This window comes from Paenibacillus filicis (genome assembly GCF_038070315.1).
GTDB lineage: Bacteria > Bacillota > Bacilli > Paenibacillales > NBRC-103111 > Paenibacillus_G > Paenibacillus_G filicis.
On record NZ_JBBPCC010000018.1, the window covers coordinates 1 to 57,493 of the forward strand.

Here is a 57,493-nt window from a genome sequence, read left to right on the forward strand (position 1 = left end):
AGCCAGAGCCCTTCGGCGAGCGCCTGCACGCGCGCGCCCAGCTCTCCCGCGCGCCCGGCGTCCGCGCGCGGCAGCGGCGCCGCGAGGCGCTCGAGCCGCAGGCCGAGCGCGGCGCGGGCCGCATAGACGCCTGCGTCACGCCAGGCGTCGGCACTTGCGCGGGCGGCTTCGCCCAGCCCGCACAGCAGGATGGCCTGATAGCCCGGCATCAGGCCCAGTGTCGACACGGCCTCGGTCTCCCCGAGGCCGGCGGCGAACCGTCCGCGCCCGGCGAGCCCGCGGACCGCCTCCACCAGCGGATCAGGCAGGGTTACGCCTGCCTGATCCGTCCATTCGCCCGACGCCAGCTCCTCCGGCGTCACGAACAGGATCAGCGCGTCAGCACCTACTCCCGAAGCCTCTCCCTCTTCGAACGCTATGGCAAGCGGCAGCTCCTGCGTCACATATTGCTTCAACGGGTCCATCGTTCCACTCCTTTTCTTCCGTTTAACTAGGTTAAAGAGGTCGCATAGTAGCCGGCCGCTTCCATCACAACCTTGCGCATCGGCAGGTTGTACGGACACATCGGCTCGCAGACCGGCTTCTCCTTACAGGGATCGTGATCCGCACAGGACAGAATCTTCTCTTTGTTCCGCTGGTAGAACCCGTCACCCTTCGGCAGCAGACCGAACGTCGTCCGCACCTGGCTGGAGATCAGGATGTCCGGGATCGAAATCTCAACCGGACAGGAGCAATAGTTGCAGCGCCGGCAATCATGTGCGCCCAGTTGGACTGCCAAGGATTCCAGCTCCATACGCTCAGCCTCCCCGACTTCCTCTCGCATCGCCGCAATATTCTCCCTGACCTCGTCCACACTGATCATCCCCGAGATGATCACGTTAACATCCTGGCTATACGGATACCGGATCGCTTTGTCCACCGGCTGGATAAATCCCCCGGACAACGGCTTCATGGCCACCTTCCCCATGCCCAGACGAGTCAGCTCCGGAATCAATTCATCGAGGGCGAAAGGCTGGGCCAGATTCAGGTGAAACAGCACCTGATCAAACTGCTCCTTGCCGATCCACTTGGTCAGCAGATCGGGCCGATGCCCGGTAATGCCGATATGCCGGATATACCCTTTTTCTTTCATTTCCAGCGCAGCCCGGTACGCCCCATCTTCGGACATTGCCGCTTTAAATTCCTGAACTTTGTTCACATAGTGAATCTGCAGCAGGTCGATCACGTCAGTCTTCATCCGCGTCAGGCTGCGCTCGATCTCTTCCTTGGCCGAGGCGTAGTCCCGCTTCCCCGTCTTGGTCGCCAGAAAATACTCCGATCTTCGGTGGGAAATACACTCCCCGATGATCTCTTCGCTGTTGCGGTAAGCCGCTGCTGTGTCAATATAGTTTACGCCTTCATCGAGCGCATAATTCAAGGCCTCCCTCGCCTGCTCCAATGGAACTCCAGGCAAGTTCATCGCGCCGAATCCGAGCGAAGATACGCGATAACCGGTCTTGCCGAATGTCGTGTAACGCATCTGTCAAGCTCCTCCCCAATCGCTGTCGATAGCTTTCTCGTCAATTATAGTCCAAGCCCATGCAAAAAAACACCCAATTCAGGGTGTTCTTCGCTCTGCTAGAGCAGCCGTTTCATAAATGCATAAGCCTTCCGGTCCATGTCTCTGCCCAGCGCATGGCCCATGAACGGGTACACTTCCATCGTCTTGTCCTTGACCGGCAGACGGTTGTAAGCTGCAAAGATCGTCTCCGGCATGCAGATCATATCCTTGAGCCCTACCGAGCAGAGCACAGGCACCGTAATCCGGTCCGCCAGATTGATGATATCGAAGTAGCTGAGCGTCTGCAGCACCTGCTCCAGCTTGTCAGGGAACACCGTAACGAACTGGGCGGCCTCCGCCAGCGAGCTCGTGGAGTTGAGGATACCGAAATCCATATGACACATATTCGGCACATTGGCCACCGCCCCGCGCACACGTCCGCTCAGCGCCGCCGTGATCAGCGCTAGCCCGCCTCCTTGGCTGGTCCCCATCACGAAGATACGCTCCGCATCAATCTCCGGCTGCTCTGATGCTGCCTGAACGGCTCGCAGCGCATCCAGCGTGATATGCTTATAGTAGCATTCATGCTTGTCCAGAATCCCTTGAGTGACCCACCCCTTGGTCATGCCATAGTTTTGCGGAGCCAGATTCCCAGTCTCCCCGCCTTGACCGCGTACATCGATCGCATACACGGCAAATCCCATCAGCAGCCAGGAGGCATAGCTTTCCGGCTCATTCTTGGAGCCCTGGTACCCGTGATAGATGACGATGCAGGGGCAAGGCGTGCGAATCGGCTGCGGAGGCAGCAGATACCATCCATGAATCGGCGTTCCGTCATGAGCCTCGTACGTGAGCCTGCTGACGCTTGCCTGCATCGGCGTCTGCTCTTCCGTCCTGCGGTAGGGGACGCCATCGGCATTCAACCGGAGCGTCTGCTCCCAATACGCCTCCAAATCCGGCCGGGCCGTAGAATCGGCCATAAAGTGGTACAAACCATCGATTCGCTTCTCAATCGCGTTCACAACAGGTTCCTCCTACAGCTTCACTTGTATGCAATTCCGTGTCCGGCGGTAACCGTACCTACACTATTTCCATCCGCATAGGCGAAGTTCCTGTCAGCTGGAAATTTTTTTTGCCGTATGCATACAACAACTAAATCTCTTGACTGTGTGCATGGCATCAGCGAACTCATTTGACCGTGCACTACACCCCTGCGTAGCTCTGAATCGTACCTCAAAGACGTACTTCCTGCTTGGCTGAACGTTCGGCCGGAGCAATCGCCTTTCCTTTCGTGGTATCGCCCAGGCCTGCCGTGATTTCGATATATATCGTGTACAGACCGCCTGGGAGAGAACGTCCTTCTTCATCGGTCCCCATCCACCGTTCCGTAAATGACAGCCTGTCGTCCGCCTCCAGTACGCGCGACTGAATCGCCATCGTAAAGCTCTTGTCACTGGACCAGCGGTAGACCTCTTTCCCCTGCTCATTGACGACCCTGATCTCGAATTGCTGACCCGAGCCGAAGACGAGGGGCTGCTTGACCCCCGACTTATTACGCAGGGCAAAGTCCAGCACGAACCCGCCCGCTTCCCGCGAGATACCCAGCTCCGTCTCGAACAAGCCCTCTGCCGGCACGGGCGCCTTCTTCCCGCCTTTTGCGCCACCTATGAGTTCAAGCCGCTCCTTCACAGACCCGTTCAAGACCTGCGGCTTAGCCTCTCCGGCTTCGGCTATAATCTCAATCTTAAGCGCCGATGCCTGCCCGGGATACGACTGCAGCATGAGTCCCGTGGTCCAGACATGGAGCTGCTGGCCAATCTTGAGCTGATCGAAGGATAGCGGTTCGCTGCTCCCGGCCTTCCTGATCTTTCCCTCCGCAGCCAGTGAGATAAAGGTTGCTTCGGGATCGCTTGTATCGCCGTTTCTCTTATCCTCATTTACGATAAGTACCCGTTCTCCATCAATCCTGGTAATGACGCCGCTCAGGGTAGGGACTGAACAGCATTCAGACTGGCCTAGCGACAGCGGAAACTCCCTGCCTGCCAGCTCGTACAACGCCAGCCGCAGCTTAGTAAGTTCTTCCTCCGTAAGCCTATGCTCTACATCCTCCGCGTGCCGGACCTGTATGAATACTTGATCCGAATCTGTTCCCAACATCAAGACTTTCACTTTGTGTTTCTCCATCAAGTCGCCTAGATGCTCCCCTATCTTCTGCTTGATGCTGCTTAGCTCGCTAGCGGCAGACTCTCTCTTCATCGGCACCACCAGCTTATAGCCAGCCCCGTCCTTGATCGAATCGGAAGTATCCTTGGAGTAGGCTGACAAGGATCCCTCCATAGATGAGCTGGATGACACAAGAAGCATACCTGCCAACATAACCGCCGCAACCCTAATCATTTCCACACCACCCGTTATATGCTAACCTCTTAACGGAGGAGAATGAAGGAAGGTTGCACCGTGATTGTGACGAAACTGGCTTCTGAATAGGCTAGGCCTTTTGTTTTATAAGAGTCTCGTTTACTTAATTTCTTACCTCTTATGTAAACGTATTCATTTTGCTATAAGAAAAGCTTGCCGGGTGATCGCGCCCTCATGGGACCTTGTCATACGCTGTTCTTAACGAGCACCCTCCCCTTGATTGGACAAGGATCGGTAAAGCCGCCTCTGCAGCTCGAACGTTCACCTCTTGCGCGACAATTAGGCCAGACTGTACCTGCCGGCAGCCTGGCTCCTCGCACGAAAGCCTTTCTTTGGCATTCTCCAAATCCCGACTCCCGACCAGGTCCTCTGACCTAGAACAGCCCCAGCCGTTCAGGAACGACCGTCGGAATCATTGCTTTTCTTAGCTTCCTCCTGCTTCTTGTCGCTACCGCCCGGCTTCTTGCCGGCATCCTCTTGTTTCTTATTGTCAGACTCTTGCTTCTTTCCATCCGCTTCTTGCCTCTTTCCATCTGCTTCTTGCTTCTTTCCATCTGACTCTTGCTTCTTTTTCTGCTCCTCAGCCTTCTTTCGCTCAGCTTCCTGCTTTTTTCTTTGTTCCTCTTGCTTCTTGCGTTCCTCTTCCTGCTTTTTGCGCTGTTCTTCGGCCCGCTTGGTTTCCTCTACGCGCTTCGGGTCATCCTTACCCCGGTCGTTCTTGTCGTCGTCATCATTCCGGTTCTTGCCATCATCCTTGTCCCGTGAGGTGCCGCTGCCCGGAGTACCTGGTTTCGCACCACCGGTCTGTGAACCTGTCGTACCCGGCTTTGCGGAGCCTGAGGATGGTTTGCCTGAATCTTTCTTGTCGTCTTTCTTGTCATCATCTTTGCCGTTCCGGTTCTTGGTAGAACCGCTGCTCTTGTCATCTTCATCATCCCGGCTATTGTTGTTCTTCCCGTTCGACGTGCCGGATTTCTTCGGATCATTCTTAGACGTGGAGGCGTTGCCAGTCGAACTGGTCTTGCTGCCGGTATTCGCAGAATTCTGATTCTTTTTATTGTCATTGGTGTCTTTTCCGTTTTTACCGGCGTTCTTGCTTTCGCTGAGCTTTTTGTCCAGCTCACCGCTTTTCTCTTCCTGCACGAGCTTCTTGAGGTCAGCCTTAGAAGGAACCTTGTTCTGGATGGACTGGGCCACTTCAGGCTTCGACTTGGAGATTTGCAGCACGGACTCCTTCTTGATTTCGTCCAAGGTCACGTCAGACCCACTGTTCTTGGCATTTAAGTAGACGGAGTATTTGCCTGTAGAGACGCCATTCTGACCGGCCGCCTCACGCACTTCCGCAGGAGCCGCGAATGCCGCCACTTGATACTGCTTGACTTGTTGAGGGTGAGTGGTTTCAATATGCTTGGTAACCTGCTGTTTCATCTTCTCGGCGATCGACTCGTCATTCACCTTGCTGTCCAGCTGGATCACCGTGCTGGAAATCACGATTTCCCCTTCACCCTTGGCCAGTGCTCCGCGCTCTGCATTGTCCAGCAGCCGCTCGGTCACCTGCTCGAGATTTTTCCCCTTGTAATCGAGCTGTTCGATCAATATATTGCCGTCATCATTCAGTCCGCGCAGCTCCAATACGTTCTCTTGAACGTCGATTCCCATCTCGACGCTCGGGTTGATATCCATCGTTATGTAGGCGACGACCTCGGGACTGCCGAGCTTGCCGTTGAAGCTGGCAAACACCACCAGGCTGAATACAACCGCCGCCGCTAAGGCCGAGCGGCCTGCAACAGAGGGACTCCGCCAGTTGATGCCGGCCCTGGCATATTGAATCTCTTCGCCAATCTGGCAGGTGCGGTTCCGTCGGGAGACACGATCGAACCTGCCGTCGGGCCTTAAGACTACTAGATGTTTGTTCGTGACTTCCATAACAATTCCTTTATGCATGACGCGTCCCCCCCTACTCTTTTTCGCTGTCTTGCTCTCTCTCCACATCATCTCTGATATGTAAGTAATCTCTCAGATACGGGTATGGCCCGCTGTAGATCAGAGCGACGGCAATGATGAACTTGCGGTTGCGCTCCAGCGTCTTGCGGGACACGCTTACCTGATCCAGCAGCTCCTTAATCGGCAGCATTTTCTTGCTCAGCATCACGCTCATCAGCTCTGAATCTCCCGAGAGCTTGTATCCAATGCCGAACAATGCCTGCCTGGAGTCGTCATGCTTAGGTGAAGCGTCCACCAGCTCCTCGAAGCGTATCCCGAATTCCGATAAAGCGCGACTTAAATCGACAATTTCATGACGCCGTTCCTCGATCCCCTTCTGTTTCTCATAGGCCTCTATAGCCTGATGAACCTCGACGGGATTGACCGTATGGTCCTCCTCGTCTTCTACATCGAACGTGCTGTAAGGAATTTGTCCGGCAAATCTTTGCTCTTTGCGGACATAGTCAATAAGCCGGCGGCGCATGACCTGTTCGGCAAAACCCAGGAATGATCGCCCCGCCTGAGGGGAGAATTGATTAATCGCCTCATTGAAGGCTCCGAGAGCAATGCTGAACTCATCGTCCCGTGCCGGGTCCACATAACGTTTGCAGAATCGGCTCGTTACCTTCGCCACATAAGGCTGATAATCGGTAATAAATTGATTGCGTAAGCGCAGATCACCTTCTTGTATACGGATTACGATCTCTTCCGGTGCAGCAGTCTCTCCGGGAGCCGGGTGGTGTGTCTGACGTTTTCCTAGAAACTTCTTAAATAAAACAAGCAGCAACCGTTCCACCTCACACTAAATTTTTCGCTGTTCTCTATGGGATTGCGGGGGTCCAACCGGCACCTCCGACCTATTTTTCAGGAAAATTTTGCACTTTTCATGACAAGAAAAAAACGCCCCTACCAGCCTGCCGATGCCGGCAGCCGCATGCCTGAATGTTCCTCAGCACAAAGACAAGGAGGACAAGGCACACGGAGTTAGGGACGTTTCGTAAAGGCCGCCGATCATGACAGGCCGCGTATCGTATTCTTGCTCTTAAGCTTATGTCTGCGCTGGCTCAGCACATGAAGACGCTTCTTCAACTGCTGCTCCCATTCGGCATCGCCGATATCCTTGGCCACGGTGAGCAGGTCTAGCGCCATATCCACCTGACTGCGCACGACCTCCAGCGGATCTTCATTCTCATGATTGACACAGTTTTCGAAGAGCTCCGTCTGATCCCGGTGCTCGACATATTCTCCGAAATCAACCTCAGGAGCGCCGTCCCCATGCGCATACTCAGCCAAAATCTCATATTCACTTTCCACCAGGTGATGGACCTCAACGCGATGACATACCGGGCAGAACAACAGAGGCACATTATGAATCTGCGTTCGGATATGTTTCAGCGTACCTTTAGTCCCTAGCATACTGGCTCCGCAACAAAAACTCATTCACGTTCTCCCCCGTTTCGCATATTTCTGTCCCTGATATCTTTTATTCGACCAAAAGCGTCAATAATCCTGCTTTTTCTGATCAATCGCCAGAAGTTAAATATTTCCTGGTCCCTAAGACTCCCGGCCGAAACCATCCTCCTCCAGAATATCTAGCGATTTCCCCTGCCTCGATATCGTATGAAAACCTCGCAGCCCATCCTACTTGGCGTTCCCCCTCCAGGCGCAGCCGGCTCGCAGGACATTGTGCCTGGGCCAGCTCATTCACCGCAACCCTATCTTCGCAGCCGCTTATTTCAACGGCCTTATTCCAACTGTATGAAGGAAGACGGCTCCCATATGCTTGCATACGCTTGCAATCTATCCTCCGTGATCTCCCACTATTCATATTCCCTAACGCCATGAACCGTGCAGATGTTGCAGCCGGAGCAGTCACCGCTAAATTTTTTAACTTTTCTGTTCCCCTCCGCAAGGCCGCTTCCGCTTCTACAAGGCTGAACACCTACATATACTTCAAGTAATGTGATTTTTCTTGAGCTTTCTTGAGAGGAGTGAGACATCCTATGCAATGGATTGCCATCGGTTCCAAGCAAATCCCGTATGTGCACTATGACGATCAGGCTTCGCAGATGCATATTCACTACTATACCGGGCAAACTCTCACGTGCAGCGGCGTCGCACCGGACCAATACCACCTGCTGCTTCAGTCTCCGAACCGGTACGATATGATTATGAAAATGACGGCGGTACAGCCCGGATTACCACAGCAGGATTAACACGCCCCAGCGAGCGAGAGCCCCTAAATCTCCCCAACCGGCGGAGATTATTTTTTTGCCCGAATTAGGCCAGACTGCTGATAGGGGGATTGCTAGAGCGCTTGGAGGCAATTCCCGTTTTACCCCACAAAAAAAGTGCACCGGTATACGTTTTCATTCATTTTCACGGATTGACCGCCTTGGCAGAAAACGGTACTCTAGGAAGAGAGAAAGCATTCTGAATAAGAAGGAAGTGGATGCATGCCAAGACATCTCGTCATCGGGAACGGTAAGTTCTTAATCAATCTGGATCGCAATACCTACATGCGCGACTTGTACTATCCCTACGTAGGGCAACTGAACCACGTCGGCGGCTATCAATGCCGCATCGGCTTATGGGTCGACGGTACGTTCACCTGGCTGTCCGATCCCGAATGGAACTTCGAGCTCTCCTATGTAGAGGACTCACTGGTTACAGAGGTGCGGGCATCGCATTACCACTTGGGCATCACGCTGCTAATCAATGACGGCGTCCACCAGCGTGAGGATATTTATCTGAAGCGCATCGTGGTTCACAACCATTGGGAAAGCGTCCGTGAGGTGCGGATGTTCTTCAACCAGGATCTTGTCATCAACGAAACCGAGGTCGGCGATACCGCCGCCTATTACCCGCTTAACAACACCGTATTTCATTATAAAAAAGACCGTTACTTCATGTTCAACGGCTTGACCGGAACCGAAGGACTGTATCAGTATACGACCGGCGTCAAGCGCTTCTACAACGCCGAGGGTACGTGGCGCGATGCGGAAGACGGTCTGCTCTCGGGCAATGCGATCGCGCAGGGCTCGGTCGATAGCACGATCTCGCTGCGCCTGCATGTGCCGCCCAATGAGGACGGCGCGCTGTACTACTGGATGACCGCCGGACGGGATCTGGAGGAAGTCAAGAAGCTGGATGCTTACGTCAAGGACAGCCATCCCGACAAGCTGCTCGAGCGGGCCAAAATCTACTGGCAGCGCTGGGTTAACAAATCCGAGCGCGACTATGGCAACCTGAGCGAGGCCTGCGTCCGCCTGTACAAGCAAAGCCTGCTGATCGTCCGTACCCAGACCGATGTGAACGGCGCGATCATCGCGGCCAACGATTCGGACATTATGCATTCCAACCGGGACCATTACAGCTATATGTGGCCGCGCGACGGCGCGTTGATCGCCTATTCGATGACAATGGCCGGGTATCAGGGTATGATCACGCCGTTTTTCCATTTCTGTGCGAATGCACTGTCGCCCGAAGGATACCTGCATCACAAATACAACCCGGACGGAACCGTCGGCTCCAGCTGGCATCCTTATCTCAATGGCGGCAATACGCAGCTCCCGATTCAGGAGGATGAGACGGCGCTCGTGCTGTTTGCCCTCTGGCAGGACTACGTCCGCCACGAGGATATTGAGCTGCCGCAGTCACTCTATCGCACACTGATCCGCCGCGCAGCACGGTTCATGTCCAGTTATATTGATCAAGACCTTTCGCTGCCTAAGCCCAGCTACGATCTGTGGGAGGAGCGATACGGCATCTTTACCTTTACGGCCTCGGCCGTGTACGGCGGTCTGATCGCTGCCGCGAACTTCTGCAGCCTGTTCGGCGATGAAGAGCGGGCCAGCCGGTACCGTCACAACGCGGAGAAGATCAAATCAGGCATCCTGAAGCATCTGTGGGATGAAGAAGAAGGGCGCTTCGTCCGGGGTCTGCATCTGGAAAACGGGGAATGGGTCAAGGACCGTACGTACGAGAGCAGCGTGTACGGCATCTTCGAATTCGGCGTGCTGCCGGCCGACGATCCGCGCGTCGTCAGTACGATGCAGGCCAACCGCAAGCAGCTGACCATTAAGACCGAGATCGGCGGCGTAGCGCGCTACTACCATGATTACTACTTCCAGCGCTCGTCCGATATTGAGAATGTCCCCGGCAATCCATGGATCATCTGTACCCTGTGGATCGCGGAGTGGGAGATTGAATATGCGAAGACGCTCGAGGAGCTGGAGGCTCCCCGCCGTACACTGGAATGGGTGGTTAAGCATGCTATGGAGAGCGGCGTCCTGTCCGAACAGCTGGATCCGTTCAACGGCGAGCCCGTGTCCGTAGCACCACTGACCTGGTCCCATGCCACCTATGTGCTGGCCGTCGTCAAGTACACCGAGAAGTACAAGAAGCTGGTCACCGGATCAGACAAGTAAACGCCCGTCTTGAACGAGCCTAGCATCGGTAGCCCTATCTGTGCTAGACGAACCGACAAGGCTATGACAAGCATACGTGAAGCCAGCGGAGATTCCGCTGGCTTCATTTTTTCCGGGCTGGCCCCCAGGCGTAGAACCGGACATGACTTTGTTAATACCATGGGCGACCAGCTCCACATGACCCAACTCTTCGGCCGTAATGCTGGTAACGAGGTCATTTGAATTCGGATTCACGGTTTTCTGCCGTTTTCTATAAGATTGAACTTCGGAGTCTTAGTTCTCCGAGATCTCAATCGAGAGCATCTTAACGACTTCCTTCGGCTTGCTGGACTCGCCTCTCCCGTCCTTGTCCACCGGGGTAGCGGCAATCGTCTGTACGGTGTCCATCCCCGAACTGACCTTACCGAATATGGTATAATTCGGAGCCTGGTTGAGGTTCTCGCTATCGGCTCCCGTACAAATAAAGAACTGGCTGCCGTTCGTGTCCGGACCGGCATTCGCCATTGCTACGATCCCCGTCTCGTACTTATGCGTACCTCCGAGCTCGTCCGCGAAGGCGTAGCCCGGGCCACCGCGCCCTGTACCGGTCGGATCGCCCGTCTGGATCATGAAGCTCTGGATAATGCGGTGAAACACCACATCATCGTAGTATCCGTCCTTGGCAAGCTTGATGAAGTTGTTAACGGTCTGCGGCGCGTCCTTGGCAAACAGCTCGATTACGATCGGGCCCTTCGTCGTTTGGATAGTTGCCGTATACGTCTTGGCGGCGTCGATCTCCAGCTCCGGCGGCTTCGTATAGCGGCTGCCAACCCAGATCGTGTCGCGCTTCCCATCATATTGAACCGGCTTGCCGAGCGCTTCGCTCACAAAGCGCAGCGGCACATACGTCGTTCCTTCATAGATAAACGGCGTTCCCTCTGCCAGTGCCTTCTCTTTTCCGTCAAACATAAACCGCAGTTTCTTGGCGTACACCTCGATCTGTTGCCCCCCAGCGGCGCTTACGCCAACTGCTGCCGTCAGCATCGTTCCGATCACAACGCCAACAGCGGTATACTTCAGCCTCTCCTTCAAGCCGGTATGCCTCCCCCATGAATAAAATAATCTTCTAGGACAAGCATACTGGCATCCACGTAAAAAAGCCACCCCCGATGAGAGTGACTTTCCTAGTAGAGGCTTAAGCTCAGCCTGTATACCATTGTCTGTTTACTCGTGAGCATACGTTTGCTCATATTTGGCAGCATCCCACAGGCTGTCCAGCTCGGAAGCATCCGCGATCTCAACAGTCACTATCCAGCCCTGCTGATAAGGAGACATATTAATTAGCCCCGGATTTTTACCAAGCTCCCGGTTGAAATCCAGCACTTGACCGGACAGCGGGGCATACAGCTCCGTGACGGTCTTTACCGATTCCATACTGCCGAGCGGCTCGCCTGCCGTCAGCTTATCCCCTACGGCGGGAAGCTCGATGAAGACGATTACGCCGAATTCCTCCTGGGCAAAGTCGGTCAGCCCGATCGTGGCCCGGTTGCCGTCCACGCGAACCCAGATATGGTTCTCACTGTACTGATACTCTTTCACAATTTCCAACGAATATAGCCCCTTTCATGGTTAGACGCGCTTAGCGTGCAAAAACCCCCAAGCCTGCCGGTTAAGGGCAGACCGAGGGGTCGTGTGGATCATTTGGGCGCAGCGGCTTATTTCGCCACCAGGTGCTTGTCGCCTTTTTTCCAGCCGATTGGGCACAATCCGCCGGATTGCAGAGCCTCAAGTACGCGGTAAGTTTCTTCCACGCTGCGGCCTACATTGTTGTGGTGAACGACTTGGTATTGCAGCTCGCCTTCAGGGTTGATGATGAATAGGCCGCGCAGTGCGATGCCTTCTTCTTCGATCAGAATGCCATAGTCACGAGCTACGGACTTGGTGATGTCAGCGCCAAGCGGGAAGTTCAGCTTGCCCAGGCCGTTTTGGTCAACCGGTGTGTTGATCCAAGCGCGGTGGGAGTGTTTGCTGTCTACCGATACGCCGAGGATTTCAGCATTAACGGCTTTGAATTGCTCTGCAGCGTCGCTGATTGCCGTAATTTCAGTCGGGCAAACAAACGTGAAGTCGAGCGGGTAGAAGAACAATACGAGCCATTTGCCTTTATAATCCGAAAGAGAAACTTTACCGAAATCCGAGCCATCGCCCAGTGCTGTTTCCAATGTAAAATCAGGAGCCGGTTTACCTACCAAACGTTCTGCCATAATCTGAATTCCTCCCAATTGATAATTATTATCACAAGTCAAATCGTATCATTAGACGATAATAATGTCAAGATTAAAATGATTATTTAATTAAAATGATTCTAATCTGTAACATTAAAGTCCTGATGAAGCCTCATCATCCTGAGATGATTCCTTGTCCAAATTATACCATGCCTATCCTGCTCTGAATATAGGGCTTTCCGTCTCATAAGTCCTGTTATAAGAAGGTCGAGCAGTTTCCCCGTGACAAGGCTAGGTTCCGGTACAGCTGCCGTCACTAGGCCATGAGGCAAGCAGACGGCGGCAAGCCGGTCCTCCTGCTTGCACAGGCAGCAAGAAGAAGCTCTGAGCACAGTATGCCTCTCAAGAGCTTCTCCTTTGGCTGCTTATTTCATGCGAATTATTTACGGATTGCGTTCACGATCAGATCGCCCATAGCAACTGTACCGATAGCCGTGCTCTTGTCGACTGCGATATCGCCTGTGCGGTGACCCGCATCCAGGACTTCCTTCACCGCGAGCTCGATCGCGTTAGCTGCGTCGTGGTAGCCGAACGTCAAGCGGTACATCAGAGCGACAGACAGAATCGTAGCGATCGGGTTGGAGATTCCTTGGCCGGCAATATCAGGTGCAGAGCCGTGTACCGGCTCGTACAGACCGAATGCGCCTTCGCCCAGGGAAGCGGACGATAGCATGCCGATGGAGCCTGTAAGCATCGCAGCTTCGTCGCTCAGGATGTCGCCGAACATGTTCTCGGTTACGATGACGTCGAAGCTCGAAGGACGGCGCAGCAATTGCATCGCGCAGTTGTCAACGAGTACGTGCTCCAGCTCGACTTCCGGGTACTCCGGTGCAATCCGGTTCACGACTTCGCGCCACAGGCGGGAAGTTTCCAGAACGTTGGCTTTATCGACCGAGGCCAGCTTCTTGCTGCGGGTCATCGCGATATCGAAGGCTTGGCGCACGATGCGCTCCACTTCCGTTACATTGTACACACAAGTATCGACGGCTTCCTCACCTTGAGCGCCTTCGCGGCGGAACTTCTCGCCGAAGTAGATGCCGCCCGTCAGCTCGCGAACGACGATCAGGTCTGTACCTTCCAGAACTTCAGGCTTCAGCGTGGAAGCGTCCTTCAGACAGTCGAATACGTTAGCCGGACGGATGTTGGAGAACAGGCCCAGCGCCTTGCGGATACCCAGCAGACCCGTTTCCGGACGAAGCTCCTTCGGGTTGTTGTCCCATTTCGGTCCGCCTACGGCTCCGAGCAGCACAGCGTCTGCGCCTTGGCACAGGTCCAGTGTTTCTTGCGGCAGCGGCGTTCCTTTCTCATCGATGGCGATTCCGCCGAACAAGCCATGCTCGAATTCAAAGCGGTAGCCAAACAGTTCTTCCGTCTTCTTCATTACTTTGATTGCTTCAGCCACAACCTCAGGGCCGATGCCGTCTCCGCCGATAACGGCGATTTTCTTCACTTCAGTCATCTTAAGTTCACTCCCACTCGTAGTCGGTTCCATCTCTCATTAATATCATATTTGTCCACCGTTTACAAAGATATAAAAGCTATCGTCTTCATAGTCAATTCCTATAAATGACTCATCCGCAATTCTAGCAGGCCTCCATGCTCATCCCCTCGTTGCAAGCAGCCGTTGTGCCTTCTCCCTTTTTATTTCGGTATAATAGATTCAAATAGTCAGTTAGACAGCAGCACAAGGCATCATTTGTTTATCGAAAAGGTGGAGGGCATGCGTCATTTTTTGCAGTTATTTACCCGTGATCACGATCATTCCGCATTGTCTGCCGAAGAAGTCCATAGAAGGTCGCAGCTCCGGCTCCGCTTGCGGGAGCAGGCGAAGTCTCTGTTCTCCGTTCCGGGCTCCTATCGGCTGACCGTTGACGAATATGAGGCCGCGCAGGAAGGACGCCAAGCGACCGTTTCCTTCGTCTGGACGAAGCCTGGGCGCGATGAGGGAATTACGCTGAAATTTGACGACGAAGGAAGGCTGCTGGACTATTCCCGCGATATCCCGGAGGAAGACACGACCGATGGCACCCACTCAGCATCAAGGACATGGCCGGCTTCGTCTTATACCCAGGAAGCTGAGCCGGAAGACGCTGGCCCGCCCCATAAGCGCCCAGCAGCCGAGCAGTTCGTTCGGCAGCACCGGCCTGATGTCTGGGGGCGCTTCGTATTCCTGGGCAGCAAGCCGACCGACGATGGCCAATCGCTCCACTATGGGCAAGAAGCCATGGGCTTGCCGCTGCCCCGGTCCGGCTTCCGGGTCCAGGTGCACCAGAGCGGCGAAATCTGTGGATTTACGTATGTAGGAGAGCAGGCCGATCCGGTATGTCCGGCGCGGCTCGGAGATCCCGGCCAGATACGCACTCTGATTGCGGATACGCTGACTATGGAGCTTAAGTTAAGTCTCGTCAGCAGCTACTACAAGGCTGCATCATACGGATTGCGTCTGGTTTACGAGCCCGGCCCGATCCGGCACAGCTTTCCTGCCGATCTAGCCGAACTGGAGACCGAGGTCGATCGCCTCATGTCCACACTCTCTGCTAGTACAGAGGCATCCGAGGCGCAGACGGAGGAAATCTGGACCCCTGTTCCACTGCGCCCTGACACGGACGAGCCGCTGGTGTACATGAACGAGAAGTTCATCGCCTGGACGGGAATCGATCCGTCCCGCTACGAGAAGCTGCGGGAGATCGACCTGGACCATGAGCTGGCGGTTGTCTGGCGCAGACGGGATTGGTCTTCCACAGAGGCTGACCGGCAGCCAGAGGAAACCGACGAGGCCGGAGAGCTTGCAGCAGCTTGCAGCAGGTGAAGACTCTCCTCCGACTGACGGACTTGCCGAACGTGAGCTTACCATAGGTGCCTTGTTGCGGGAGCGTTCGGAGGAAACCATCAAGCTGAAGATCGAGCCCGCGACAGGGCGGCTTCTGTCCCTCGTCCGGTTCGAGGCATGTACAGGGACACTTCGCTTATCCCGCGCCGAGTGCCTCCAGCGGGCTCTGGACTTCCTGGCGGCCGTCAACTCCGGCATGGAACCTTACTTGCAGCTGCGGGATAAGCCCGAGAACCCGGAATCCGATACGGAGGCCTTCCACTTCCGCGTCGTCAAGCAGGAGCTAGCCGTTGCAACAGATCTTATTTGGATCGGAGTTGACCGTTCTACCGGGATGATTGTTCATTTCATGAGTCCGAGTCCGGCCTTCAGGCCTGAGGAACTCGCCGTACTCCCGGCCCATCCGGCCCTGGACGCTTATCAGGCGCGCCTCCATTATCTAGAGAACCTCGATCTCCAGCTGGAATGGAAGCCCGACTACGCTTCCGCAGAGAAGCCTATGCCCTATAAGCTGATGTACACCCTCGTGCAGAGTGGGTCCGGCCATCAGATCCATGGAATCGACGCGGTTAGTGGTGGTATTATCAGTGCTGGACGGCCGTAGAACGGCGGGCCAGCCCGGTCTGAATCCTCCGCACCTGAACGCTGCAGCATGAGCGATTCTGCTGCTTTCCCGGTTGTCATCGGCACGGTAAAGGATTAAAATAATGTTAATACCCTTATATCCGGTAAACCGTGATATTTACTTATTTCCTCCAAAGGAGTCCTACAGATGAAATATCGCTTCTCCGAGACGATCGACAGCTTCAAATCGTCCGCCGTTCGTGAGATTCTCAAGCTCACGCAAGGACGTTCCATTATCTCACTCGCCGGCGGGCTGCCTAACGAGCAGTACTTCCCGGTCGATGCCGTACGCGATGCCTTCTCCCGCGTATTCGAACGCGGCAACGGCGTGCTGCAATACGGCCTGACCGAAGGCTACACGCCTCTGAGAGAAAGCATCTCCAAGCACCTGGCCCGCAAGGGAATTCAAGCCGGCGTCGACAACATGCTGCTGACGACAGGCTCCCAGCAGGCCATCGACCTGCTTACTAAAATTTATGTCGATCCGGGCGACGTCATTCTCGTCGAGAAGCCGACTTATCTGGCTGCCATCCAGGTATTCCAATCGCACAAAGCCAAGCTCGTCTCAGTAGATGGCGATGAGCACGGGATGAATCCGGAGGATCTGGAGCAGAAGATCAAGCTGCATCAGCCGAAGTTCGTTTACGTCATCCCTACGTTCGCTAACCCGACCGGAAAGGCCTGGAGCCTGGAGCGCCGTCAAAGCGCACTGGATATTTGTAAGCGCAACGATGTGCTCATCCTCGAAGACGATCCTTACGGCGAGCTTCGGTTCGGCGAAGGCGAGCCACTTCCTTCGATCTACTCGCTCGGAGGCGAAGCGAACGGCAACCCTGTCGTGTACACCAGCACGTTCTCCAAGATCGTGGCTCCTGCACTGCGTACAGGCTGGGTCGTCGGCGATCAAGAGGTTATCCGGCACATCGCGCGCGCCAAGCAGGCTGCCGATCTGCACTCCAGTACGATGGACCAGCAGGCAATTCATGAAATTTTCGAGAACTTCGACATTTATGGTCACATCGATCTGATTCGTACCCAGTACGAGCTGCGGATGCGTCAGATGATCGATCTGCTGAAAGCCCAGCAATGGGAAGGCGTCCACTGGATTGAGCCGAAGGGCGGTATGTTCGTCTGGGTGGAAATGCCGCAGCATATCGACACGGCCGAGCTGATGAAGTTTGCCGTCGAGGAAGGTGTTGCGTTCGTACCGGGCGCCAGCTTCTATGCCGACGAGCCGCAAACCAATACGATGCGCCTGAACTTCACGCATACCGATACCGAAGAAATGAAGACCGCCTTCGAGCGTCTGGACCGGGCCATTAAGCGGTTCGAAGCCGCCAAGGTAACCTCGTAAGTTTGAAGATAGAGCCTGGCATGCAGGCTAGTAAAGCCCCTGTTCGACAGACCATAGTCTGCTGAACAGGGGCTTTTGCCTGCTATACGGCTCGTGACATAAATCGGAGTGGATGGCTATGCATAGGGTTCAGCCTTCAACTAAGCCGAGATATCTGATTTCCTTGTCATGTACCTTCACTATCAAAATCAGTCCGTTTTTTTTAATGGGTTCAAAGACTTCGGTATGAACGGGAAGCTTGGTCGCCATTCCGTCTTCAAACGCGATACCCGCCTCATAAGTCTTTTTAATAATCCCCACACTTTTCCCAGGCGTAAGATCTGCTTCTTGTACCCACTCGATATCGCTTGCGTTGACATACACGATGCCGTTCCATTGGAAAAGATCTGCGTCAGCATTTCTTTTAATCATGCCTTGGGCCGTTGGATTGGATGTCGATTGAGCTAAGCCCTCGCTATGACTAGCTGTGGACTTGCTACGCTCTGCATGCTCGCAGCCAGCCATAAGTGCCACGGACAGGGCCATCAGAAATAACCGGTATCTCATGTGACCTCCCCTTTACCTTTTATATGATAAACGTGGCTATCCTACATAAGGTTACAACCTGCCCTTCCTTCTCCCGAAGAAAAAAAACCAGGCCTTCCTAGTAGGAAGGCCTGGTGCATTGTAGAAATTCGTTAGATCGACGATACGTTGTCGCGTCCGCGCGCAGGAGTCTTGCGCTTGTCGATCAGGCGGTTGATAGCGTCCACGTAGGCACGGGCGCTCGCTTCGAGAATGTCGGTGCTGACGCCGCGGCCTTGAACGGAATAATCGCCCTGCTTCAGTACCACATGTACCTCGCCGAGCGCGTCCTTGCCATGGGTGACAGACTGGATCGAGTAGTCGTCGAGCTCGACGTCTTCCTTCGTCGCCTTGTCGATGGCGTTATAGATCGCATCCACCGAACCGTTACCCACAGCGGCTTCGTCGAGCGTCTCGCCTTCCAACGTGCGGATGCGCACGCTGGCCGTTGGCGTAGACTGGTTGCCGTAAGACACCTGGATCGTCTCAAGTGCGAAGACTTCTGGCGTCTCGATCAACTTCTCTTCGATCAGTGCGAGGATGTCCTCGTCGGAAACCTGCTTCTTCTTGTCAGCGAGTTCCTTGAACTTGGCGAAAGCCGTATTCACCTGGTCATCCGGCAACGAGTAACCCAGCTCCACGAGCTTCTCGCGGAACGCGTGACGGCCAGACAGCTTGCCCAGCGGCAGCTTGCCACCCTTGAGGCCGATTTTCTCCGGGGACATGATCTCATACGTCGTCTTTTCCTTCAGCACGCCGTCCTGGTGAATCCCGGACTCATGGGCGAAGGCGTTGGCACCGACGATGGCTTTGTTCCCCGGTACAGGCATCCCGGTCAGCTTGCTGACCAGACGGCTCGTACGGGCAATCTCGGACAACGTAAGCGATGTCTTGGCCTGGAAGTACTCCTGACGGGTCTCCAGCGCCATCGCGACTTCTTCGATCGCCGTGTTGCCCGCGCGTTCGCCGATGCCGTTGATCGTACCCTCGATCTGGTCGGCTCCGTTCAGAATCGCGGCGAGCGCGTTCACGGTCGCCATGCCGAGATCGTCGTGGCAGTGTGCGCTAAGCTGGATTTTCTCGATGCCCGGAACCTTGTCCTTGAGCGTCTTGAAAATATTCCCGTACTCGTAAGGAGTCAAGTATCCCACGGTGTCCGGAATATTGACGACCGTAGCGCCCGAACGAATGGCAAGTTCAGTCACCTCGCACAGGAAGTCCAGCTCGGTGCGGCCCGCATCCTCAGCGGAAAACTCGATCTTGCTGAAATATTTCTTGGCATAGGTGATGGCCGCTGCTGCCGCCTCAAGCACCTGATGCTTCTCCATCCGCAGCTTGTGCTTGCGGTGGATAGGGCTGGTGGCCAGGAACAAATGGATACACGGATCCTCAGCGCCCTTCAGCGCCTCGCGTACCGCCTCGATATCCTGCTCACGAGAGCGGGACAGGCCGATGATCGATGCGTTCTTGACCGCTCTGGCTACTGCATTGACAGCAGCCAGGTCGCCTGGAGAGGCAGCCGGAAAACCGGCTTCAATACGGTCCACACCCAATTTCTCCAGCTGCAATCCAATCTCCACTTTTTCCTGAATATTCAGATTGACGCCTGGAGATTGCTCGCCATCCCGCAGTGAAGTGTCGAATACGTAAATTTTTCTCATGCCCGTCTCACCTGCGCTTTACCGTTTTAGTAACGCCTGCTTTAAAGCACAAAAAGGTACGGCCCGAAAACGGACAGGCGCAGTCCGGTTCCCCGGTCTGTCCTGCTCACGTCGTCAAGCCGACCTTCCTGACATCCTAAAGACTCATCCGCTATGAGCGGAACGATTACTTCTTAATCCAGTGCATCATTTCACGAAGCTGGGAACCGACTTGCTCCAGCGGATGCTCGGATTCCAGGCGGCGAGTAGCCGTCATGAAGGCATTACCGGATTGGTTCTCCAAGATGAAGTCGCGAGCGAATTTACCTTGTTGGATATCCGTCAGAACGCGTTTCATTTCTTTCTTCGTTTCTTCTGTGATGATACGAGGACCTGTTACATAGTCGCCGTACTCAGCTGTGTTGGAGATCGAATGTCTCATGGTAGCCAGGCCACCTTCATACATCAGGTCAACGATCAGCTTCAGCTCATGCAGACACTCGAAGTAAGCCATCTCTGGAGCATAGCCTGCTTCAACCAGTGTTTCGAAACCAGCTTTAACCAGCGCGGATGCGCCGCCGCACAGTACGGCTTGCTCGCCGAACAGATCGGTTTCGGTTTCTTCACGGAAAGAAGTTTCGATAACGCCTGCGCGTGTGCAGCCGATACCTTTAGCATAAGCCAGACCCAGCTCTTTCGCTTGGCCGCTTGCATCTTGGTGAATAGCGATCAGGCCAGGTACGCCGAAGCCTTCCACGTATACACGGCGAACCATGTGACCCGGGGATTTCGGAGCAACCAAGAACACGTCCTTGTCTGCGGATGGAGCGATTTGACCGAAGTGAACGTTGAAACCATGGGAGAACATGATCGCTGCGCCATGCTTCAGGTTCGGTTCGATTTCGTTTTTGTATACACGGGCTTGCGTTTCGTCTGGCATCAGGATTTGCACGATGTCAGCCAGCTTCGTAGCTTCAGCTACGGAGTAAACGTCGAAGCCGTCGTTTTTCGCTTGTTGGAAGGACTTTCCTTCACGAAGACCGATAACGACTTTCAGACCGCTGTCACGCAGGTTTTGCGCTTGAGCGTGGCCTTGGCTGCCGTAGCCGATAATTGCGATTGTCTTGCCCTTCAGAACGCTTTGGTCTGCATCTTTTTCATAGTACGTAGTTACTGCCATGGTATAATAGCTCCTCCTTTAATTTAAGACCCTGTGAACGGGTGCTCAAACGCACCACCGTTATACAGCGTTGCTCTAGGCAAGTCCGAAGCGCCCGCAAAGTCATACGCTTGAGAACCCGCTCACATGGGTCCTAGCCCTTATCTCAAATAGTATCATATCTGCCAGCCGTCTGCGGAATTTATCTGAACCCCTTGGCGGCCAGGCAGCCAAAAAACATTATTTGCCGCGGATCATCGCGGTCACGCCTGTGCGGGACAGCTCCTTGATGCCATACGGCTTGAGCAGCTCGGTCATGGCATCGATCTTGTCGGAATCTCCGACAACCTGCACGATCAGCGAGCTTGGCCCGATATCGACAACGGCTGCACGGAATGTCTCGACGACGCCGAGAATTTCCGGACGCATGCTCGGCTCAGCACTGACCTTGATCAAGGCCAGCTCCCGGGCAACCATCGGGTTTGAGCTGAGGTCGACGACCTTGATGACGTCGATCAGCTTGTATAGCTGCTTGGATACCTGCTCCAGCGTTTTATCGTCCCCGCTGGTGACGATGACCATGCGCGAGAGTCCTTTTTCCTCGGACTCTCCCACAGTAATACTCTCGATATTGAAGCCCCGGCGTCCGAACAAGCCGGACACGCGCTGTAGGACACCGGGCTGGTTATTTACCAAAACGGAGATGGTGTGTTTGTCGTTCATTCCGATTCCCCCAGTAACATTTGGTCTATCGTCGAGCCCTGCGTAACCATCGGGAACACGTTCTCGTGCTTCCGAACGACGAATTCGACGAGAACCGGACCCGGAGTATCGAGCGCTTCCTGCCAGACGCGGCTAGCTTCTTCCTTGTTGGTGGCGCGAAGTCCCTTGACGCCGTAAGCTTCAGCCAGCTTCACGAAGTCCGGGCTGCCGGCCAGGTCGATATGGCTGTAGCGATTGTCGTAGATGATCTCCTGCCATTGGCGGACCATCCCGAGCACCTGGTTATTGATGACGACGATCTTCACCGGAATCTTGTTGATCGCGCAAATCGCGAGTTCCTGCGAGCACATCTGCATGCCGCCGTCGCCGTTGATCGAGATGACCAGACGATCCGGGTTGGCAACCTGTGCGCCGATCGCAGACGGGAACCCGAAGCCCATCGTACCGAGACCGCCGGATGTGATCCAGGAGCGCGGCTTGTTGAACTTGTAGAACTGCGCTGCCCACATCTGATGCTGACCAACGTCCGTCGTCACGATCGCTTCGCCGTTCGTCGTCTTATGCAGCATCTCGATCACGTATTGCGGCTTCAGCTCGATGTCGGAATCGACATAGCGCAGCGGATTGTTGCGCTTCAGCTCCTGCACCTCGGCAATCCAGCTCTCCGACTTCGCTGGCTTCGCCTTCTGGTTGGCCTGCTCCAATACCGTCTTGATGTCACCGACGACCGGAATGGACGTAGCGACGATCTTGCCGATCTCAGCAGGGTCCACGTCGATGTGAACGATCTTCTTGGCCTTCGGCGCGAAGCCGTCTACCTTCATCGTCACCCGGTCGTCGAAGCGTGCGCCGATCCCGATCAGCAGGTCGCAATTTTGCAGCGCGATGTTGGCTGCGTACGTACCGTGCATGCCCGGCATACCGAGCCAGAGATCGCTGGCGCTCGGGAAGCCGCCCAGACCGAGCAGCGTCGTAGTCACCGGAATCTGCGTTTTGTTCACGAACTCGATCAGTTCCTCCGAAGCGCCCGAGTAGACCACACCGCCGCCGGCGATGATCATCGGCCGCTCGCTCTCAGCGATCGCCTCAAGCATCCGGTCCACCTGCAGCTTGTTCGGGCTGACCGTCGGGTTGTATCCGCGGATATCGACCTTCTCCGGATAATGGAACTCCTGCAGCGCGTTGGATACGTCCTTCGGAATATCGATCAAGACTGGACCCTTGCGTCCTGTCGATGCGATATGGAAGGCTTCCTTGATCGTGCGGGCCAGATCCTTCACGTCGCGTACCAGGTAGCTGTGCTTCGTGATCGGCATCGTGATGCCAGTGATATCCGCTTCCTGGAAAGCATCCGTTCCGATCACCGAGGTTGCTACGTTACCCGTAATGACAACCAGCGGCACCGAATCCATGTAGGCCGTCGCGATACCCGTCACCAGGTTCGTTGCCCCCGGTCCGCTGGTCGCGATACAAACGCCTGTCTTGCCCGTGGAACGAGCGTACCCGTCTGCTGCATGAATGGCGCCTTGCTCATGCCGTGTCAGCAGGTGGTTGAAATCGGGATTGCCGTGCATGGCATCGTAAATATATAGAACCGCTCCGCCCGGATAACCAAAAACACAATCCACATCCTCCAGCAGCAAGCTGCGCAGCAGAATCTCAGAACCGGTAATGACGTCCGGCTTCAGCAGCTCTTCACGAAGCTGCTCTTTGGACTTTTGTTTGGTTTGAACGATCATGTTCATGTCCTCCTCTCGAATTATCCATCACTCAACACTCAAACGTATGCAAAAAACCCCTCTCATCCCAGACGCCATTAAAGCGTCTGCGGGACGAAAGGGGTTGATCTTCCGTGGTACCACCCAGAATTTGTTAGATGCCTCACGGCAAATAACCTTAAGAGGTAATGAACGTCGCTAGCAAACGTCACACTTACCTTTAGCACATTAACGTGTGCCAATCCGATTCTCCCTACTAGCCGCGGCAGAAAGCACCGTACTTTTCAGGAAAACAGCTCCGAGGTGAGCTCGTAGACAAGGGATTGTGGCATTGGTTTCAGCAACTCCGAATGCTCTCTGAACACAAGGGCCCTTAACACTTCGTCCTCTTCATAGCCGTTAACTGGTGTTATGCTTTTTTGTATTATATGACGAATCGGAACGCACGTCAAGGGAAATCGAATCCCCCGTATGATGCATGTGTCAGCTCCAATCCAACCGGGTAAAGCTTACATACATCCGGAAGGACGAGGAACACTAACATGCCGCGGCCATGCAGGCTTTACCGTCATGGAGAAGAATCTCAGGGTCCGAGGAACTTCTCCGGTGATGAATCTGCTGCTGCGTCCTATCCGGAGTCTGTCCCCCTGGACTCATCTTTATTCCCACCCCATGACGAAGGAGTGTGCCGCAGATGTACAAATGGCTATGGGTTCTGATAAGCGTTCCCCTTGTCCTGGCAGGGCCGTCAGCCGTCTCCCCTGATGCCGTTACGCTTCTGGCAGAAGAAGCCAGCCACACAGTATCCGGCAAGATGCCGGGTAAGGTATGGATGGCGGGAGCCTCTGCTCTTGCCAGCGACGCTGAAGGCGCTGATGCCAGGCCCGCGCAAGCATCGGACAAGCCGCTGCTCACTTTCTCTGTCTTGAGCGATATCCATGTCGGAGCGAAGGACACGGTTTCCCAGCGCAAGCTGTCGGCGGCACTGGCAGATCTGCATGACGTAAACCCGGAAGCCGATGCCCTCGTGATCAACGGGGACCTGACCAATGGAACCCCTGCCGATTATAGCAAGCTGAGGTCACTGCTGAAGCAGGCCGCACTGCCGGAGAAGGTCCGGTTCACCATCGGCAATCATGAATTTTATAAAGCCTGGCTGGATGACAAGGGAGCCTACAGCAAGACAGGCTTCCCCCACAACGAAACGGATTCCGCATCCATCAGCCGGTTCCTTCAATTTACAGGAGAAAAGCGCGTCTACAATGCGGACACCATCGGGGAGCACCGGTTTATTTTCCTCGGCTCGGAGCAGTACAGGCAGTCCGACCCGGACAATGAGGAGGATGCCTACTTGTCAGCGGATCAATTGGCTTGGCTCAAAAAAGAGCTCAGCCAAGCGTCATCAAGCCGTAAAGCTGCGTCCAAGCCTATCTTCGTCTTCCTTCACCAGCCGCTGCCCTACACGGTCGCCGGCAGCCAGTACTATGTGAATACCCGGGCTGTGATTCAGCACAAAGAATTGAAGACGATACTATCGGCATACCCGCAGGTCATCTTGTTCACCGCCCATACCCATTGGGAGCTGAAGCTGCCTCATACACTCGTACGCGACAGATTTACGATGGTGAACTCGTCCTCAGTGGGCGAACCGTTGACCGATCTTGGGCCCGAGGGAGAGAAGCCCGTCAGCGCCGATGCCAGCGAAGGCCTCTATGTGGAGGTTTACCGGGACCGGGTGGAGATCAAGGGCCGTGATTTCTACCACAGGCAGTGGATTCCCGAGGCTCAGTTCGCAGTCCCGATAGGAAGCAAGCATTAACTCATGCCATGAAGAATCTGCTTCAGCAAGCCAGCCTGCCAAGGACGCAAAAAAGCCCAGCCTGTCCACATGGAGCGGAATAAGCTGGGCTTTGAACTAGACGCCGACTAGGCGTTTACTTTTTGCTTAGCTGTGCTTGCCAGGGAGTTGAACGCGTTGATATCGTTGACCGCGAGGTCAGCCAGGATCTTACGGTTCACTTCTACGCCTGCAAGTTTCAGGCCGTGCATCAGCTTGCTGTAAGACAAGCCGTTTTGACGTGCAGCCGCGTTGATACGGACGATCCACAGTTTGCGGAAGTCACGTTTCTTTTGACGGCGGTCACGGTATGCATAGAGCAGGGATTTCATAACCTGTTCTTTTGCTGTTTTAAATAATCTATGTTTCGAGCCGAAGTAACCTTTAGCAAGCTTCAAAATTTTCTTACGACGACGAGTGCGGATAAAACCGCCCTTAACTCTTGCCATGACAATCTACCTCCAGGAATATGTTGTATGGATACCGAAACGGTTCGGCTGGATTAGCCTTTGATGTTAGCCAGTTGTTGCTTCAGACGATTGACATCGCCAGCAGCCATAACCGGGTTTGTAGCGAGCACACGCTTTTGACGGCCGGATTTTCCGGACAGCAGATGGTTCTTGTAAGCTTTGTAGCGTTTTACTTTGCCCGTACCTGTAATTTTGAAACGGTCTTTCAAGCTGCTGTGTGTTTTCATTTTTGGCATTGGGGTGTTCCTCCTTAAAGAGTGAAGTTATTGCTGTTGTTTGGGAGCCAGGATCATGATCATGCTCCGGCCTTCCAGCTTCGGTCTGCGCTCGATGACGCACAGCTCTTCCACTTCAGCTGCCATACGCTCCAACTGACGCTGACCGATCGAGGCATGTGCGATCTCACGGCCGCGGAAGCGGACGGACAACTTCACTTTATCGCCTTCGTTCAGGAACTTCGTCACATTGCGCAGCTTCGTTTGGAAGTCATGCTCGTCGATCGTGGCGCTCAAGCGGATTTCTTTAAGCTCGACGATCTTCTGGTTCTTGCGGGCTTCCTTTTCTTTCTTTTGCGATTCGTAGCGGAATTTACCGTAGTCCATGACGCGGCATACCGGCGGTTTCGCCGTTGGAGCAACGTTTACCAAGTCCAAGTTCAGATCCTGCGCAATTTGCATCGCTTCACGGATCGGTTTGATACCTAGCTGCTCTCCATCTGCCCCGATCAAACGAACTTCCTTCACCCGAATCTCATCATTAATCATGTGCTCTGTACTGATAACCTGCCACCTCCAAAGGTATGGCGCCCCCTGTACGGGGACATGCCGTTATTATTAAGGTGGACCGGCAGCGAATGCTATTACCTAAGCTTCCCGATCCACAAAAAAAGACGTAGGCGCTGGCGCCCACGTCGGTTTAGGTTCAAGTGATCGAATGAACTGATGTGATCTTCAGCCTGGCTGAGGACATTCAGCATTCCGGTGTTTCACTCTCATTCATAACCAGCCAACCTCAGTCGGGCAGGTGAGAAGCGGGCGCTTCTTCTTTTGCACCAAAATAATATAGCACAGGTGCAAATGTAAAGTCAATATGATATTGAGAAAATCGGACTAACCGGCCTGTTTGCTCTGCACTTCCTCCAGACGGATGACACGGGTGTGCTCCGTATGGCTCCACTGCTTGTTGTTCTGGGTGAAGAAGGCATAGAACGTAATCGGCCACCAGGACAGCATGTAGATCGGGAATGTGATCAGATACTTGTAGGTTTTAAGCGGCGCTTTCTCCAGCACGAGCGCTACGATAAATTGACCGTAAGACAAGACGGAGTAAGCGGCGAAGAGAAACGGCGCCATCTCGAACAGGGACGGAAAGTTCTCCACGTTCGGGATGATCAGGTTGATCCACAAGACGACCGTGATGATCGACGACACGAAGACGTTGTACACGTTCAGCGCGTAGATAGCCGTATCGATCTTGGTCCAGCTGCGGTCGCGGATACCCGCCCATAGCAGCGGGAAGAAATATCGGCGGCAGACGTCGAAGTGCCCTTGCATCCAGCGCAGACGTTGGCGGGCCGAAGCCTTGAACGTGAGCGGCTTCTCGTCGTACACCTTAGCCTCGTAGTTGAACGTAGGGCTCACTCCGCGCGCTACGCAGCGCATCGTGAACTCCAGGTCCTCGACCAAGCTCGTCGCTCCCCACCCCATGTCCTTGAGCAGCTTCGTGTCGAAGCACATCCCTGTACCGCCCAGGTAGTTGGCTAGTCCCAGATTCGTGCGGGGCAGCTGCCACAGGCGGTTGCAGTACCAGTAAGTAACCGCGTAAGCGGAGGTAATCCAGGAATCGTGCGGGTTCTTCGTATCCAGATAAGCCTGAATTACCTGAGAGCCGTTGCACAGATCGTTGTTCATATGGTGCAGGTAATCCGGGTTCACCAGATTGTCTGCATCCAGCATCACGATCGCGTCGTACTGACGCGGCATGCTCCACAGTTCCTTCAGCATCCATTCGATTGCGTAGCCCTTTCCGCGAAGCTTGGGATTACTGCGCTCGCAAGCTGTTGCGCCCATATCGCGAACGATTTGGGCCGTGCGGTCGGTGCAATTATCGCAAATGACGAATACATCGTAAAGTTCTTTCGGATAGTCAAGCGTTCTGAGGTTCTCGATAAGCGCCCCGACGACCTGCTCTTCATTGTGCGCAGCGATCAATACAGCAAATGATTTTTGCGGTGCATGGGTCACTTTGTTCTTGCGTCGGTACCATCCGAAAAACGTCAGGATCAACTGATAGCCTCCGGTTACGGCCAGCAAGATCTGGAGACCAAGCAGGATACTGTCCAACATGAAACATCCCCCTTTTTTTGTATGTACCCCTTTTGTCTGTGTTACTTCTCTTGCGTGCTTCCAAACGGATTCGATGGTGTGAATTGGATTACGTGGGTTGCCGAATATGATTTTCCTCTCTTTGCCCCGATTTGTCAAAACCTCAATGCCGCTTGTTTGAGTCAGTTCTTTGTCATTTCGGGTTAAAAGATCGGCAATTCCCGGCAGGTTCTTCGTCATCCATCTTTTTACGTCTTATTTTCATCGTTTTTCAAACTTTTTATAAGCTCGATATGGAAAATATTTTCTCCATGCTCACCGTTTGAGAAACGAGCGCTATTTGACAACGGCTGCTTTCCCTTGCCCGATGCCGGAAGAGCTTCCGGCCGCCTCCTGGTAACTGGCGTATAACCGCGAGAAAATGGCGTCCCAAGACTGCCTCAGACTGTAGCTATGCGCTTGCCCGGCCAGCTCGCCTGCCAGCCCGCGATCCGAGAAAATCCGACAAACCGCTCGGGCAAAATCGGCGGTGTCGCCCGGCACACACAATAGGCCGGTCTTCCCATGCTCGATACTATCGGCTACCCCTCCGGCTGCCGCTCCGATGACCGGCGTCCCCGAGGCCATCGCTTCGAGCACGACATTGCCGAACGTCTCCGTCGCCGACGGAAATAGAAAGACATCCGCGGCCGCGTACAGCTCACGAAGCGCCTCTCCCTGCTCGAAACCGGTAAATGTAATGTCAGCCTCACCTCCATACCGCTCTGTCAGCGGCTTATACAACGGGCCGTCGCCTGCAACGATCAGATGAGAACAGGCCCGGATCGAAGCCGGCAGCGAGTCGAATGTACCCATCAGTACATCGATGCTTTTTTCCGGCGCAAGTCGGCCCACGTATAATATGACGAATTTATCGGGGGAAATGTTGCGAGATGCCAGCGTTTCATCCCTTCCCCCCCTTGGATGGAAGCTCGCAGTCTCTACCCCCCGGGGCCAAATCTCGAGCGGAGCGAGCCCTTTTTCCTCCAGATGACGCCTGCATGATTCGGACGGTACATAAATTTTTCGGCAATCCTGATGGAACCATTGCATATATTTCCACAATACAGGTTCCATCCATTGGAGCTTATAAAAGGCGAGATAATGATCGAAATGAGTGTGGTAGGAAGCTACCACCGGAATACGGTGGCGCTTGGCGTAGCTCAAGCCCATAAGCCCTAAATTGAATGGTGTCGCCAGATGAATAAGATCCGGCTGGAAGGCCCGGAGCGTCTTGCGGAGATGGACAGGGCCGGGCAGCGCCATACGGCACTCGGGGTAGAGCAAGAACGGGATGCTGTAGAACCGCTCCACCCTGCGGCGGTCCTCGTCGCCCCCGGTCCCGCCGTCCGGTGCAAACACCTTGCATACTGCGCCTCTGGACTCCAGATCGTTCACTAAGCGGCCAAGCGTCTTGGCCACTCCGTTGACATCCGGCACATACGTGTCTGTAAACAGAGCTACTCTCATGAATAACCTCCTCCGGGTTTGGTGAATCACTTGCCCGATAAATGAAGTCAACATCCAAGAATTGCCGGCATCGAACCAAGAGAATTCACGCGAGGCGGACAGGCTTGACAAGTTAAGGAAGGGTTAGGTGAAATGAAGGGTTCATGAGCTGACAGAGCGTCTAATATAGATAAGGATGCAAGCGCGGAGAAACTTTGGCCAGCCGAGCTTCGTAATAAGAAGCATAACGGCAGATGCTTTCCCTGACATCTTAGCCGGGAACTGTTAGCGCAGAGTCAATTCCGTATTAAATTTTTCTGTGGTTTTCGTTGATACTCCATTAACAATTAGCCGCTACAATAAATACGAGAGTTCATCTTAGAACAGCCTATCCTAACGCGAGGAGGCGCTACCCTTGGGCCGTGTCGTCACTTGGTTGCAGCAGCATGAAAATCGGATGTTTTGTTTCGTCAACCAGCGTATTCAACATAGCGTACTGGACCGGTTTTTCGGTCTTATCACGCATCTCGGAGGCGCCACCGCCACGATCTTTACCGCATTAAGTCTAGCCCTGCTCGCCGGCGGGGAGTGGAGAACGGCAGGCATTCAATCCTGCGTAGCACTGGCAGTCAGCCACGTGCCCGTCGCTATTATTAAGAAGAAATACCCGCGTCTCCGTCCTTATCTGGTGCTGCCGGACACCTTTACGTACAAAAATCCGTTAACGGATCATTCGTTTCCTTCCGGTCATACCACAGCCATCTTCTCTGCACTCGTCCCTCTGATGTACGTATCCTCCTGGGCGCTGGGCCTTTTGCTGCCGCTTGCCATACTGGTAGGGATATCCCGTATTTATCTGGGTCTGCACTACCCGTCCGATTGTCTGGCCGGCTGCCTGATCGGCACTGTGGCAGCCGCTGCAGCCGTCACCTTCATCGGGTAAGACATCCGCAGTCCTGACAAGTCCGTCATTTCCAAGCAAGATGGAGGGAACCTTATGCGTAAAAAAAGGATCTTGCTTCTATCCGAAGGCTTTGGCGCCGGACATACTCAAGCCGCGCACGCGCTAGCCGAAAGTCTGCGCAAGCTATCGCCCCACATTCAGACGCGTGTGCTGGAGCTGGGGCGGTTTCTGCATCCTACGCTGGCGCCGCTCGTGTTCACCGCTTACCGCAAGACCGTTTCTTCCCAGCCGAGGCTATACGGTCTGGTGTATCGGTCCCAGTACAAGAAGTCCCAGAACCGCGTCACCCAGCTCGCGCTGCACCGGATCTTTTATGCGCAGACCGCGCTCGTCATCCGTCAGCTTCGGCCCGATCTGATCGTCTGCACGCATCCGTTCCCCAGTGCCGTCGTATCCCGGCTGAAGCGAATTGGTCTTAACGTACCGTTGTGTACGGTCATTACGGATTACGACGCCCACGGAGCCTGGGTCAGCCGGGAGGTCAACGCCTACTTGGTCTCTACGCCAGATGTAGGGGAGAAGCTGATGAGCCGGGGCGTCACCGCTGCCAATGTCAAGGTGACAGGTATTCCCGTCCACCCCAACTTCTGGGAGCCTCACAACCGTGAGGAGCTGCGCGCCCGCTTCGGTCTGCAGGCGATGCCCACCGTGCTGGTTATGGGCGGAGGCTGGGGACTGCTGAAGGAAAGCTCCTTCCTCGAACGTCTGGTGCGCTGGAGGGATAAGCTGCAACTGATCATTTGTCTGGGCAGTAACGAGAAGGGTCGGGCAGCCTTACTGGCAGATGCAAGATTCCGTCACCCGAACGTGCGCCTGCTCGGATTCACCAAAGAAATTGACAAGTGGATGGATGTGTCGGATCTGCTGATTACGAAGCCGGGAGGGATGACCTGCACAGAGGCGCTGGCCAAGGGCATCCCGATGCTGTTCTATGCGGCGATCCCCGGACAGGAGGAAGAAAATCTTCAGTACTTCGAGCAGCAGGGCTTGGGAGAGGCCATCCGTTCTCCGGAAACGGTAGACCGTTCATTCACAAGGCTGGTCGAACGCTACCCTCAAACTCACGGGACCCGTGAGCTTCTGGGCGACGCAGCCAGCAAATATGACCCGGCCACTTGCTCCAGAGCGATCCTCGAGGTACTGAGCGGGTCTGTTAAGGACTGGCATGTCAAAACCGGCAGCGAGCTGACCGAAGAGCCCTTAGTACCCAGTGACTAATTCTGGTGATTCCGAATCATCATCGAAACGAAAAGCACCGCAAGCTTCTCAGGACAATGCCCTGCGCTTGCGGTGCTATTTATTAGGAATAGATTTAGAATTATTCCGGTTGCTCAGACTCCTCCGCAGCAGCTGCTTCATCTACACCGGCTAACCGCTCGATATGTGCCTGAAGCGCCTTCGGCCCGATCAATGCCTCCAGCCTGTGAATCGGCATGCCCTGCTGGGAGAATTTCGTCTCGTATTCCGTCATGACCAGATCGGTCCGCGGTCCATCCGCATGCAGGTCCAGCGAAATCTGGCGCAGCCGGATGCCGAGATCGGCGAAGGAGTTGAGAGAGAATTCGAATAAGCTCCGCGAATCGGTCTTGAAATGGATTTCTCCCCACTCATTCAGAACCTGCTCGTACTTGCGGATAAATGCCGGGTGCGTCAGCCTGCGGCGCGCATGCTTCTTCTTCGGCCATGGATCACTGAAGTTCAAGTAAATCCGGTTCAGCTCTCCTTGCTCGAAAATATCCTCCAGGTCTTCAATGTTAAACCGGACCAGTCGAAGATTCGACAGATCGCCGCCATGAACCTCGCGGGAATCTCTCGCTTTCTCACTGCCGCGGCGGATCAATTCATCGTACATGTCGATGCCTATGTAATTCGTCTCCGGGTTCAGGGCGCTCAGCTCGCTGATAAATTTCCCTTTGCCCATGCCAAGCTCGACATGAATCGGACGGTCATTGCCGAATGCTTCGCGCCACCGTCCCTTGTTCGCTTGCGGCTCCAGTACGACCAGCTCCGGCTGGGCCTCCAGTGCCTCTTTAATTCCCTTACGTCCTCTTAAACGCATGCTGCTTCCTCCAACCGCTTAATTGCCCCAAAGCCCCCCTCATGTCATGAGCGGACGGGCATTTTTTCTTGTGTCGATTATACTCCGAAACTCCGGCAAAAGAAAAGACCGGCCCTGATGTCTTTTCACAGACGTCAGAGCCGGCGTCTCCATGTCCTAGATATGCAGAAGCTCGTAGTCCACCGGCCTGGAGGTATGAAACAAGGCAGCCTCAAGCGAATTCCGGATTTTCTTTCTTGCATCAGCGGCAACTTGCGGCTGGTTGTGGAAGACTGCCCCCACCCCCAAAGCCATCGCCTCCTCCACCGTCAATTGAACAGAGATACGGCGGTTGTTATCATGCAGTTCATGATTCATGCCTGTTCACCTCGGCCCGCTCTCAAGGAGCCCTTATTTGCGGAAGTCGCCTTCTTCACGGTTGCGTCCGCGCATGCCTGCCAGTCCGATCAAGCCGAGCAGACCAAGCCATCCCCAGTCAAAGCTGCGTCCGTTTGCCGCGGCTTCGTTCGTCCGATAAGAATAAGTACTGTAATTGCCCCCATAGCCATAGCCGGTACGGTCGCCCGTATTGGTATAGGTATTCATCCGGTCCAGCAGGTTGTCGTTATAACCGGTTCCTGTCGTTGTACCGGTTCCTGTCGTTGTACCGGTTCCTGTCGTTGTACCGGTTCCTGTACCGGTAAGCGTAGTTCCGCTCGGCGATGTCGGGGAGGTGCCATAGTTGGTAGCCCCCGTCACGCCAGTACCGGTGACAGCAGGTGTCCCCGTGGTGCCGTCCGTACCCGTTACGGTGCCCGGAACGGTTCCTGTCGTGTTGCCGTACGTACCGGTTCCCGTCGTGTTGCCGTACGTTCCTGTTCCATACTGGCCGGATCCGGTCGTTCCCGTTGTCCCCATGGCGCTTTCGGCCATAGCCTGTCCGCCGAAGCCTACGGTTGCCGTCAGAGCGAGTGCAAGCACTGTTTTACCGAACTTATTCATGTTGTAAGAGAGCTCCCTTCGCCAATCAAGTTTGGTTTGTCTCGGCCTTGCTCCTATAGCATAGACGTGCCGCAAAATTCTTATGCCAGCGGCCAGGAGGAGGTTATTCCTATGGAAATGGTTCGCTTTTCTCCCTACTTTTTTGGTAAACTAAAGCTTAGGAACCTTCGGCTTCAAGCTAGCATTTTGAACGTTAAGGAGTACAGCTTATGCAGGTCAGCGACATAACCAAGCCGCAGCTCTGGGGAGACAAGCGGTTTCATACATGGAATTTCGAGATGCGTGAGCAATTCGGCACGAAAGTATTCAAGGTCACGCTGGACGCAGGGTTCACATGCCCCAACCGGGACGGAAGCCTCGCTGCCGGCGGATGCACCTTCTGCAGCGCACGGGGTTCAGGAGACTTTGCCGGAAGCCGGCGCGACGATCTGGTGACGCAGTTCAACAAGATCCGCGACCGGCAGCATCTCAAGTGGCCGGAAGCGCAATATGTCGGTTATTTCCAGGCCTACACAAATACGTATGCGCCGGTCGAAGAGCTTCGTGAATATTATGAAGCGATTCTTCAGCAGCCCGGCGTCGTCGGCCTGTCGATTGCCACCCGGCCTGACTGCCTGCCCGACGATGTCATCGATTATTTGGCTGAGCTCAATGAGCGTACTTACCTCTGGATCGAGATGGGGCTGCAAACCGTGCATGAATCCACCTCAACCCTGATCAACCGCGCTCATGATACGACATGCTACACCGACGCGGTCTCCAAGCTTCGAGCTCGTGGTATTCGTGTCTGTGCCCATATCATCTACGGGCTGCCGCAAGAGACTCACGAGATGATGCTGGAGACCGGCCGCGCCGTATCCCGCATGGACGTACAGGGCATTAAGATCCATCTGCTGCATCTGATGCGCAAGACGCCGATGGTGAAGCAGTACGAAGCCGGTCTGCTGCGTTTTCTGGAGCAGGACGAATACGTTAGCCTTGTCGTGGATACGCTGGAGCTGCTCCCGCCCGAAATGATCGTTCACCGGCTGACAGGCGATGCGCCGCGGGACCTGCTGATCGGCCCTATGTGGAGCCTGAGGAAATGGGAGGTCCTGAACGCCTTCGACAAGGAGCTTCAGCGCCGCGGTACTTGGCAGGGCAAGCTCTGGGAAGGCTCCTCCACACGCTAAAAACCAGGAACAACAAGCAGGACGGTTCCCCCTCGGAGGGGAAAGGAGGACGTGCTATGAACATCAACATCACACGCCGTTCAGCTGCGTTAACCGGGATTCTCTTGGCCTCGCTGCTCGGCATGGCCGCCTGTACGGATAAGCCGCCCTCGACGCCGGAGGCACCTGGCTCGCCAGCGGGAGCTGACGCACAATCAGGCGTCTCGGCCCCGCCCGGAAATATCCCGCCTGCGCAGGAAGCACCGGTCGGGGCTTTCATGCACACCCCAGCTGTGACAGGAAGCCCTGCGGCAGCCGAGAACGGCATGGGTGGAACCGCAGACACTGGCGCTGCGAAGCCGGATGCAGGCCGTACACCCCCGGCAGGAGCCGCGGCAAAGCCCAAGGCCGGCCAGGCACCGGCGTCGAAGCCTCCTGAGGCGCCTGCCTCCGGGCAGGTGCAGCCGCCCAAGACGGAGAAGCCGCAAGCACCCGATCAGCCCACTGCGCCGGGTACGAACACATCGCCTGCGGGAGCAACGGCCGGCAAGCTGGTGGAACCGCCTAAGGCGACGTCTGAAGACGAGCCCGCTCCTCCTGTGAAGCCAGCGGAGAAGCCTGCGGCCCCTAAGGGAGCGACAGCGCCCATGCAAGCCGATAGCAGCCCTCCGGCCGCTTCGGATGCCAAACCGGGTAAATAAGGATTCGAATATAGAGAGGACGTCATCAAGATGGGATTTGTGTCCATACTGGGCTTCGCCCATCAGCTTATCGAAGCGCGATTGAAGCCTGGAGAAGCTGCGATCGACGCTACGGCAGGCAACGGCATAGATACGGTCTTCCTCGCCAAGCAGGTCGGGGCAGATGGGCAAGTCTACGCCTTCGATATCCAGGAAAGCGCGCTGGAGAGTACGGCTGAGCGCTGCAGGCGCGAGGTCCCCGGCTACGGGATCGAGCTGCTTCACCGCAGCCATGCAGAGCTCGCTGAGGCCGTACCGGCCAAGTGGCATGGACAGATCGGAGCCGTCACCTTCAATCTCGGCTATCTGCCGGGGCATGATCACGCGACGATCACGCTCCCCGCTTCTACACTTGGAGCGCTAGAAGCCGCCGCGCGGCTGCTGCGTCCAGGCGGTATCATTACGATCGTCGTCTACTCCGGTCACCCGGGCGGCGAGCTGGAGGCCGACGCCGTAGAAGCGTGGGCGGCAGGTCTGCCGCAGCAAGCCTACCAGGCCATGACCTACCGGTTCATGAACCAGCGTAATCATCCTCCCTATGTGATCGCTGTCGAGAAGCGCTGATCCCTAAGCTATGAAGGAACCCCCTCGCCATAGTTCTGATGAGGGGAGTCCCTTCATGGTCTTTTGTGCTATGGCCTAAATCAGCAGCAATTTGGTATAATTTCGTAAGACCCAATTCCATTTTAGTGATTATCAGAAAGCGGGGACCATCCAATCATGACGAAGCCATACCCATTAAAATGCAAACCGGAATTCAAAGAACGTGTCTGGGGAGGACGGGCTCTGGAGCAATTCGGACTCGAGCTGCCAGAAGGACATATCGGTGAAGGCTGGATGATCGGCGATCACCCGAACGGCACGACCCAAGTCGAAAACGGTGAATTGGCCGGACTCGGCCTGGATCAAATCCGCGAGCAATACGGCAGCGAGCTGTTCGGCAGCAAGGGCTTCTCCAAGAAGACCGGCCGTTTCCCTCTGCTGATCAAGCTGCTGGATTGCCAAGATGACCTGTCCGTACAGGTACACCCGAACGATCATTATGACCGTCTGCCTCAGGGCGAGCTCGGCAAGACTGAAATGTGGTACATTCTGGACGCCAAGCCAGGCGCCAAAATCATATACGGATTGAAAGACGGCGTAGACCGCGAGCAGTTGGCGGCGGCTATTGCTGAGAACCGCATTATGGATGCCTTGAATGAAATTACGGTCCAGGCCGGGGACAGCTTCTATATTCCTGCAGGCACCGTGCATGCGCTTGGCGCAGGCGTGCTGGTTGCAGAGATCCAGCAGAACTCCGACAGCACCTACCGCCTCTACGACTATGACCGTCTAGGACTTGACGGGCAGCCTCGTGAGCTGCACATCGAGGACTCGCTGAACGTCATCGCCTACGAGGGGTCCGGCGCTACGTATATGAAAACCGATCTCGACGGTCCGGCCACCTGGCTGACACTGGCTAACTCGGACTTTTTCATCACGGAGAAAGGCCGCGTCGAAGGCGAATGGAAGCTGCAAACCGTACCGGACAGCTTCGTGATTCACATTATTGCCGACGGTGAAGGCACGATCCGTTGGGCCGACGGAGAGCTTCCGGTCCGCAGCGGCGAGTGTTTCCTGCTCCCTGCGAATTTGGGTAGCTACGAGCTGACTGGTAGCATGACCGTGCTGCGCAGCTACCTGCCATAACCTGCGTTTCACTGTAACGGATCTACCCCAAAAAAAGGACCTGAGTCGCCGTTAACACCGGCTGTTCAGGTCCTTCTTTATTTGTATAAGAGCCACGTGGACAATCCATAGATCTTCTCCAGCGTTGCTGGCTTACCGGTCTACCACTTGCTAAGCCCCGGCTCCGGCCAATGCCAGCGTATACGCCTGCGGCTTCACGGACAAGTCCGGCGGGAAATAAACGATCAGCAGCTGGTCAGCCGAGGTATCGAGTTTGCCGGTCTCCAGATAGTGGTCCAGCAGGAACGGCAGACGCTCGATCATCACATGCTTGTGAATGTCCTTCTCCGCGATACCCAGCGAGGCGAAGCGCTCGGAGACAGCTTCCGGACGCTCGGCCAGCCGCCGCAGATATTCATTCTGCTCGCCCCGGCTAAGCGAGAACTCCCACCAGATCTTGCGCGGCTTGTACTTGTGATTCAGGAAATAATCGAGCTTCATTAGCCCCAGAATCACAGGTAAGCCCTTCGTACCGCGGTGCTCCAGAAACGCATACAACCGGGTGAACAAATCTTCCAGTTGATGCCCGATCTTCTGCCAGCCCCGGCCCTCCCAATAATCGCCGAACTCCTGGAAGAAGTCGAAGGCTGACTCGAATTCGCGCTCAATCAAGTAACTGACCGTATGATCCGTCCGGTGGGCATTCCAGTACTTCTCCAGCACATCCTCTACCCGCTTGATGCGGACCAGATCGGAGAATGGCAAAATCTTGTTGCCCAGAATCTCATAGGGAGCATGATCCATGTACAGGTAGCCGTACTTCTCAGCATCCAGCCGCATGCCGGTACCGCGCAGCATCTTGAGGAACCCGAGCTGCAGCTCTTCCGGCCCCAGCTCGAATACATCATTGAATGTCTTGCGGAACGAATTGTAGTCTTCCTCCGGCAAACCGGCGATCAAGTCGAGATGCTGGTCGATCTTGCCACTCTCTTTCACCTTCGTGACCGTCCGGGTCAGCTTGCTGAAGTTCTGACGGCGCTTGACGAGGCCGTTCGTCAGGTCATTGGTCGACTGAACGCCGATCTCGAAGCGGAATACGCCTGGAGGCGCATTTTCCGCCAAATAATCCAGCACTTCCGGCCGCATGATATCGGCCGTAATCTCGAATTGGAAGACACAGCCCTGGTGGTTGCGGATCAGGAACTCGAACATCTCGAGCGCATACTCGCGCTTGATATTGAAGGTGCGGTCCACGAACTTGATCAGCTTCGCTCCCGAGGCGATCAGATACATCAAGTCGCTCTTCGTCCGCTCGATGTCGAAGTACCGCACCCCTACCTCGATGGACGACAGACAGAATTGGCAGCTAAACGGACAGCCCCGGCTCGTCTCAAAATAAACGACGCGGTTCGCCAGACTCGGCACATCCTCAGCAAACCGGTGCGGGGTCGGAATCTCATCAAGTGCCAGCTTCGGACGAGGCGGGTTCAGAATCACGCGATCCTCCTTGCGGTAGGCGACTCCGAACACGCTGTAAAACGCCCGGTCCCCGCGCAGCTCCATCAGCAGATGGTGAAAGGTTTCTTCTCCCTCGCCCATGACGATGTAATCGACATCGGGCAGGCGCTTCATCCAGTAGTCCGTGTCATAGGATACCTCAGGACCGCCCAGCACGATGACAACCTCGGGCATAATCTTCTTCAGCATGCTGATGACGACGATCGTCTCTTCAATATTCCAGATATAACAGGAGAAGCCGACCACGTCCGGCTGTCGGCGGTACAGATCGGACACGATATTCATCGCAGGGTCCTTGATCGTATATTCGGCGATCTGCATATCCGGGAAGTCCTTCTCACTAAACGACTTCAGGTAGCGGAGCGCGAGGGACGTATGGATATATTTGGCATTCAACGTAGACAACACGATCGTGTTCATGCGCATCAAAACCTCGTATTCTGGCGTTTTTGGTACCCTTATTCTACACGGAAAAAGGTGTGAACACAAAAAGAACATGGAGCCGCTATGGTCCATGTTCTCCTGCTAGTAATAAGAATCTGCCGGCTGCATCCATGTCGTATCCGGCGCCACCGCTTCAAGGAGGAATTCATCCTGCCCGTCTGCGCTCCACGCGCTAGCTTGCGTCTGCAGCTGCTCTTCCACCTGTTCCTTCTGCGTCGTCAACGCGCCCACATCTCCGCTGCTCGCGTCAATCGTACGCTGAAGCCGGTTGCGCTCATCGAGCCGCTTGGCCAGTTGATACAAGATCATCATCATTCACCCTCTTTCTTCAGAAAAAAGCATCCTGTCTCATTGTTTATACCTTCATTATACTAGGCGAACATTAAGACAAGATTACGGGAACATCAACATTAGATTAAATTCCCTTGTCATCTTATGCAGCTAACTGTAACTAGTCGTTCCCATTTATCTTCATTCCTATGCGGAAATTTATGCGCAGCACGGGGAAAAAAGCACACAAGCACCCGCTTCTTCTACGCCCCTTGGTTTCGCACATCGGCCGGCTCATGCTATACTCGTCCTATACATCAGGCAGGAGGCCTTACGCAATGTCTATTGGCAAGAACAGGAATAACCAACCCAGTCACAATCAAGGAAGAACCAGCTCGCCAGGCGGCACCGGGAATAAGAACCGTCCAGCTCGCACGGGCCCGGCCGGCTCGACCCGCAAGAAAGCAAGCCTCCCGCCTTCCGGCAACGCCAGAGGAACACATACCGGGCAAAGGAAGGGACAACCGGCAGGTCCGGTCAGTACACCAGCTTCCGAGCACTCCGGCAAGGTCAACGTATTGGCAGTCCGAGAGCCCTCTGAGCTGCTCGCCTTTCTGCTCAGCCGCTTATCCAAAACCGGCCGGAATTCGCTGAAATCGATGCTTGCGCGCGGGCAGGTCGCGGTAGACGGCAAGACAGTGACCGCCTATAACTTCCCCTTGGAGCCGGGTCATACGGTGACGGTGAGCAAGGAGAAGATCGTCGAGGAAACCCCGCTCGTCGGTCTCGCCATTCTGTATGAGGATGAGCATCTGATCGTCGTGCGCAAGGAGGCCGGGCTGCTGTCCATCGCGTCCGGCCAGGAGGAGAATGAGCTGACCGCTTATCGGCAGCTGACGGCTCATGTCAGGTGGAATAACCCTTCCGCCCGCATCTTCGTCGTTCACCGGCTCGACCGTGACACCTCCGGGGTGATGATGTTCGCCAAGAGTGAAGAGGTGCAGCAGACGCTGCAGAACGATTGGCAGGAGAAGGTCCGCGAGCGTACCTACGTCGCCTTGGTCGAGGGCAAGGTCAAGAAGCTGGAGGGTACCATAACCTCCTGGCTTAAGGAAAGCAGCACGCTCAAGATGTACTCCAGCTCGTATCCGGGCGACGGCCAGCATGCAGTCACCCACTACAAGGTACTGCAGACCAGCTCCCAGTACTCCCTGCTGGAGGTCAATCTGGAGACGGGACGCAAGAATCAGATCCGCGTCCATATGCAGGATATCGGCCATCCGGTGGTCGGTGACAAGAAGTACGGCTCGCGCGTAAAGCCGATCAACCGACTCGGGCTGCATGCACGGGTGCTCGCCTTCACGCATCCGGTCAGCGGAGAGCTGATGCGATTCGAGACGGATATCCCGAAGTCGTTCCTCTCTCAGTTCCGCGCAGCTTCTCCGGGCGAAGCTTAAGACATGCCAAAAAACCTTGCCCCCTACGGGCAAGGTTTTTCGCTGTGTCTGAGGGGCCCGGCAAAGACAGGCATACCTGACAGCAGCCCCTGCAGACGCCTGCTACTGGCCTGGCGGCGGAGCATCCTTCGGCACCAGATTGTAAATCTCGCCGGACTCGAATACATCGATCAGTCGGTCCAGCCACATATAATAGCGAATCGCCTCATCTATTTTATCCAGATCCGGTTGAAGCACAGCCTGCAGAGCGGCATCGCCCTGGCTTTGACCGCATAGAGCATGAAGCTCGTTCTTCGACTTGCGGAGTGCGCTCAGATTAATTTCCAGCGCCTTGCGCCACTTGAGCGAGAAGTAATCGGCGAAGGTCTGGAACCAGTCCATCTCTACCTCGTACAGATCCTTCCGCGAGCCTTTCTCCCATACTTTATTGACCATCTTCAAATCCACCAGCGTACGCACCCCGGTGCTCATGCTGGTTTTGCTCATCTCCATCGCTTCGCCCATTTTATCCAAGGTCATCGGGTGATTCTGGAAAAATAAAAGCCCGTATAAATGGCCGATGGACTGCGTAATGCCATACAAATCCATGTTTTTGCCGATGGCTTCGATGACGCGTTTACGTGCTTTTTGAATGATGATTTCCTGCTCGGAGCTAATGCCATGTATGGATTCCATCGTTTCTATTCACCCTGCCTTTATGTGTACATCGCTAATTGTAAGAAACAATGTCTATAAAGTAAAGACGGCGCGGCAAGCGGATAGATACGAGTATAAATGAGTGTGTTCATTTTGTACAGTTTTTTCTGTACATACCGAATGAACGGAATTTACCGTTGACATTTAAGGTTCCTTTTCTTTACACTTAAAAGGGCACGAGAGATGAACTCATACAAAAGAGGGGTGAGCTTGTGGCCATCATTGATGTGCAACAGGTGACCAAGGTATTTGGTCCCGATCCCGATTCTGTCCTGCCGCTGCTTCAGCAGAAGTGGTCGAAGGAGAGAATTTACAGAGAGACGAAGCACACCGTCGGTGTGAATGAAGTCAGCTTCTCTGTCCAGCCGGGAGAAATATTCGTCATCATGGGATTGTCAGGCAGCGGGAAGTCGACGCTGGTCCGGCTGCTGAACCGGCTGATCGACCCTACGCACGGGAAGATCGAGATTCACGGCAAGGATATTGTCCGCATGAACGCCGAGGAGCTCCGGCAGGTGCGCCGGCAGACGATCAGTATGGTATTTCAGAAGTTCGCACTATTCCCCCATCGGACCGTCGCTCAGAACGTCGAGTACGGACTCGAAGTCCAAGGGGTCGAGAAGAAAGCAAGACGCGACAAGGCGCTGGAATCTCTGCGTCTGGTCGGCTTGCAGGACTGGGCCGACAGCCTGCCGTCCCAATTAAGCGGCGGCATGCAGCAGCGGGTCGGATTAGCCCGGGCACTCGCCAATGATCCGGATATTCTGCTGATGGATGAAGCCTTCAGCGCACTGGACCCGCTCATCCGCAAGGATATGCAGGATGAGCTGCTGGAGCTGCAGGAAACGATGAAGAAAACGATCATCTTCATTACGCATGACCTCGACGAGGCGCTGCGTATCGGGGACCGGATCGCCTTGATGAAGGACGGGAGTGTCGTCCAGATCGGCAAGCCGGAGGAAATCATGATGAACCCGGCCAATGCTTATGTGGAACGGTTCGTGGAGGATGTGGATCTGTCCAAGGTGCTGACGGCCTCATCTGTCATGCGCCGGCCGGAGACGATCGGCCTAGACCGTGGGCCGCGGGTCGCTCTGCAGCTTATGCGCGAGAGCGGCATATCCAATCTGTTCGTCGTGGACCGCGGCAAGAAGCTGCTTGGCGTCATTACAGCCGAGGATGCCTCGGCAGCCGTGCGCGACGGCAAGAGCCTGCAGGACATCGTGATTGCCGATGTGCCGGTCGTATCGCCGGAGCAGATGCTGTATGAATTATTTGAAATATGCGGGACTTCCAAATATCCCGTAGGGGTAGTCGATGAGAACCGGCGTATCCTCGGCGTCATCGTCCGCGGGGCGGTGCTCGGGGCGCTGGCCGGACATCCGGTCTCCCAGCAGGAAGAGGTGAACCAACATGATACCGAAGCTGCCCTTAGCTGAATGGGTCGAGGCCGGTGTTGACTGGCTCGGCTCCAATCTGTCGTTCGTCTTCGATCTGATCTCGGCAGTCATCGAAGGGATCGTGAACGGCTTGTCGGCCGTCTTTCATTTTCCGCCATCGCTCGTGCTCATCGCGCTGATCGCAGCGCTGGCCTATTATCTGGGCCGCTGGCCGTTCGCGGTTCTCGCAGCAGCCGGTCTGCTGCTGATCGATAATCTCGGCTTCTGGAGCAACACGATGGATACACTGGCGCTCGTCATGACTTCGGCGCTGATCTCCATCGTCATCGGCATTCCGGTAGGCGTATGGTGCGCCCAGCACGACAAGGTGCGGAAAATCTTCACGCCCCTGCTCGATTTCATGCAGACCATGCCCGCCTTCGTCTATCTGATCCCTGCCGTCACCTTCTTCGGCCTCGGCGTCGTGCCAGGCGTCATCGCTTCCGTGATCTTCGCCGTACCGCCGACGATCCGATTGACGAATCTCGGGATCAGGCAGGTCGCGGAGGACCTGGTAGAAGCCGCCGACGCCTTTGGTTCGACGCCTGGACAGAAGCTGTTCAAGCTGCAATTCCCACTAGCGATGCCGTCGATCATGGCCGGTGTCAACCAGACGATCATGCTCGCGCTGTCGATGGTCGTGATCGCCTCAATGATCGGTGCCCAAGGCATCGGTGCCGACGTATACCGGGCCGTAACCCAGATCAAGACTGGCCAAGGCTTCGAGGCAGGCCTCGCGATTGTCGTGCTGGCCATTCTGCTCGACCGCATTACGCAGTACATCATGAAGAAGAAAAGGAGCGTTTAATTCTATGAAGAAATATGCCCTGAAATCATTCATGCTTGTCAGCTTGACCAGCCTGCTCGTCCTTGCCGGCTGCGGAACCAAGGAAGTTTCCACGGGGGGAGCCAGCTCCGGCGGCACAACCACGTCCATAGGAGCTCAGGTTAAGCACGAGATTATCGGGATCGACCCAGGAGCCGGACTGATGAAGCAAAGCGCCCAGGCGCTGAAAGACTACGAGCTGACCGACTGGAAGCTTGTGGAGGGCTCGGGCGCCGCGATGGCAGCTGCCCTGGATAAAGCGTATAAGAACAAGAAGCCGATTATCGTAACGGGCTGGACCCCGCACTGGATGTTTGCGAAGTATGATTTGAAATATTTGAAGGACCCCAAGGGGACCTTCGGCCAGGATGAGCAGATCCATACGATCGTCCGCAACGGCCTGAAGCAGGATGCCCCCTCCGCCCACGAGATGCTGGACCGGTTCGAGTGGAGCCCGGATGATATGGCAGTCGTCATGTCCGCCGTGACCGACGGGAAGAAGCCTGAGGAAGCCGCCGCACAGTGGGTGAAGGACAATGCGGACAAGGTTGACTCATGGGTAAAGGACCTCGCTCAGGACCCCGGTAAAAAGCTGAAGCTGGCCTATGTGGCCTGGGATTCGGAGATCGCCAGCACGAATGTGGTGAAGGCCGTACTCGAAGAGAAGCTCGGGTATAAGGTCGATATGCTGCAGGTGGAAGCCGGTCCGATGTGGGCTGGCATCGCCGATGGCAGCGCGGATGCGATGGTAGCGGCCTGGCTGCCGACGACGCATCAGGATTATTTCGACAAATATGCCGGCAAATTCGAGGATCTCGGACCGAATCTGAACGGTACCAGGCTGGGCCTTGTCGTTCCTGCCTATATGGAGATCGACTCCATCGAGGATTTGAAGACAAAATAATAAGCATGTATGGGGGGGGGCCGGCAACGGTCCCCTTCTTGGCATGCAGGCCAACCAGGAGTCCCCATGCCCGTACGCGCCGGTTAGCCCTGATAGGCTGGATATTAGCCCGGTTAGAAGCCTATTGAATGCTTAGCTTGAATTTCTGGGTAATATAGGAGGAATACACTTAGAAACGAGGGATGATCATGACATTGACACCCGAACAGCGCATCACCCTGCATGGGTTCAATAACCTGACCAAGTCGCTCAGCTTCAACATGTACGACATCTGCTACACGAAGACGCGGGAAGAACGCGAGGCGTACATCGCTTATATCGATGAGCAGTACAACTCTGACCGGCTAAAGCGTATTCTCCAGGCGGTCACGAACATAATTGGCGCCCATGTACTGAATATCGCCCAGCAAGATTACGTGCCCCAGGGGGCCAGTGTAACGATTCTCGTCTCGGAGGGACCCGTGGTAGAAATCCCTACGGACTCTTTCGAGGAATCCCCAGGGCCCTTGCCGGATTCCGTCGTGATGCAGCTCGACAAGAGCCATATCACAGTACATACGTACCCGGAGTACCACCCTGACGAGGGTATCAGCACATTCCGGGCGGATATCGATGTATCGACTTGCGGGGAAATTTCGCCCTTGAAGGCACTGAATTACCTGATCCACTCCTTCGACACCGATATAATGACCATCGATTACCGAGTCCGCGGCTTCACCCGGGATATTCACGGACATAAGCTGTTTATCGATCACGATATCAGTTCCATCCAGAATTACATTCCTAATAAGGTAAAAAGCCAGTACGACATGATTGATGTTAACGTGTACCAGGAGAACATCTTCCATACGAAGTGCAAGCTAAGGCAATTCGACCTGAACAATTATTTATTCGGCTATACGAAGGACAAGCTGAGCCAGCAGGAGCAGCAGGAAATCACCGAACGCCTCAAGACGGAAATGGATGAAATTTTCTACGGCACCTCGATAAGCCGCGGCTCCCTCGAATCGGAGGACGACTGACTCGGACTGAGTCAGCCGTCACTCCATCTAGACATCCTAGATCGTTTTTCCCAGCTTCTGTTGACTTAAAAAAAAGAATAATGACTGATTTTTACAATCTATTGAATATATCACTGACATACGTTAGTATAAAAATATCAGTGATCCAACCAACATCGCCTTCCACTATCCTATCGAGCACTGAATCTGTCCATACGGAGGGAGGAGGCTCTTTAACGGTTTGAAGCAGCACAAAGACAACCGGCAGTTGAATACATATTAAAGGAGACATGTTTACGATGAAATGTAAGCGGATTCAATCCATCTCTCTTTCGGCCTCGATCTTGTTGTCAGCCTTTCTTGTTCCCCAGAGCAGCTTTGCCGTCGATCATTTACCTGTAACCGTTTACAAGGATGCTCCTTACTCGGGCGCATCTCAGGAGTTCGACGTCGGCTCTTATAATGTAGGCCAGCTGTCAACGGTCGGCAACGACGCCATCTCTAGCATCCGGGTCGCTCCCGGGTACAAGGTAACGCTGTACAAGGACGCCAATTTCTCCGGCTCTACCAAGGTTCTGACTAGCGATCAGCTGTATCTGGATGATTTTAACGATGTTACCTCAAGCCTGAAGATCGAAAAGATCTCGCCTATCGACGCTACCAGCGTGCAGGTGCCTAACAATACGTACAATGATGCTTCGAAAAACACACTGCTGCAAATGTACGCGCCCCGCATCTGGATGGCACAAGGCGAAACTTATTTCCCTTCATCCGTTGAATTTGCCCAGCCTCATCTGCAGCGCTATCTCAATTCCAGCTCTGGCAATTATGAATACAAAACCGTTCAGCCTCTAAGCTCACCTAGCACGAAGCTGCCGTTCTTTGCCGGCGACCTGGCCAATGCCCCTGTGTACGCCTTCTGGGTGGAGAAGGAGTACAACAATATCGACCTGGTCTACTTCCAGTTCAGCCCGTATAATCTGGGCAAGGTGGTGGTCGGCTCCGAATTCGGCAATCATGTCGGCGACTGGGAACGGATCACCGTCCGGTTGGCCAAGTTTACCGATAATAACAACCTGTATGTGAAGCCCGTGAACGTCTATTACGGCGCACACAGCTTTGGAACCGGCTACCGGTGGGATGAGGTGACCAAAGTAAACGGCACGCATGCGGTAGGTTACTCCGCACTGGGCTCCCATGGCATGTGGAAGGATCCTGGCAGCCATGTATACCAGAACATTGTCGTTGCCCAATTAACCGATGACTGCAGCGCAGGCACAGCCTGGGATACCTGGAACAACATGAAGAACTACGAGTATTTCCCTTCACAATCCACAGGACGAGGGCTCAATACTTCCTGGCCCGAGTGGCTGAACAAGGACTACACCAACCCGAACAGCGGCTCTGTATACCGCTGGGGCAATCCTTCCCAAGGCTCTCTGTTCGGACAGCCGCTGCTGGATAACGGACCGACAGGACCGCAAGAAAAGACCTCGCTGACCGATGGAACAAAATTGGACTAATCAGTATCGACGCGGCTCGGCTCGCCATCGGAAATAAACAGAAAACCGGACCCCTAACTCGGGGTCCGGTTCCTTATCACTGCCGCTATCGGACGACTGCTGCTGACTGCGTCTGTGTTTGGATGAAGAGAAGCTAAGCTGCGCCTACATCAGGCATCTACTCCATTGCCGTGGAGAATAGCTGAATGGGTCCCTCCCAGTCATCCTCTCTCACTTCTTGGAACTGGTTGCCGGTATATTGTTCAATCGTCTTCCTCCAGAAGATCTGAGCGGGTTTATTGGCCTCCACCTGGGCCACCTTCCAGATTCCACGGAAGCTGTCGAACAATTCGAATGCGGCATGGCGCCCTATGCCCCGGCCTCTGTATTTTCTCATCACGAAAAATTCAGCGATCGAATATACCGGGATTTCATTGATGGTTCCGATCTCTCTCACCAACACAAAGCCGGCCAGAGCGCCCTCTTCCCGTATAAAGTATGGATACCTGCCCTCCTCCGTCCAGTAGTGGTCCAGGTACATATATTCATAACGGCCGGATTCATTCACATCCTCGGGATCGAATTCACTAAAATCGTATTTATATAGCTCGATAAGATTACGCAAAGTTGATTTCTGATTATATTCCGCCAGATGCAACGATGGCATGCTTCTCCCCGCTTTCTTCTCATGACCTTATTCGTTCAGATGATACCAGAAGTCAGCAGGCCTCACCTATAGAAAAAACATCTATAGCGATTCTTTATGCCTCATACCTAATAAATGAAATAAGCTGTCTCCGGCCGAGTACCGGAGACAGCTTGTTGGGCAAAAGGATATTTTATTGTCCACTAATCGAGATGCAGTGCCGTCACAGGACCAGAGGTCTCCTTGCGCTGCCTGATTCTAAGCGCAAACCTTAAGCCTGCTGCTATACCAGCTTATTATTCAAGGTCTCGACCAGCTCCAGCAGATCGAGCGGCTCTTCGATGATGTAGTCCGGACGCTCGGAAGCATCGGCCGGCTCCTTCGGATACCGCGGCGTCCAGCTGAGGAACACGCTGGTGAGGCCCAGCTCATTAGCCCCCTTGATATCGCGGCTCAGGTTGTTGCCGACCATGATGATGCGGTGGTAGTCCTTCTCGCTCAGATCCAGCGCACCGACCGCAGCCTTAAACATGCGCGGGCTTGGCTTGGTGAACTTGATGTTCTCCGAGTTAATCATCGCGGTGAAATAATCGTAGATGCCCAGCTCCAGGAACATGTTCCGGAAGGATTGGGCATAGCCGTCAGCGACGAGCGCGATCGTATAGCCCCGCTCATGCAGCGTTTGCAGCATCTGCTTGGCACCCGGAATCAACTGGGCGGTAAGCACGATATCATGCTCGTCCCGGATCTCGGTGGATTCGTCGATCAGCGTGTCTCCGCTGTCCAAAAAAATAATTAACTGCTTTTCTGCCATGTCTATGTTCTCCCTTGTTGATTAATGATTAGCACTTAGCGTATCCGCCTCAGTTATGTCTTGTGCCCGGCGTTACCCTTCGTTTGGCCGCATATGTGAACCACATCTTTTAACATCCCGTTGCTGTAACTATCCACGACATCCGATACCCAGCCTGGTAAAGCCAATGTCAAAGTGTGTCTTGAATACAACGTAGATTTTGCGCAGATCTTGTTTCACAACTGCTTTTTCCCACTATGTGATATAGAAGGGGTGTCATACTTATTTCTTATTCCTTATTGGCGCCTACCATTGTCCCTTTAACAAAATACTTTTGTACAAACGGGTAAATAATGATCAGCGGCAGAACGGCGATGACAATCCCCGCCATCCGCACATTGGTCGTAATCATCAGATTGCTGGACGTATCCGAATCAATGACCAGCGCCTTAAGCGCAATTTGCAGCGTATACTTGGCTTGTTGGTTGATGAATAGAAGTGCAGGCGTGAAGTGGTTCCACTTGCCGATAAATTCAAACAGCGTTACAGTAGCGAGACCTGCCTTGGCCAGCGGCAAGTACATCGTGAAAAAGATGCGCCAGTCCCCGGCCCCGTCGATGCGTGCTGACTCACTCATTTCAATCGGAATCGAAGAGAAATAGTTGCGCATCAAGAGAATACTGAAGCCGCCGATCAGACCGTAGTTGATGACCGCCCACAAGGAGTTGATCAGGTGAAAATCCTTGTACACGACATACAGCGGGATCATAACAGCCTCGGAAGGAATCGTCATCGTGACCAATATAAAGGAAAGAATTGTTTTTTTGCCCGGTAAGCCCGGCTGCACCAGTACATAACCTCCCAGCGAGGCCAGGATGACATGCAGCGTCGTACCGACAATGGTTACGATCGTATTGTTCTGCACCGGCGTATACAGCTTCATCTTGCTCCAGATGGTCGCGAAGCCCTCCAGACTGAACGGCTCGGGCCACAGCACAATGGTCGGCTGCATGGAGTTGAAGCCTGTGGAGAACGCCAAGGCAAAGGTATTCAGAAACGGGATGATCATGGTCATCATCAGGAATAGCAGGAATAGCACGTTGATCACATCAAAAACATGGCTGCCTAGCGACTTCTTGCGAAAGCTCGGTGTCATGCGTCCATCACCCCTCATCAAAACGGATTATCTTCTTCACGGCAAAGGTCAAAATGAGCGTCATCACAATGAGGGAAAAACCTGCAGCCGTGGCCAACCCGATTTTGAACTCCAGAATGCCCTTTTGGAAGGTGTAGTACATCACGACATCGACTTTCTTGGCTATGGCTCCGTTTCTCATCACCACGATTTGGTCAAAGATGCGCAAGATGCCTACGATTTTGAGAATCAGAACCACTTTCATCGTATTGAACAGCTGTGGAATCGTAATGTAACGCACCAGCTGCCAGCGGTTCGCTCCGTCGATCGTGCCTGCCTCGTACAAAGCCGGGTTGATGCCCACGATGGTAGCCAGATACAGAATGCAGTAATACCCCATATCCTTCCACACATTGGTCAGAATAATGACCCAGCGGGCATGCGTGGAATCGGACATAAAGCTGATTGGCCTCTCCATTCCCATCGCGAGCAAGAGCTGGTTGACGATCCCGGTGTCGGGCGAAAGCATCATGATCCAGATACCGCCGATGACGACCCAGGAGAACAAGTGCGGCAGATAGACAATCGTTTGAGTTACCTTCTTGAACCAGGCCGATGCCACTTCCGTCAGAGACAAGGCAAGAATAATCGGCATCACGAAGCCGATGACCAGAACACTGCCGCTGATCAACAGCGTATTCCCGAATACTTCCCAGAAGTTGGAGTCGGTCAATACGGCTTTGTAGTTGTCCACCCCGACAAATGGGCGGCTCCCGATCAGCCTGTAGTTCTGCATGCTGATGATCAGTCCGCGCAGAACGGGATAATAGCTAAAAACGGCAAACCAGGCGAGAATGGGGAAAATCATGATGTAAATCGACTTGTATTTCCAAGCAGCCTTCAATCCGTACTCACCATCCTGTCGATCGAAAGTTCATTGGAGAGGAAGCAAGCCTGCGGCCCGCTTCCTCCTCCCGATAGCACTTAATCGATTAATTTTTTGTCCTTCAGTTCCTTGCGCATTTGCTTGACAGCGTCAGCCGCAGGCAGCTCGCCCAGAATCGCCTTCAGACCATAGGAGTTGATGATCTTCTCAGCATCCGGCCATTGCTTAGGCGGCGAATATTCCGGAGTGGAGTGCGTCTTGATGATGTTGACAGCTTCCACCTCAGGCGATTTCGGATCGACATCCTTGGAGAGCGGATTGACGAAAGTTTTGTCGTGCCAGCCTGGAGCTCCATGGTCTCCGTTGTGCTCTTTACCCGCCGGAGTGAGCTCGTACTTGCCATCCTTCACCGTGTAGTCCTCGTTCAGAATGCCGAGGCTGCCCAGAATGTGACCGTCTGGGCTATGCCAGAACTCGATGAATTCAAAAGCCGTCTTCGGATGCACCGCATTCACCGGAATGCTCCATACGTCCGGATCGCCACGGCGGAGGATGTACTTGCCGTCCGGCCCCGGGATACCCGGCAAGCCCTTGACTTGGAACGTCGTATTCGGGTCCTTGATCTTCCTGTTGCTGTTGAAGCCGGATACCCAGCCATCCCAATACACGACCATACCGGCCCGATCCGTCAGCATCATATTGCGCATCTTGGACGTATCATTCGTGGCAAAGTTCGGGTCAAGCAGACCTTCCTTGTACAGCTTGTGCAGCCATTCGTAGATCGGAATCGCCGCGTCCGTCGAGTACGGCACATCCAGCTTGCCGTCCTTCTTCACGTAGCGCTGTTTCAGGCCTGCTGCGCTGAAGAACGGCTGCAGGTCAAAGGCGCTGCCCGAGCCGGCCAGAGACAGCCCGTACGTATCCTTCTTGCCGTTGCCGTCCGGATCTTGCTCGGCAAACGCTTTCATCACGTTGTAATAATCATCAAGCGTTTTCGGATCAGGCAGGTTTAATTTTTTCAGCCAGTCGTTGCGCACCGTAATCAGCGTGCCGCCTTCGTCCTTCATCGTGACACCGTAGATTTTGCCGTCTTCGCCTTTAACCGTATCCCAGCTAAATGCAGGCACCACATCCGGGTTCGAAAGCACCTTGGAGTTTTTGATCATATCGTCCAGCGGTGTCAGAGCACCCTGATCGATCAGCTTGTTCATCGTTCCCTTGGTTGTTTGCAGCAGGTCGTATTTCTCTCCGCCAGCGATTGCAGCCATCAGCTTCTGCTCGAAGTCGGAAGCCGGCTTGTCGATCGTCGCTTTAATCTTCGTCAACCGCTCGATTTCCTTCTCGAAAAGCGGATTCTCGTCAGGCTTTTTGCCGCCTACCAGATTAAGCATCATCCGGACGGTACGTTCTTCGGTATTCGCTTTCGGACTGCTGCCATCGGATGGCTGCTGGGCTGAAGGTGTATCCCCGCCGCATGCGGCAAGCGTGCTGGAGAGCAGAGTAACGGCAACTGCGGATGCAAACATTTTTTTATGGGTTAATTTCATATGAAGCCTCCTGGATCAAAGTTTGGCCTCCCGGCGATTGCCGCGACTGGCCATTTAAGATTTGTTGAGCGCTTTCATTTTACAGAGCATCCTTCTATACGACTAAAAGTAAGCGCTATCCCTAACGATACCTACCGTTCGGCACCGATGTACGCCCGGCAAGATTCACGAACAATCAGACGGGTATTCACAATTTTTTGTGAAAGGGCATTGGAATCGTTAATCATCTGCATCACCAGCTTGGCTGCTTCAGCACCCAATTGCTCGGCTTCCAGCTCCACCGAAGTAAGCCGGGGCGTTGTTTCTTGGGCCAGCGCAGCATCATTACTTAACGCTATGATGGACAGATCCTCCGGAATTTCAAGTCCGAGCTCTCTCGCCGCTCTCATGGCGCCCAGAGCTACCCGGTCCGTATCGGCAATTACCGCCGTATACTTCAATGACTTGTACGTACTCGCCACAACCATGTAACCGTACTCAGAAGCGCTAGCATGCAGCATGCGCGAATAGTTAATGACATAATCGCTTTGCAGCTCAAGCCCCCGCTGTCTGAATGCCTGGGATAACCCATTCTCTCTGTCCTTGGATACCGTCATGTCCGAGGAAGCGTTCAGAAACAGGATCGACTGGTGACCCATATTCAATAAGTAATCGCCCACCTGGAAAGCCATCTCGGTATTATTGTTATCTACATAAGAAATATCTCCCAGATTCGGTTCGGGCCTTCCCACAAGTACCAGCGGTATTCCCATCTGCCGGAATCTCTCGATTCTGACATCGTTCTCCCGCGGATTAAGTAAGATCACCCCATCTACGGGGTCAGCTGAAAATTGTGTGACATCATCATGCTCTGGCAGTGTATCCAGCAGTACCCGGTACCCCAGCATCGAGCATTCTTTGATGACGCCTGTGATCATCTGTACCTCCAAACCAGACATTTCCCGCTTCTTAAACAACGGCATCTTTAATCCGATAATCATTGTTTTCTTGATTGCCAAGCTGCGGGCGACATGATTCGGATAATATCCAAGCTCCTTGGCTACGGACAAGACACGTTCCGTTACCTTCGGACCTATCGGCCTCTTCTTGCTAAAAACGTTCGAAACCGTCCCCTTTGATACACCTGCCATTTTTGCCACATCATCAATATTAGCCATAGATCCCTCCCCCTGTGTAATTTATTGAACAGATGATCAGGAAAATCGTCAAATCGTGTAACATTCCGTAAAAATTTAGCAATGATTAAACCGGTTTAACGAGCTACTGTGGTTATTATATCGTACACCTGTATCACTTTCAACTGGTCTAGACATTTTATTTTTGAGCAGGTCTGGCTACTCGTTTTTTAGGCAGAGCGACGGTCCGTTCGCCCGCTTCCGTCACCGCCCGTGCCCCGCAATCGGCAACTTTCGTTCGCGCCAAACAGGCCTGACCTCCGGTATCTCCCGGCCCTGCCTGCTCGGAGCCTTGCTCCGACTGCTTCAGCAATCTATCACGCACCCGTGCAGCCCGCTCCTGGCAGCCTCAGCAGACCGCCTAGGTCCAGCCCCAGAAAAAAGCATCGCGGTCCCAGGCCACCCGGCCTTTGTGCATTTTTTTGAACAGCTTCTTGACCTCTTTATCGATCGACTCATGCCCGTTGTCGTTGATATAAATAAAGCCTTCGCCAAAGTTCTCCCGAATGTAGGCCACGGCCTGCGTCTGGTGTAAAATCCCTGCGTTTTTTACCTCGTCCAGCATCCACTGGGCCACCTGTTCAGCCGTTATCGTCGTCATCTGTATCGCTCCCTGCATGGAAAGTTCTCCCCTCATTCTAACAGAACTTGCCCTGTACGCCAAAAAGACAAATTGAGATAAGTTTATCCTCGAACCTGTCTATGTTTTTATTTGTGGTATGAGTCTACAATGAACCTATCGGCTGCAGCTATGGCCGGATATTGGAATCGTTATCATTTTCCTTTGGAGGGATTCGAAATGAGTACAATCAAGGTCGCTATTATCGGCTGCGGCACGATCGCCAACAATGCGCATATCAAAGCTTATCTGGCCAATCCCGATGCCGAGATCGTCTATTTCTGTGATAAACTAATCGAAAGAGCCGAGAAAGCCGTCCAGGATTACGGCTGCGGCCAGGCCATCCAGGATTATCAGGTCATCCTGAACGATCCGGAGATTGAAGCGGTCTCGATCTGCACACCCAACGACGTGCACGCCTCAATCTCCATCGACTGCCTGCGTGCAGGCAAGCATGTGCTGTGCGAGAAGCCTGCGGCCCGGACCTATGCAGAGGCGCTAGAGATGCAGAAGGTTCAGCATGAGACCGGCAAGGTGCTGAATATCGGTGTCGTCAACCGTTTCAATACGGGTGTCAATATTATCAAGAAAATGATCGAAAACGGCGAGCTCGGCGAGCTTTATCATGTCTACGTCAGCTTCCGTTCGCAGCGCTCAATCCCGGGCCTCGGCGGAGCTTTCACGACCAAGGCTGTGGCCGGGGGCGGCGCGCTGATCGATTGGGGGGTTCACTTCCTCGACATCGTCATGTACTGCTCCGGCGATCCTAAGCCGCTCACGGTAACCGGTCAGGCCTACAGCAAATTGGGGCGCGATATGGAGAACTACTCCTACATCAATATGTGGGCAGGTCCTCCCAACTATAGCGGCACCTACGACGTGGATGACTTCGTTACGGCGATGGTCCGTACCGCAGGTCCGAGCATCACCGTCAACGGAGCCTGGGCGCAGAACATCGGCGTGGAGGAGATGTATATTGACTTCCTCGGCGACAAGGCCGGCATCCGTCTGCAGTACGGCCAAGACTTCAAGCTGTACAGCGCGCAGAACGGAGCACTCCTCGAGACGACACCCAAGTTCAATTCGACCGATATGTTCCAGAATGAAATCGACGGCTTCCTGCGCTGCATCCGGACCGGTGAGAAGCTTCCTTCGCACATCGATACGGTCATCCTGTCCTCCCAGATTATCCAGGCGATCTATGATTCGTCCGATCAGCGGGCAGAAGTTACGTTCGAATAAGGGGGGCGCGTATGAAAACGATCGGATTCATCGACTATTTCCTGGACGAGTGGCATGCTAATAAATATCCCGAGTGGATAGCGGAGGCTTCCGGCGGCACCCTAAAGGTCGCTTATGCTTACGGCAAGAAGGACGCGGAGACGGGGCTCAGCAACGCAGACTGGTGCGCAGAGAAGGGCATCGAGCTGTGCGCCACGATCGAGGAAGTCGTCGAGCGCAGCGACTACCTGATCGTGCTGTCGCCCGACCACCCGGAGCAGCACGAGGAGCTGGCCCGGCTGCCGCTGCAGTCAGGCAAACCGACCTATATCGACAAGACGTTCGCGCCGGACCGGGAGACTGCTCTGCAGCTGTTCGAGCTGGCTCGGCAGCATGGAACGCCGATGTACTCCTCCTCGGCGCTGCGCTACGCGACAGAGTACCAGGAGGCCGCGCGCGAAGGGATCGATGCGATCGCCAGCATCGGCCCGGGCTCATACGCCAATTACTCGATCCATCAGATCGAGCCTATCGTCTCTCTGCTGGGCAGCGAAGCGCAGCGGGTGATGTTCACCGGTACCCAGGCCTCGCCTGCGCTGCTGATCGAGTTCTCCGGCGGACGACAGGCCGCCGTGCGTCATCTGAGCGGGGATGCGCCATTCCAGCTGGCCGTCAATTATGGTTCTACCGGCAGCGCTGTGCTGTCTCCGGCATCGAATTTCTTCCAGCTGTTCATTCAAGATCTGGTCCGGTTCTTCGAAACCGGTCAGCCGGTGGTCGAGCCCGCCGAGACGGTCACCGTCATCACCCTGATCGAGTACGGCTTGAAGGCGGCGGAAACTCCCTTCGAGTGGGTGGACCTGCCGAGTTAGGGACGCGTCAGATCAAGTACACACAATAGCTATGAATCGCGAGGGCTTGATGCATGAAGGATAAAGAAACCGCAGGCTGCCACTTCCATTTCGACAACGTATTTGCCAAGGGCCAGTCCACCTACGGGGGAATTGACCTGTACCAGATCGGCGAAATTTGCTGCGAGAGCGGGTACGAGATCGCTCCGCATCTGCAATTTTGTCTGGAGCTGAGCTGTATCGTGTCCGGCAGCGGATATTTTATCATCGACGATAAGCAGGTCCCTGTCCGCGAAGGGGATCTGCTGTTCAACGCCGTCGGCCATATGCACGCGATCCGGACGAATGCGTCCGGACCACTGCGTTTCGTGTACCTGGGCTTTATGTTTAATGAGGAGGCGCACCCGGAATTTGCAGCGATGCATAAGTTCTTCCAGGCCTCCCCCTTCTACCATGCCAGAGATACGTACAATCTGATGATGCCGTTCTTCCGCAATATTGATGAGTTCTACTCACAGAAGCCGCATTCGCGGATCATGATCAAAAACTATCTGGAGGAAATCATCGTGCTGGCCTACCGGACCTTCGCGGAGAAGAACGGCCCCGCCCCCCGCTACGCGCCAGCCAAATCGACGCATTCGGTCGGCTACACGGTGTATTCCGTCATCCGGTATGTGGAGAATCATATCTTCGAGCTGAAGAGTATTCGCGAGATTGCGGAGCAGCTCGGCTACAGCTACACCTATGTGTCCCACACCTTCAAGGACAAGACGGGCATGACCCTGCAACGGTACATCAATCACAAGAAGGTTGAGAAGGCGCTGGAGCTGCTCAAATACGGCAATATCTCGATCACGCAGGTCGCGAACCGGCTGCAGTACGAGACCGTTCAGTCGTTCAGTAAGGCATTCTCACGGATCATGGGCTACCCGCCGTCGCATTACGTGGCCTTGCAGCGGCAGGAAAACGAGCGAAAAGCAGAATAGGGCGCTGAGCGGCGCCCTGCTCTGTTTCTGATGCAATTTTTGCGGCTATTTCTATAGGCTATGTCTTTCACCTATCTGTGCTTCTAATTGGTTTGCTACACTACACTACACTTTAATTTACTCGACTAAATTTTACTATATTTACAATACACTCCATGTACATTTCACTACACTTACATTTCACTACCCTACACTTGCCATTTGCCAGTCCCCTTGGAGCTTCGGCAAGTCTCCTCCCCTTCCACTCCAATTTCCTTCACATCTGCCGTCATTTCCAGACAACCGACCGCTCTTCGGTCTAAACATGGCCTTAGGATAAGGATAGACCTCACCCTCTCGGAGCCCACAGCATGATCGATACGCCGACGATGCAGACAGCTGCCCCCACCCAGTCATACAGGTCAGGCATCTTCTTATCGACGAGCCAGCCCCACAGCACCGCCATGATGATAAAGACGCCGCCGTAGGCCGCGTACACACGGCCGAAGCTCGGAAAGCTTTGCAGCGTAGGCAGCACGCCATAAGCCACCAGCACCAGGCTGCCGACGATGCCGTACCAGTACGGCTTCCCCTCTCTCAGCCATAGCCAGACGAGATAGCCTCCGCCAATCTCAGCGAGTCCTGCCAGTAAAAAAATAACGATCGTTG

The 57,493-nt window shown here is 54.5% G+C and carries 57 protein-coding genes and 1 pseudogene (1 of these 58 cut by a window edge); 21 read left to right on the forward strand and 37 right to left on the reverse strand.

Features of this window, described 5'->3' with window-relative positions:
* The 7 genes from WMW72_RS23970 to WMW72_RS24000 all read right to left on the reverse strand — a co-directional run.
* On the reverse strand, positions 1-455 hold a 455-nt coding region (locus WMW72_RS23970; protein ID WP_341418108.1), incomplete at its 3' end, for a M17 family peptidase N-terminal domain-containing protein.
* A 35-nt stretch (positions 456-490) separates the two neighbouring features.
* Complete coding sequence (locus tag WMW72_RS23975; RefSeq protein WP_341418109.1) at positions 491-1,519, reverse strand: aldo/keto reductase; 1,029 nt, start codon at positions 1,517-1,519, stop codon at positions 491-493.
* A gap of 98 nt (positions 1,520-1,617) precedes the next feature.
* Positions 1,618-2,562, reverse strand: a complete 945-nt coding sequence (locus WMW72_RS23980; protein WP_341418110.1) for an acetylxylan esterase — start codon at positions 2,560-2,562, stop codon at positions 1,618-1,620.
* Between the two features lie 211 nt (positions 2,563-2,773).
* Positions 2,774-3,877 carry a BsuPI-related putative proteinase inhibitor gene (locus WMW72_RS23985; protein ID WP_341418111.1) on the reverse strand — a complete coding sequence of 368 codons (1,104 nt, stop codon included), beginning with the start codon at positions 3,875-3,877 and terminating at the stop codon, positions 2,774-2,776.
* 474 nt (positions 3,878-4,351) lie between these two features.
* Positions 4,352-5,902: an anti-sigma factor domain-containing protein gene (locus tag WMW72_RS23990; protein ID WP_341418112.1), complete on the reverse strand. Its 1,551-nt coding sequence runs from the start codon at positions 5,900-5,902 to the stop codon at positions 4,352-4,354.
* Positions 5,903-5,915: 13 nt separating this feature from the next.
* On the reverse strand, positions 5,916-6,728 hold the full coding sequence (gene sigI / locus WMW72_RS23995; protein ID WP_341418245.1) for an RNA polymerase sigma factor SigI: 813 nt from the start codon (positions 6,726-6,728) through the stop codon (positions 5,916-5,918).
* A 224-nt stretch (positions 6,729-6,952) separates the two neighbouring features.
* Positions 6,953-7,381 (reverse strand): hypothetical protein, encoded by a 429-nt coding sequence (locus WMW72_RS24000; protein ID WP_341418113.1) that lies wholly within the window; start codon positions 7,379-7,381, stop codon positions 6,953-6,955.
* Between the two features lie 563 nt (positions 7,382-7,944).
* Here WMW72_RS24000 and WMW72_RS24005 point away from each other — a divergent pair.
* Together WMW72_RS24005 and WMW72_RS24010 are read left to right on the forward strand one after the other, a co-directional pair.
* Positions 7,945-8,157, forward strand: coding sequence for a hypothetical protein (locus tag WMW72_RS24005; RefSeq protein WP_341418114.1), 213 nt, complete (start codon positions 7,945-7,947; stop codon positions 8,155-8,157).
* A gap of 240 nt (positions 8,158-8,397) precedes the next feature.
* A complete protein-coding gene (locus WMW72_RS24010; RefSeq protein ID WP_341418115.1) occupies positions 8,398-10,371 on the forward strand; it encodes a glycoside hydrolase family 15 protein in 1,974 nt (657 codons plus the stop codon).
* Here the strand turns inward: WMW72_RS24010 and WMW72_RS35675 are convergent.
* The 5 genes and pseudogenes from WMW72_RS35675 to leuB form a co-directional block, all read right to left on the reverse strand.
* Positions 10,360-10,620, reverse strand: a pseudogene (locus WMW72_RS35675) (manganese catalase family protein); the annotation flags it as partial. The gene WMW72_RS24010 and the pseudogene WMW72_RS35675 overlap by 12 nt on opposite strands.
* A gap of 24 nt (positions 10,621-10,644) precedes the next feature.
* A complete protein-coding gene (locus tag WMW72_RS24020) occupies positions 10,645-11,442 on the reverse strand; it encodes a peptidylprolyl isomerase (RefSeq protein WP_341418116.1) in 798 nt (265 codons plus the stop codon).
* A 132-nt stretch (positions 11,443-11,574) separates the two neighbouring features.
* Entirely contained in the window at positions 11,575-11,958 is a 384-nt protein-coding gene (gene gcvH, locus WMW72_RS24025) for a glycine cleavage system protein GcvH (protein ID WP_341418117.1), read from the reverse strand.
* 107 nt (positions 11,959-12,065) lie between these two features.
* The gene (locus tag WMW72_RS24030; protein WP_341418118.1) at positions 12,066-12,614 is read right to left on the reverse strand and encodes a peroxiredoxin; all 549 of its coding nucleotides are present in this window, start codon (positions 12,612-12,614) and stop codon (positions 12,066-12,068) included.
* 400 nt (positions 12,615-13,014) lie between these two features.
* Positions 13,015-14,094: a 3-isopropylmalate dehydrogenase gene (gene leuB, locus WMW72_RS24035; protein ID WP_341418119.1), complete on the reverse strand. Its 1,080-nt coding sequence runs from the start codon at positions 14,092-14,094 to the stop codon at positions 13,015-13,017.
* Positions 14,095-14,355: 261 nt separating this feature from the next.
* Here leuB and WMW72_RS24040 point away from each other — a divergent pair, with 261 nt between their 5' ends.
* From WMW72_RS24040 to WMW72_RS24050, 3 genes are all read left to right on the forward strand, one after another.
* Positions 14,356-15,444 (forward strand): YcdB/YcdC domain-containing protein, encoded by a 1,089-nt coding sequence (locus tag WMW72_RS24040; RefSeq protein WP_341418120.1) that lies wholly within the window; start codon positions 14,356-14,358, stop codon positions 15,442-15,444.
* The gene (locus WMW72_RS24045; protein WP_341418121.1) at positions 15,422-16,069 is read left to right on the forward strand and encodes a YcdB/YcdC domain-containing protein; all 648 of its coding nucleotides are present in this window, start codon (positions 15,422-15,424) and stop codon (positions 16,067-16,069) included. The genes WMW72_RS24040 and WMW72_RS24045 overlap by 23 nt, the downstream gene beginning before the upstream one ends.
* Positions 16,070-16,237: 168 nt before the next feature.
* Positions 16,238-17,443, forward strand: a complete 1,206-nt coding sequence (locus tag WMW72_RS24050) for an aminotransferase-like domain-containing protein (protein WP_341418122.1) — start codon at positions 16,238-16,240, stop codon at positions 17,441-17,443.
* 129 nt (positions 17,444-17,572) lie between these two features.
* On the opposite strand, the gene WMW72_RS24055 is transcribed toward WMW72_RS24050, so the two are convergent.
* The 5 genes from WMW72_RS24055 to ilvB form a co-directional block, all read right to left on the reverse strand.
* Positions 17,573-17,989 (reverse strand): hypothetical protein, encoded by a 417-nt coding sequence (locus WMW72_RS24055; RefSeq protein WP_341418123.1) that lies wholly within the window; start codon positions 17,987-17,989, stop codon positions 17,573-17,575.
* A 131-nt stretch (positions 17,990-18,120) separates the two neighbouring features.
* The gene (locus WMW72_RS24060; protein ID WP_341418124.1) at positions 18,121-19,668 is read right to left on the reverse strand and encodes a 2-isopropylmalate synthase; all 1,548 of its coding nucleotides are present in this window, start codon (positions 19,666-19,668) and stop codon (positions 18,121-18,123) included.
* Between the two features lie 166 nt (positions 19,669-19,834).
* Positions 19,835-20,827: a ketol-acid reductoisomerase gene (gene ilvC / locus WMW72_RS24065; RefSeq protein WP_341418125.1), complete on the reverse strand. Its 993-nt coding sequence runs from the start codon at positions 20,825-20,827 to the stop codon at positions 19,835-19,837.
* Between the two features lie 219 nt (positions 20,828-21,046).
* Positions 21,047-21,529 carry an acetolactate synthase small subunit gene (gene ilvN / locus WMW72_RS24070; RefSeq protein WP_341418126.1) on the reverse strand — a complete coding sequence of 161 codons (483 nt, stop codon included), beginning with the start codon at positions 21,527-21,529 and terminating at the stop codon, positions 21,047-21,049.
* Positions 21,526-23,268 carry a biosynthetic-type acetolactate synthase large subunit gene (gene ilvB / locus WMW72_RS24075; RefSeq protein ID WP_341418127.1) on the reverse strand — a complete coding sequence of 581 codons (1,743 nt, stop codon included), beginning with the start codon at positions 23,266-23,268 and terminating at the stop codon, positions 21,526-21,528. Before ilvB ends, ilvN begins: the two co-directional genes overlap by 4 nt.
* A gap of 673 nt (positions 23,269-23,941) precedes the next feature.
* Between ilvB and WMW72_RS24080 the strand changes: the two genes are divergently transcribed.
* Positions 23,942-25,066 (forward strand): metallophosphoesterase family protein, encoded by a 1,125-nt coding sequence (locus tag WMW72_RS24080; protein WP_341418128.1) that lies wholly within the window; start codon positions 23,942-23,944, stop codon positions 25,064-25,066.
* Positions 25,067-25,173: 107 nt separating this feature from the next.
* On the opposite strand, the gene rplT is transcribed toward WMW72_RS24080, so the two are convergent.
* The 5 genes from rplT to WMW72_RS24105 form a co-directional block, all read right to left on the reverse strand.
* Complete coding sequence (rplT, locus tag WMW72_RS24085; RefSeq protein ID WP_341418129.1) at positions 25,174-25,533, reverse strand: 50S ribosomal protein L20; 360 nt, start codon at positions 25,531-25,533, stop codon at positions 25,174-25,176.
* Between the two features lie 53 nt (positions 25,534-25,586).
* Entirely contained in the window at positions 25,587-25,790 is a 204-nt protein-coding gene (gene rpmI, locus WMW72_RS24090) for a 50S ribosomal protein L35 (protein ID WP_341418130.1), read from the reverse strand.
* A gap of 27 nt (positions 25,791-25,817) precedes the next feature.
* Positions 25,818-26,318 carry a translation initiation factor IF-3 gene (infC, locus tag WMW72_RS24095; RefSeq protein WP_341418131.1) on the reverse strand — a complete coding sequence of 167 codons (501 nt, stop codon included), beginning with the start codon at positions 26,316-26,318 and terminating at the stop codon, positions 25,818-25,820.
* A gap of 345 nt (positions 26,319-26,663) precedes the next feature.
* Positions 26,664-27,899: a glycosyltransferase family 2 protein gene (locus tag WMW72_RS24100; protein ID WP_341418132.1), complete on the reverse strand. Its 1,236-nt coding sequence runs from the start codon at positions 27,897-27,899 to the stop codon at positions 26,664-26,666.
* Positions 27,900-28,214: 315 nt separating this feature from the next.
* Positions 28,215-29,387: a glycosyltransferase family 4 protein gene (locus tag WMW72_RS24105; RefSeq protein WP_341418133.1), complete on the reverse strand. Its 1,173-nt coding sequence runs from the start codon at positions 29,385-29,387 to the stop codon at positions 28,215-28,217.
* A 394-nt stretch (positions 29,388-29,781) separates the two neighbouring features.
* On the opposite strand from WMW72_RS24105, the gene WMW72_RS24110 reads away from it, so the two are divergent.
* Together WMW72_RS24110 and WMW72_RS24115 are read left to right on the forward strand one after the other, a co-directional pair.
* Entirely contained in the window at positions 29,782-30,309 is a 528-nt protein-coding gene (locus WMW72_RS24110) for a phosphatase PAP2 family protein (RefSeq protein ID WP_341418134.1), read from the forward strand.
* Positions 30,310-30,363: 54 nt separating this feature from the next.
* Complete coding sequence (locus WMW72_RS24115) at positions 30,364-31,548, forward strand: MGDG synthase family glycosyltransferase (RefSeq protein ID WP_341418135.1); 1,185 nt, start codon at positions 30,364-30,366, stop codon at positions 31,546-31,548.
* 100 nt (positions 31,549-31,648) lie between these two features.
* Here the strand turns inward: WMW72_RS24115 and trmB are convergent, their stop codons facing one another.
* The 3 genes from trmB to WMW72_RS24130 form a co-directional block, all read right to left on the reverse strand.
* Entirely contained in the window at positions 31,649-32,389 is a 741-nt protein-coding gene (trmB, locus tag WMW72_RS24120) for a tRNA (guanosine(46)-N7)-methyltransferase TrmB (RefSeq protein WP_341418136.1), read from the reverse strand.
* Between the two features lie 156 nt (positions 32,390-32,545).
* Positions 32,546-32,746: a hypothetical protein gene (locus WMW72_RS24125; protein WP_341418137.1), complete on the reverse strand. Its 201-nt coding sequence runs from the start codon at positions 32,744-32,746 to the stop codon at positions 32,546-32,548.
* Between the two features lie 33 nt (positions 32,747-32,779).
* Complete coding sequence (locus WMW72_RS24130; protein WP_341418138.1) at positions 32,780-33,370, reverse strand: WGxxGxxG-CTERM domain-containing protein; 591 nt, start codon at positions 33,368-33,370, stop codon at positions 32,780-32,782.
* Between the two features lie 209 nt (positions 33,371-33,579).
* On the opposite strand from WMW72_RS24130, the gene mnmL reads away from it, so the two are divergent.
* The 4 genes from mnmL (at position 33,580) to WMW72_RS24150 (ending at position 36,950) form a co-directional block, all read left to right on the forward strand.
* Entirely contained in the window at positions 33,580-34,542 is a 963-nt protein-coding gene (gene mnmL, locus WMW72_RS24135) for a tRNA modification radical SAM protein MnmL/YtqA (protein ID WP_341418139.1), read from the forward strand.
* Between the two features lie 56 nt (positions 34,543-34,598).
* Positions 34,599-35,222, forward strand: coding sequence for a hypothetical protein (locus WMW72_RS24140; RefSeq protein ID WP_341418140.1), 624 nt, complete (start codon positions 34,599-34,601; stop codon positions 35,220-35,222).
* 30 nt (positions 35,223-35,252) lie between these two features.
* Positions 35,253-35,825 carry a tRNA 5-(aminomethyl)-2-thiouridylate-methyltransferase MnmM gene (mnmM, locus tag WMW72_RS24145; protein ID WP_341418141.1) on the forward strand — a complete coding sequence of 191 codons (573 nt, stop codon included), beginning with the start codon at positions 35,253-35,255 and terminating at the stop codon, positions 35,823-35,825.
* Between the two features lie 156 nt (positions 35,826-35,981).
* Positions 35,982-36,950 (forward strand): type I phosphomannose isomerase catalytic subunit, encoded by a 969-nt coding sequence (locus WMW72_RS24150; RefSeq protein ID WP_341418142.1) that lies wholly within the window; start codon positions 35,982-35,984, stop codon positions 36,948-36,950.
* Between the two features lie 150 nt (positions 36,951-37,100).
* Here WMW72_RS24150 and WMW72_RS24155 read toward each other — a convergent pair whose 3' ends face one another.
* Both WMW72_RS24155 and WMW72_RS24160 read right to left on the reverse strand, forming a co-directional pair.
* Positions 37,101-38,867 carry a B12-binding domain-containing radical SAM protein gene (locus WMW72_RS24155; protein WP_341418143.1) on the reverse strand — a complete coding sequence of 589 codons (1,767 nt, stop codon included), beginning with the start codon at positions 38,865-38,867 and terminating at the stop codon, positions 37,101-37,103.
* Positions 38,868-38,972: 105 nt separating this feature from the next.
* Positions 38,973-39,206 (reverse strand): hypothetical protein, encoded by a 234-nt coding sequence (locus tag WMW72_RS24160; protein ID WP_341418144.1) that lies wholly within the window; start codon positions 39,204-39,206, stop codon positions 38,973-38,975.
* A gap of 293 nt (positions 39,207-39,499) precedes the next feature.
* Between WMW72_RS24160 and WMW72_RS24165 the strand changes: the two genes are divergently transcribed.
* Complete coding sequence (locus WMW72_RS24165; RefSeq protein ID WP_341418145.1) at positions 39,500-40,618, forward strand: RluA family pseudouridine synthase; 1,119 nt, start codon at positions 39,500-39,502, stop codon at positions 40,616-40,618.
* 102 nt (positions 40,619-40,720) lie between these two features.
* Here the strand turns inward: WMW72_RS24165 and WMW72_RS24170 are convergent, their stop codons facing one another.
* The gene (locus WMW72_RS24170) at positions 40,721-41,293 is read right to left on the reverse strand and encodes a GbsR/MarR family transcriptional regulator (protein ID WP_341418146.1); all 573 of its coding nucleotides are present in this window, start codon (positions 41,291-41,293) and stop codon (positions 40,721-40,723) included.
* Positions 41,294-41,526: 233 nt separating this feature from the next.
* On the opposite strand from WMW72_RS24170, the gene WMW72_RS24175 reads away from it, so the two are divergent.
* The 5 genes from WMW72_RS24175 to WMW72_RS24195 all read left to right on the forward strand — a co-directional run bounded on the left by WMW72_RS24175 (position 41,527) and on the right by WMW72_RS24195 (position 47,007).
* Positions 41,527-42,753: a quaternary amine ABC transporter ATP-binding protein gene (locus WMW72_RS24175; protein WP_341418147.1), complete on the forward strand. Its 1,227-nt coding sequence runs from the start codon at positions 41,527-41,529 to the stop codon at positions 42,751-42,753.
* Positions 42,728-43,561, forward strand: a complete 834-nt coding sequence (locus WMW72_RS24180) for an ABC transporter permease (RefSeq protein ID WP_341418148.1) — start codon at positions 42,728-42,730, stop codon at positions 43,559-43,561. The genes WMW72_RS24175 and WMW72_RS24180 overlap by 26 nt, the downstream gene beginning before the upstream one ends.
* Positions 43,562-43,565: 4 nt before the next feature.
* On the forward strand, positions 43,566-44,483 hold the full coding sequence (locus WMW72_RS24185) for a glycine betaine ABC transporter substrate-binding protein (RefSeq protein WP_341418149.1): 918 nt from the start codon (positions 43,566-43,568) through the stop codon (positions 44,481-44,483).
* A gap of 188 nt (positions 44,484-44,671) precedes the next feature.
* The gene (speD, locus tag WMW72_RS24190) at positions 44,672-45,505 is read left to right on the forward strand and encodes an adenosylmethionine decarboxylase (RefSeq protein WP_341418150.1); all 834 of its coding nucleotides are present in this window, start codon (positions 44,672-44,674) and stop codon (positions 45,503-45,505) included.
* Positions 45,506-45,783: 278 nt separating this feature from the next.
* Complete coding sequence (locus WMW72_RS24195; RefSeq protein ID WP_341418151.1) at positions 45,784-47,007, forward strand: Vps62-related protein; 1,224 nt, start codon at positions 45,784-45,786, stop codon at positions 47,005-47,007.
* Between the two features lie 157 nt (positions 47,008-47,164).
* Here the strand turns inward: WMW72_RS24195 and WMW72_RS24200 are convergent, their stop codons facing one another.
* The 8 genes from WMW72_RS24200 to WMW72_RS24235 form a co-directional block, all read right to left on the reverse strand.
* Positions 47,165-47,653 carry a GNAT family N-acetyltransferase gene (locus tag WMW72_RS24200; protein WP_341418152.1) on the reverse strand — a complete coding sequence of 163 codons (489 nt, stop codon included), beginning with the start codon at positions 47,651-47,653 and terminating at the stop codon, positions 47,165-47,167.
* A gap of 262 nt (positions 47,654-47,915) precedes the next feature.
* Positions 47,916-48,446, reverse strand: a complete 531-nt coding sequence (locus WMW72_RS24205) for an HAD family hydrolase (protein ID WP_341418153.1) — start codon at positions 48,444-48,446, stop codon at positions 47,916-47,918.
* A 268-nt stretch (positions 48,447-48,714) separates the two neighbouring features.
* Positions 48,715-49,581, reverse strand: a complete 867-nt coding sequence (locus WMW72_RS24210) for a carbohydrate ABC transporter permease (protein WP_341418154.1) — start codon at positions 49,579-49,581, stop codon at positions 48,715-48,717.
* A gap of 7 nt (positions 49,582-49,588) precedes the next feature.
* A complete protein-coding gene (locus WMW72_RS24215) occupies positions 49,589-50,464 on the reverse strand; it encodes an ABC transporter permease subunit (protein WP_341418155.1) in 876 nt (291 codons plus the stop codon).
* Positions 50,465-50,544: 80 nt separating this feature from the next.
* The gene (locus tag WMW72_RS24220; protein ID WP_341418156.1) at positions 50,545-51,993 is read right to left on the reverse strand and encodes an extracellular solute-binding protein; all 1,449 of its coding nucleotides are present in this window, start codon (positions 51,991-51,993) and stop codon (positions 50,545-50,547) included.
* A 131-nt stretch (positions 51,994-52,124) separates the two neighbouring features.
* Entirely contained in the window at positions 52,125-53,150 is a 1,026-nt protein-coding gene (locus WMW72_RS24225) for a LacI family DNA-binding transcriptional regulator (protein ID WP_341418157.1), read from the reverse strand.
* A gap of 157 nt (positions 53,151-53,307) precedes the next feature.
* Positions 53,308-53,493, reverse strand: a complete 186-nt coding sequence (locus WMW72_RS24230; RefSeq protein WP_341418158.1) for a hypothetical protein — start codon at positions 53,491-53,493, stop codon at positions 53,308-53,310.
* Positions 53,494-53,529: 36 nt separating this feature from the next.
* On the reverse strand, positions 53,530-53,787 hold the full coding sequence (locus tag WMW72_RS24235; RefSeq protein WP_341418159.1) for a DUF6953 family protein: 258 nt from the start codon (positions 53,785-53,787) through the stop codon (positions 53,530-53,532).
* Between the two features lie 180 nt (positions 53,788-53,967).
* Between WMW72_RS24235 and WMW72_RS24240 the strand changes: the two genes are divergently transcribed.
* From WMW72_RS24240 to WMW72_RS24250, 3 genes are read left to right on the forward strand one after another with little or no spacing between them, the layout of a single operon-like run.
* Positions 53,968-55,029 (forward strand): Gfo/Idh/MocA family protein, encoded by a 1,062-nt coding sequence (locus WMW72_RS24240; RefSeq protein ID WP_341418160.1) that lies wholly within the window; start codon positions 53,968-53,970, stop codon positions 55,027-55,029.
* An 11-nt stretch (positions 55,030-55,040) separates the two neighbouring features.
* Positions 55,041-55,880 (forward strand): Gfo/Idh/MocA family protein, encoded by an 840-nt coding sequence (locus WMW72_RS24245; protein WP_341418161.1) that lies wholly within the window; start codon positions 55,041-55,043, stop codon positions 55,878-55,880.
* A 53-nt stretch (positions 55,881-55,933) separates the two neighbouring features.
* Positions 55,934-56,845 (forward strand): helix-turn-helix domain-containing protein, encoded by a 912-nt coding sequence (locus tag WMW72_RS24250; protein WP_341418162.1) that lies wholly within the window; start codon positions 55,934-55,936, stop codon positions 56,843-56,845.
* 328 nt (positions 56,846-57,173) lie between these two features.
* Here the strand turns inward: WMW72_RS24250 and WMW72_RS24255 are convergent, their stop codons facing one another.
* Positions 57,174-57,493: the 3' portion of a YnfA family protein gene (locus WMW72_RS24255; protein ID WP_341418163.1), read on the reverse strand. Its footprint extends 7 nt past the window's final position; 320 of the gene's 327 nt are visible here — the last part of the coding sequence; the start codon falls outside the window, past its right edge; its stop codon occupies positions 57,174-57,176.

Coding starts and splice junctions, on each gene's coding strand:
- WMW72_RS24210 (WP_341418154.1), bottom strand. CDS start 49,581: ATGACACCGAGCTTTCGCAAGAAGTCGCTAGGCAGCCATGTTTTTGAT.
- WMW72_RS24000 (WP_341418113.1), bottom strand. CDS start 7,381: ATGAGTTTTTGTTGCGGAGCCAGTATGCTAGGGACTAAAGGTACGCTG.
- WMW72_RS24030 (WP_341418118.1), bottom strand. CDS start 12,614: ATGGCAGAACGTTTGGTAGGTAAACCGGCTCCTGATTTTACATTGGAA.
- WMW72_RS24150 (WP_341418142.1), top strand. CDS start 35,982: ATGACGAAGCCATACCCATTAAAATGCAAACCGGAATTCAAAGAACGT.
- rpmI (WP_341418130.1), bottom strand. CDS start 25,790: ATGCCAAAAATGAAAACACACAGCAGCTTGAAAGACCGTTTCAAAATT.
- WMW72_RS24010 (WP_341418115.1), top strand. CDS start 8,398: ATGCCAAGACATCTCGTCATCGGGAACGGTAAGTTCTTAATCAATCTG.
- WMW72_RS24105 (WP_341418133.1), bottom strand. CDS start 29,387: ATGAGAGTAGCTCTGTTTACAGACACGTATGTGCCGGATGTCAACGGA.
- WMW72_RS24080 (WP_341418128.1), top strand. CDS start 23,942: ATGTACAAATGGCTATGGGTTCTGATAAGCGTTCCCCTTGTCCTGGCA.
- ilvC (WP_341418125.1), bottom strand. CDS start 20,827: ATGGCAGTAACTACGTACTATGAAAAAGATGCAGACCAAAGCGTTCTG.
- WMW72_RS24140 (WP_341418140.1), top strand. CDS start 34,599: ATGAACATCAACATCACACGCCGTTCAGCTGCGTTAACCGGGATTCTC.
- WMW72_RS24200 (WP_341418152.1), bottom strand. CDS start 47,653: ATGCCATCGTTGCATCTGGCGGAATATAATCAGAAATCAACTTTGCGT.
- WMW72_RS24160 (WP_341418144.1), bottom strand. CDS start 39,206: ATGATGATGATCTTGTATCAACTGGCCAAGCGGCTCGATGAGCGCAAC.
- WMW72_RS24170 (WP_341418146.1), bottom strand. CDS start 41,293: ATGGAATCCATACATGGCATTAGCTCCGAGCAGGAAATCATCATTCAA.
- WMW72_RS24240 (WP_341418160.1), top strand. CDS start 53,968: ATGAGTACAATCAAGGTCGCTATTATCGGCTGCGGCACGATCGCCAAC.
- WMW72_RS24245 (WP_341418161.1), top strand. CDS start 55,041: ATGAAAACGATCGGATTCATCGACTATTTCCTGGACGAGTGGCATGCT.
- WMW72_RS24060 (WP_341418124.1), bottom strand. CDS start 19,668: ATGAGAAAAATTTACGTATTCGACACTTCACTGCGGGATGGCGAGCAA.
- WMW72_RS23990 (WP_341418112.1), bottom strand. CDS start 5,902: ATGCATAAAGGAATTGTTATGGAAGTCACGAACAAACATCTAGTAGTC.
- WMW72_RS24205 (WP_341418153.1), bottom strand. CDS start 48,446: ATGGCAGAAAAGCAGTTAATTATTTTTTTGGACAGCGGAGACACGCTG.
- WMW72_RS24250 (WP_341418162.1), top strand. CDS start 55,934: ATGAAGGATAAAGAAACCGCAGGCTGCCACTTCCATTTCGACAACGTA.
- WMW72_RS24220 (WP_341418156.1), bottom strand. CDS start 51,993: ATGAAATTAACCCATAAAAAAATGTTTGCATCCGCAGTTGCCGTTACT.
- WMW72_RS24235 (WP_341418159.1), bottom strand. CDS start 53,787: ATGCAGGGAGCGATACAGATGACGACGATAACGGCTGAACAGGTGGCC.
- WMW72_RS24180 (WP_341418148.1), top strand. CDS start 42,728: ATGATACCGAAGCTGCCCTTAGCTGAATGGGTCGAGGCCGGTGTTGAC.
- ilvB (WP_341418127.1), bottom strand. CDS start 23,268: ATGATCGTTCAAACCAAACAAAAGTCCAAAGAGCAGCTTCGTGAAGAG.
- infC (WP_341418131.1), bottom strand. CDS start 26,318: ATGATTAATGATGAGATTCGGGTGAAGGAAGTTCGTTTGATCGGGGCA.
- WMW72_RS24130 (WP_341418138.1), bottom strand. CDS start 33,370: ATGAATAAGTTCGGTAAAACAGTGCTTGCACTCGCTCTGACGGCAACC.
- mnmM (WP_341418141.1), top strand. CDS start 35,253: ATGGGATTTGTGTCCATACTGGGCTTCGCCCATCAGCTTATCGAAGCG.
- mnmL (WP_341418139.1), top strand. CDS start 33,580: ATGCAGGTCAGCGACATAACCAAGCCGCAGCTCTGGGGAGACAAGCGG.
- WMW72_RS24125 (WP_341418137.1), bottom strand. CDS start 32,746: ATGAATCATGAACTGCATGATAACAACCGCCGTATCTCTGTTCAATTG.
- trmB (WP_341418136.1), bottom strand. CDS start 32,389: ATGCGTTTAAGAGGACGTAAGGGAATTAAAGAGGCACTGGAGGCCCAG.
- WMW72_RS24165 (WP_341418145.1), top strand. CDS start 39,500: ATGTCTATTGGCAAGAACAGGAATAACCAACCCAGTCACAATCAAGGA.
- WMW72_RS24185 (WP_341418149.1), top strand. CDS start 43,566: ATGAAGAAATATGCCCTGAAATCATTCATGCTTGTCAGCTTGACCAGC.
- WMW72_RS24040 (WP_341418120.1), top strand. CDS start 14,356: ATGCGTCATTTTTTGCAGTTATTTACCCGTGATCACGATCATTCCGCA.
- WMW72_RS24155 (WP_341418143.1), bottom strand. CDS start 38,867: ATGAACACGATCGTGTTGTCTACGTTGAATGCCAAATATATCCATACG.
- WMW72_RS24195 (WP_341418151.1), top strand. CDS start 45,784: ATGAAATGTAAGCGGATTCAATCCATCTCTCTTTCGGCCTCGATCTTG.
- WMW72_RS24050 (WP_341418122.1), top strand. CDS start 16,238: ATGAAATATCGCTTCTCCGAGACGATCGACAGCTTCAAATCGTCCGCC.
- WMW72_RS24225 (WP_341418157.1), bottom strand. CDS start 53,150: ATGGCTAATATTGATGATGTGGCAAAAATGGCAGGTGTATCAAAGGGG.
- speD (WP_341418150.1), top strand. CDS start 44,672: ATGACATTGACACCCGAACAGCGCATCACCCTGCATGGGTTCAATAAC.
- WMW72_RS24115 (WP_341418135.1), top strand. CDS start 30,364: ATGCGTAAAAAAAGGATCTTGCTTCTATCCGAAGGCTTTGGCGCCGGA.
- rplT (WP_341418129.1), bottom strand. CDS start 25,533: ATGGCAAGAGTTAAGGGCGGTTTTATCCGCACTCGTCGTCGTAAGAAA.
- WMW72_RS24005 (WP_341418114.1), top strand. CDS start 7,945: ATGCAATGGATTGCCATCGGTTCCAAGCAAATCCCGTATGTGCACTAT.
- WMW72_RS24100 (WP_341418132.1), bottom strand. CDS start 27,899: ATGTTGGACAGTATCCTGCTTGGTCTCCAGATCTTGCTGGCCGTAACC.
- WMW72_RS23985 (WP_341418111.1), bottom strand. CDS start 3,877: ATGGAGGGATCCTTGTCAGCCTACTCCAAGGATACTTCCGATTCGATC.
- WMW72_RS24055 (WP_341418123.1), bottom strand. CDS start 17,989: ATGAGATACCGGTTATTTCTGATGGCCCTGTCCGTGGCACTTATGGCT.
- ilvN (WP_341418126.1), bottom strand. CDS start 21,529: ATGAACGACAAACACACCATCTCCGTTTTGGTAAATAACCAGCCCGGT.
- WMW72_RS23975 (WP_341418109.1), bottom strand. CDS start 1,519: ATGCGTTACACGACATTCGGCAAGACCGGTTATCGCGTATCTTCGCTC.
- leuB (WP_341418119.1), bottom strand. CDS start 14,094: ATGACTGAAGTGAAGAAAATCGCCGTTATCGGCGGAGACGGCATCGGC.